This window comes from Flavobacterium lacus (genome assembly GCF_003268815.1).
Lineage (GTDB): Bacteria > Bacteroidota > Bacteroidia > Flavobacteriales > Flavobacteriaceae > Flavobacterium > Flavobacterium lacus.
Genome location: NZ_QLSV01000001.1, coordinates 1 through 57,671, shown reverse-complemented (window position 1 = coordinate 57,671; position 57,671 = coordinate 1). Strand labels below are relative to the sequence as shown.

The following is a 57,671-nucleotide window of genomic DNA, read 5'->3' as shown; positions in this document are numbered from 1 at the left end:
GCAAGTTTTATTTGAACCGCATCATAAATTAACCGATAGTTTGTCGTATGACATCACAGCTTGGTCGTTGCCATTGGCGTATGGCGTGGAAAGTTTTGCCGTGAAAGGAAATTTGCCCGTTAAAACAAAAACAAGGTTAGATTTCAGTGCACCTACAATAGTTCCGAATGCTTATGCGTTTTATATTCCTTGGAATAATAGAAGTTCAGCTCGTGTGTTGAGTTTGTTGCATCAAGGAAATATCAAAGTTCGTTCGGCGAGAAAAGAAGTTTATTTTGGAGATTTAAAAATCGAAAGAGGTGGCTTGATTGTGACGAAAGGCGATAATTCGAAAGTGCAAAATTTTGAAGAGACGATTCAGAATTTAATACAAGAAAAATATGATTACGTCGCGTTAGAAAGTGGTTTTGCCAGTAATGGTGGTGATTTAGGGGGCGAAAGTTATCCATTATTAAAAGCACCAAAAGTATTGGTGTTAGGTGGAAGCGGAGTCAGTAATATCGATTTCGGACAAGTTTGGTTTTTTATGGATCAAGTGATTGAATATCCGATGAGTACTGTTGAAATGCAACATTTTAATCGTGTAAACTTAGCCGATTACAACACATTAATTTTACCCGAAGGTTGGTATGGTTTTTCAGACAGTCAAAAGACTTCAATCGATAGTTTTATTTCCAAAGGTGGAAAAGTCATTGCAATCGGTGGTGCTGTGGGTCAATTTGAGGACCGTCCTGGTTATCATTTAACAAAATTTGCCACAGAAGATGAAAAAGCAGAAGCTCAAAAATTCATTGAAGAACAAGAATTATTAGATCGTTTTCTTGATTTTGAAGGAAGTGAAAGACGTTCGATTTCGGGTTATATTCCGGGAGCAATTATTGAAAATTCAATTGATGCGAGTCATCCGTTAACGTTTGGATTAGGTGAAAAATATTTCAGTTTGAAAACGAATGATTCCAATTTTAAACTCTTAAAAGGGGCTCAAAATGTCATTTATGTTCCCAAAAATTACCAAAGTTTTGGATTCATTGGCAACAAATTAAAAAAATCATTGCAAGAAACCGTTTCATTTGCCGTTGATTATCACGGAAACGGAAAAGTGATTTATATGATTGATAATCCGTTGTTTAGAGGATTTTGGGAAAATGGTAATTTATTGTTTAGTAATGCTTTATTCTTGGTTGAATAAGTTTTAAATGCCGACATTCATATCTTCATAACCACTTTTTATAATGGTAGAAATCATTTTAAACTTTTCATTGGCATTAAAACAGTGATGGGAATGTGCAGGAATTACAATACCATGGCCAAGCTTTAAACTATGTTCTTTTTTATCTATTGTCACGCTTGCAACACCATGAATAATTTGAACATAAGTATCAAATGGAATCGTTTTTTCACATAATTCTTCTCCTTCATCAAAAGATTTGGCGGTAACATTTCCTGTGGACTTCCTGATGATTGTTTTACTTTCAATAGCGTGTGGAGCATATTCAATTATTTCTACTATAATATGCGGCTCGCCTTTTTCTAATTCAGCACCTAGTATATGACCAAGTGAGCTTTTATCGTTTACTTTATTTTTTTTCATGACATTTTTTTTATTTCTTACTTTGGTAAAGTTGGTGCTTTAATATGACAAATTGTTTCTTAAATCATAGAATGAATTGTATAATTCACATGTTTTTTTTACTACTATAACTAGTAATATTTTAAATAGATACAAAAGAAATGTCATAATGTCATATTTTTTCTGAATCTTCAATCGATATATGACATTTCTTTTTAAATTTCTCACTTGGCATAATCCTTGTCCTTTGCAAATCAAGTTTTGAAAAACGAATTTAAAAACAAGACATACAAATTAAAAAATTATGAGTAAAATAATTGGAATCGATTTAGGAACTACCAACTCTTGTGTATCCGTAATGGAAGGTGGAGAACCGGTAGTAATTGCAAATGCTGAAGGTAAAAGAACTACGCCATCTGTTATTGCATTTGTTGACGGTGGTGAAATCAAAGTAGGTGACCCTGCCAAGAGACAAGCGGTAACTAATCCAACCAAAACCATTGCGTCTATCAAACGTTTTATGGGTAATAAATATACTGAAAGTGCAAAAGAGGCTGGAAATGTAGCGTATAAAGTGGTAAAAGGTGACAACGATACGCCACGTGTGGATATTGATGGTCGTTTATATACACCACAAGAATTGTCAGCAATGACACTTCAAAAAATGAAAAAAACGGCTGAGGATTATTTAGGTCAAACAGTAACCGAAGCGGTTATCACTGTTCCTGCCTATTTTAACGATGCTCAACGTCAAGCTACAAAAGAAGCGGGAGAAATTGCCGGTTTAAAAGTAATGAGAATTATCAACGAACCAACTGCTGCTGCGTTAGCTTATGGTTTGGATAAAGCCGGAAAAGATCAAAAAATTGCAGTGTACGATTTAGGTGGAGGTACATTTGATATTTCTGTACTTGAATTAGGTGATGGCGTTTTTGAAGTATTATCAACAAATGGAGATACTCATTTAGGTGGAGACGATTTTGACCAAGTAATCATCGATTGGTTGGCCAACGACTTCAACAGCGAAGAGGGTATCGATTTACGTAAAGACCCAATGGCTTTGCAACGTTTGAAAGAAGCAGCTGAAAAAGCGAAGATTGAATTATCATCTTCTACACAAACAGAAATTAACTTGCCTTATGTAACAGCTACAGCAAGTGGACCAAAACACTTGGTAAAATCATTAACCAGAGCTAAATTTGAGCAATTGGCTGAAAGTTTAGTAAAACGTTCAATGGAACCGGTTGTAAAAGCATTAAAAGATGCAGGTTTATCAACTTCAGACATTGATGAAGTAATCTTAGTTGGAGGTTCAACCAGAATGCCGGTTATTCAAGAACAAGTTGAAAAATATTTTGGAAAAAAACCATCCAAAGGTGTAAATCCTGATGAAGTTGTGGCAATTGGTGCTGCTATTCAAGGTGGTGTTTTAAGTGGTGATGTAAAAGATGTATTGTTATTGGATGTTACGCCTTTATCATTAGGGATTGAAACAATGGGAAGTGTAATGACCAAATTAATTGAGTCGAATACAACCATTCCAACCAAAAAATCACAAGTTTTCTCTACAGCTGCGGATAACCAACCATCGGTTGAAATTCACGTGTTGCAAGGAGAAAGACCAATGGCAAATGACAACAAAACAATTGGTCGTTTCCATTTAGACGGAATTCCGCCAGCTCCAAGAGGTGTTCCGCAAATTGAAGTAACGTTTGACATTGATGCTAATGGTATCATCAAAGTTTCTGCAACGGATAAAGGAACAGGAAAATCACATGATATTCGTATCGAAGCTTCATCAGGATTAACTCCGGAAGAAATCGAAAGAATGAAAAAAGAAGCAGAAATCAATGCGGAAGCTGATAAAATTGCAAAAGAAAGAGTTGACAAATTGAACGAAGCAGACGGAATGATTTTCCAAACTGAAAGTCAATTAAAAGAATACGGCGATAAATTGTCAGATGCGAACAAGCAACCAATTGAAGCTGCGTTAAATGAGTTGAAAGCGGCTTATGAAACAAAAGACATCGCAACAATTCAACCTGCTTTAGACAAAATCAACGAAGCATGGAAAAATGCTTCCGAAGAAATGTATAAATCACAAGACAATCAAGGTGCTCAACAAGCTCAGCCACAAGCTGATACAAGTGGAGATCAAACACAAGATGTTGATTTTGAAGAAGTGAAATAATTTCCTCCTTCATAAGAATAAAAAAGCGAACTGTAACTAGTTCGCTTTTTTTGTATTAAACATATTTATAATTACCCAAACATGAGGGAAAGTAATGGCGGCTAAAAAAGAGAAGAACAGAGCATCAAAAAAATACTCATTTTTAAAAATTAAATACAGCAACAAAATACCAACCAGTGAAATAATCCAATAATAAAAAGCAGCTTTAAAATATTTTTTAAAGTTATTATAGGAAATTGAACCGTATAAATAATTGATTTGATCCATCATTGAAGGGATACTGTGCCACAAAATAAAGTAGATGGCAAATCCCCAAATCAATGAAGATGTTTTAAAAATAATGGCAAAAACGAATAAAAATAAGAATTCTTGTAACACTCTATTTTTGAAAGGTTTTGAATTAAAATATTTTACAAGACACAATGATAAAAAAATACTTAATAAAATGTAAAAAAGTAAATTAATGCTATCAGAGGAAATATGAATTTTAGTAATATCAAAAATAATACGTTGAACTTCTTTAATATGAAAAATAAATAGGAGGCTGAGTATTAGTAAACCGTAAATTAGATGGAACACTACATTCAATACTTTAATTCCATCTTGTTTATTACTTTGCCAATGTTGCTCTCCAAAATGATAACCACTAACGAGTATAAACAATACTAAAGCAAGCGAGGGTATAAAATAAAATAAAAGTGCTCCCAAAATGACTACAACGATGTAATAAACTAAAATTTTACAAAAGGATTGATTACTAAACTTTGATTTTGTTTGACCAATTAATAGTAAATCATTTGCTCCATGAAGAATCCCAAATGAAAAAATTAGTAAAAATCCTATAAATATTTGGACTTGCTCAGTAAAGAAAGAATTAATCCATAATCCTAAGAAGCTTGCTACTATTGAATAATTTGTAAATTTATGCATGGTTTTTTAAAATTTGTTTAAATATAAGTAAAAAAAATTAAACAAAAGTTTTTTTATTTTGTTTAATCTTTTATAAATTTGTTTGAACAAAAAAATTAAATTATAATTTTATGAAAAACTTTATGTTAGTAGCGGATTTAGTTCCTAAGTTAGACCCTACAGATTATGTAGGATTTACATTTTTTGTAGGCTGTATGGCTATGATGGCCGCCTCAGCTTTTTTCTTTTTGTCATTGAGTCAGTTTGACAAAAAATGGCGTACTTCAGTTTTGGTTTCCGGCTTAATCACGTTTATTGCCGCTGTTCATTATTTTTACATGAGAGATTATTGGGCTTCTCACATGGAATCACCAACGTTTTTTCGTTATGTAGATTGGGTGTTAACAGTGCCTTTGATGTGTCTTGAGTTTTATTTAATTCTAAAAATTGCAGGTGCAAAACAGTCTTTACTATGGAGAATGATTGGTTTTTCAATCATCATGTTAGTAACAGGTTATTTAGGGGAAGCTGTTTACAGAGACAGTGCTGCATTTTGGGGATTTGTTTCAGGAGTAGCTTACTTTGTAATTGTTTATGACATTTGGTTAGGAGCAGCTGCAAAATTGGCTAAAGAGGCAGGCGGAGATGTTTTAGCCGCTCACAAAATTTTATGTTGGTTTGTATTAGTTGGATGGTCTATTTATCCGCTAGGATATATGTTAGGTACAGACGGCTGGTATAGTGGTTTACATGGTTTAAACTTAAATATTGATGTTGTTTACAACATTGCTGATGCCATTAACAAAATTGGTTTTGGTTTAGTAATCTACACTTTAGCAGTTAAATCTAGTAAATAATTAAACTTATTTATAAAAAGCCATCTAAGGGTAAATCTCTTAGATGGTTTTTTATTTTACTAAAGAGCGGTGATTTTGGTCATTTATTTCCCAATACAGAAAGTGCGGAGTTAACTATTAAAGGGCTTTGAAGTATGGAGGTACAAGCGAGGTACAAATTCTAAAATCGGTGCTAATTTCTGTAAGCAACCTAAAGTTCAAATATACTACTATTATCATCGTTTGTAATCTCTCCAATAATTTATTTTTTCACAGAAATTTTTCTATCAGAAATTTATTTCAAACAACTATTTCATAGTGAAGGTTTATCATTTTTCAGCCGATTAAATAATTTAACCAGCTCATTCTTTTTCCGATTGCTTTATACAGAACTATTGTGTTAAGTACAATAAAGTTCTATTATCAATCCACCAATAAATATCCATATTTATTTAATCTTTTCTGGGTTATGTATTTTTAACCTTAATTTCAGTTTATACGAAGTACTCCTTCCAGCACCAATTTGCTCCAATACATTTTTTTTGACTAAGTCTTGCAAATCACGTAGGGCAGTATCAGTAGAAGTTTTCGCGATTTTAGCATACTTGGAAACATTGAGATTTCCGAAAAAATCATCTAAGAGTAATTGTAAAATTTTTTGTTGTCGAGCATTAAAAATGGTTTCTTTGTGTGTTTCCCAAAACTGAGCACGAACAATTGTTTTTGCAATTATTTCATCGGTTTGATCCATCGAACGCATTAAGCAATCTAAAAACCAAACTAGCCACGCAGTCACATCAAGATTTCCTTTTTGTGTGCTTTCTAATATGTCATAATAATTCTTACGTTCCGCTTGTATTTGTGCCGACATAGAATAAAATCGTTGTGGCGTTTTATCTGCTCGTGCTAATAACATATCCGTAATTGCTCTTGTAATACGACCATTTCCATCATCAAAAGGATGAATGGTAACAAACCATAAATGTGCAAGTCCAGCTTTGAGAACAGGGTCAAGGTCTAACTCTTTTTCCATCCATTCTAAAAAAACATTCATTTCATCGGGCACTTTGCTAGCATTGGGGGCTTCAAAATGTACAATTTCTTTTCCCATTGCCCCTGAAGTCACTTGCACTATATCATCACGCCAAGCTGCCGTTTTTATTTTATACATTCCACTTCGACCTGTTGGAAACAATGCTCCATGCCAATCAAACAATCGCTCAGCAGTTAGCGGAGAATTATATTTTTGTGTTGCATCCAACATCATTTCTACAATTCCTTCAACATCTCGTTCTGCGGGTATTGCACCTGCAATTTCAATTCCTAAACGTTTTGCTATTGAAGAACGTACTTGTTCCGGGTTGAGCAATTCACCTTCTATCTCACTCGATTTTACTACGTCCATTGTTAGTGCTTTCAACATCGTTTCTTCCTGAATGTGAAATCCTAACGTTTGCATTTGACCCAGTATCTTGCCTTGGCGATGTCTTACCTCACCAAGAATAGAACTGATGGTTTCTGCATCCCATATAAATGAAGGCCAATTTTTTTGTTCGTGAATGTACATAATCAATGCATTTATGCGGTAAATATAAGGTCTTATGACCGTATTAACTAATTTTTGCGGTGATTATTTGTATTAATCACCGCAAAAAAGCAGTGATTAACATTAAAAATGACCGCACCTGTATAATTTCCAAATTTCGGTGATATCGAAAATTATATTATACGGAGGGAGGTAAATTATTAATTTGTGGTAAACGTTTTAAAATCCGTAATAGTTTTTTTGTTGCTTAGGTTTATGAAATTCTTCTCTGTCGTTGTCATTTAATAATTCATCTTTCCTATTAATAAAAGGATCAAACCAATCTGCTTTTTCATTTGCCCATTTTATCCATTCTTTCAATTCCGTTGTGAGTTTATTTTCTTTAATCGATTTTTGCTCAGTTGCATTTATAAAGTTTCTGTAAATTGTTGCTTTTTCAAATTTTTCAGCATCTGAAAAAAACTTTTTTGTATTGATTATTTCTTTTTCTTTGCGAGCTTCAAACTCTTTTCTGATTTTTTCTTCCTCAGCTCTTTTTAAATCGGATATTCTGGCTCGCTCTTGCCATTCTTTTTCTCTTTCAGCAATAAGCTCTAATTTGGCAACAATCCTAGCCAACATTCCTTCCAATTTAACCTTGCCATCTCGCCACTCTCTTTCTCCTGAATATTTACCCACTTTAAAAATAAATTCACCAGTTGGAACATATTGAGATGAACGATATTTTGTTGTTGGTGGGACACGTTTTGATGCTTCCCTTAAATCAATCTCGATTTTTATACCATCAATTAGTACACAATCACAACCATACTGTTTTGACATGGTGTGTCCTCTATATCGGAGTAATTTTGTGAAAGTATCCATGAATTTCAAAGCTCTTTCCCTACTGTTTTTTTCAACTCTGATTGGGTAGGTAATTCTATTATCATCGCGATATGAATTGAAAATAATTTTGCCTGACCAGTATTGTTTTGTTTGTATAGTTAGAATATCAGGTCTTGTTATTTCATTCGGAACAATTAAAGGTGCCTTTGGATCATTTTCAATTTCTTTGGTTCTAATGGTTAATGGTGCTTGGTCCACATTAATTGGATTACCCTCTTTTCTTATTGTTAAAACGATTTTATCAACTCCATCAAAAATTGGATTCAGCTTTTCTTTTTTGAACTTTTTATTGAATTTGAGTTTTGACCAATAACTCCCATCAGGCATAGGGATTTCATATTGTTTGCAAATTTTTTTTATAGCGTCAATTGTGTATGCATACTGCTGTGTCAACTTTGAAAGTGTTGTTGACCATACCATATTGTATAATTCTTTTCTAGTTAATTCGATAGTTTCCATAAAAAACACCTCTTTAAAAAACTGAATTAAAGATACAAAATGTTGATTAAAAAATGAAAGTAACTAAATGAAGCAAACAAAGACGTGAGTTAAGGAATACTTGGACTAAATAGGGATTTTGTGCATTTCAATGAGGTAATGAGATTATATTTAGTAATTGTTTAATGCAGCACCTATTCGCTCAATAAATTCTTCTTCTTTTTGTATAAGTTCTTTCATAGATAGTTTATCATTTATATATACACCATCAATTAAAAATTTTATTTTGTTTCCAACTAATCCATAAAGTGAGTCAGAATGTGATTTTTCAATATTGATTTCATTTGACAAAGGAAATAGTAATCCAGCGGTAATTATTTCAGTTTTATAATATCCAGAATAGGAATGGATTTGATGTAAATCATTCCTATCAACATCTTTATTAATCATTTCCATTTTTTTAAACTTTGCATCAAAAACTGCAATTTTATTATTATCTCTGTTTTTCATTACAATATCCGGAAACATTGAACGCATATAAAATTTATGTTTATAAATATCTATCTGTTGTTGAGCATTTACAGACCACTCATTAAAATTTTTATTAAGTAGTTTTTCAATATACAATTCAAAAAGCTCTGCTATGTCAAACAAATAACCAGTAGTTGACATATTACTATTCGAATCATCAGACATCAAATCATTTTCCAATAATATTATTTCAGCATAGTCCAATACTTTCTTAAATGAACTGTATAATGGATTATTAATTGATGGATGTAGTTTTGCTTTACGAATTGTATCATTAGTAACATATCTACCTGAATAATTCTGTTTTAATAATTGATTTACTCCTAGAAGTCTATTGTGAATCTCTTTTCCAAAAAGTGATTCCAATTTTCTTAAAGTTAAATATAGTACGTCTATAATTTCTTGGACATAGCTACGCTCTTTGAATACAGAAGTTAACTTACCTTGAAATGGTATATCTTGTTTTAAGTAGGCATTGAAATCTATTGCACCTCTTACTTTATGACTACGTTCTCTTTGCGTTTTATATTCTTGTGGCAAACCTAAAACAGCAGCTTTTTCAAGTGATTGAATAAAAAGGTAGGCTATAATGAATAAAAATTGATTTACAGTTTCGTCTTTTTTTGCCTTTACTTGCTCATTATCTATATAAATATCATTTACGAAATTGAGCATCCTTTTTAAAAAAACATCTCCATGATTTGAAGTAATGTTTATTTTACAACCTTTATAAAATAAGGTTCCAGCATATAAACCAGTTTGAACAAAATATTGTTTTTCCTTTTCAAGTTTTTCTTTTGAATATAATTTCAGAATTAACCTTTCTTCATCTGGTTCAAAAAAACTGCTTTTTTTAAAACTAAATAATTTAATCTGCTTTAGTTGTTCGGATCCAAGTTTTAATTCATGAAGTGAAGAAAATAGATTCTGTACATTTTTAATACCTGATTTATTTACGCCAAAAGCAACACCTAATACTGATTCATGTATTGGTGCTTCTTCGTAATAATTATGATTTACAGGTATTGTAATTTTCATTATTTTTTAATTTATGGCAGCTTTAAAATTTGCTAATGCATCATTTAATTTATTATCCAATTCGCTTTCGGCAAATACAGCTCTCAAATATTCTTTTAATGTAGGTCGTAAATAAAGATTAAAAAGTACCTCCATATTATTTTGAGTAATTTCTTTTCTTTTTGCAATATCTTTCATTTTCATAAAGAAAGAATGCCCAAACTCATAAGACTTTCCTAATCCTAAATCATATGAAATGTAATTATTCAAGCGTTCACAAGCTTTTTTGTAATAGACTATATTATTGAAATCTTCTTTGTTTTTGAATTTAGTTTCTTCCTCTACTACATCATAATCACAATCTTTTCTAATCCATTTGAATCTTCTGCGAAGTGCTAAATCAAAAGCATCAATGCTTTTATCTACATCGTTCATCATACCAATAAAAAAAACATTGCTAGGTACACCAAATTTAACTACATTGTTATCAATAGCATATGCTAAGTCCTTTTTTAGAGGATTCTCACTAATCAATTCGTCAATCAATGATGAATATTGAGTTCTAATAATATTTTTTGTATTATCAGCAATGGAAACATCATGTCTATAGTCTCTTTCTAAAAGTGATAATGTTTCACCAAATACTGAGGAAAGATTGGCACGATTAATCTCATCTACTACAAAATAATATTCTTTATTTGGATTTTTTTTGGCTTTAATACAGAAGTTTTTGAAAACACCATTTACTAATTCAAATCGAATATTTCCATCTTTAGATACTCCTTTTGGTTTAATTCCTTCTATGAAATCTTCATATGTAAATGAAGGATGGAATTGAAGTATTTCAAATCGCGAACTATCTCCTTGACATACAAAATCAAGACTATTTATTACTGCATAAGTTTTCCCAGTACCAGGCGGGCCATACATAATAACGTTTGGATTATCCTTATCTGCAATAGCATTTGCTGTTGAATACTGCCAAAGAAACCAAGCCAATAAAGTCAGTTCATATTTGTTGTCTTCTTGAATTTCAAGTAACTTTTTACTCACTGTCATAATCTGATGTGATTTATCTAGATTTCCAGTAGCATCACCTTCAATAAATTCTTCATATAAACTATTTAAAACATCTGTAGAATATATTGAAAGAAAACTAGATACATGCTCTAAAACAGCAACTTTCATTAGAATTTGCTTAGCACTATAATTTGCAGTGTCAATAATTTCAATTTTTTTTAACGGGTCTTTTTCTTCAATAATTTTCTTTAGTAATACTTTGATATTGGTATTAAAATATGTTTCCGCTTCTACCTTTGTTGCTTTATGGTTCTTTTCACTTTTAATAAAATAGGTGTCATTGTCATTGTTAAGTTTTACTTCAAAATTTTCTGCATTACCCGGTTTTGAAGAACCAAAAACAGTTTTTGTTGTTCTTTCCAAAAAATTACACAAATACCCACCAGGCATTGTTGCAGTTGGATTATTTAAAATATTTGTAAAATCCTCTAATGTAAGTGTATCATTAATTATTTTAACTCTATAGATGTCCCAATCATTTAATAGTTTTGCTATCTCGTCAGTACGATATTTTTCCTCGCCCTTTTTAGTATCAGATTTGAATTTAGTCCAAAGTAGTTTTATCTGGTCTTGTCTTTCTTGAGATAATTTTAAACTTTCCATAATGTTTTTATAAATTGATTTTTTATGCCAAACTTTAATAAACTTATTTGTTGCATTATCACCTTGACAAAAAGTTAATGTACCAGGAGCTTGTATATGTTTATTACCATATTTTTTTAATATTTCATCAAGTGTGTTCTTATCAGAATCTTCAAAAAAATTTAAAACACTTACTTTACGTCTTAACTTAAACCAATCGAAATCTTCATCTATATTTTTTTCGATAAATGCATCACTTTCTATTTTTACTAAAGCTACCGGTGTAACAGTATCTCTGACCATTACTACATCTCCAATTCTCATATCCTTCTTAAAATACTGAGGATCTAGGACAGGATTATTATTTCTATCATTCCATTCCTCTCCTAAACCTATTACTTTTTTTGTATTAAGAATAGAAATTAGGTCAACAATAGAAAGCCTATTATCTGGGTGTAATTGTATATGCCAATAATTCATATATAAATCATTTTACTCATCATTCCCATTTATCGTCTCCATAATTTCTCTAAAACTATTTAAACCAGCTTCAATATTTTCAATAATTTCATTAGCTAATATATCTGGATCAGGTAAATTGTCTAGGTCTGTTAAGCTCTTGTCTTTTATCCAAAAGATATCTAAGCTTGTTTTGTCTTTCGTTATAATTTCATCATAGGTGTATTTTCTCCATCTTCCTTCTTCGTTTTCTTCAGACCATGTTTCCACTCTTTTATTACGATTCCCAGGATTGTAAAGTTTGATGAACTCTTCCAAATGCTGCATTGTCATGGTGCGCTTTTTTGGTGTATGGTGAATATTGGTTCTGTAATCATAGAACCAAATATCTTTTGTCCATGCTTCTTTACTTGCTGGTTTATTATCAAAAAATAACACATTTGCTTTTACTCCTGGTGCATAAAAAATACCGGTAGGTAATCTCAAAATAGTATGTAGTTCTGTTGTCTTTAATAGTTGTTTACGTACTTCTTCGCCTGCACCACCTTCAAATAAAACATTATCTGGTAATACAACTGCTGCCTCACCATTAATTCTTAACATCGTTTTAATATGTTGCAAAAAGTTCAACTGCTTATTGGAAGTTGTTTCCCAAAAGTCTTGACGGTTGTAACTCATGTCTTGCTTTTCTGCATCTCCTTCTTCAGTGGTAATAGTCATGCTACTCTTCTTTCCGAATGGAGGATTTGCCAAAACATAATCTACTCTTAATCCATCATCTGAAATTAAAGCATCTGTTGATTTTATTGGAGTATTGCCATCTATCTCACCAATATTATGTAAGTACATGTTCATTAAACACATTCTTCGCGTGTTGGCAACAATTTCATTTCCATAAAAAGTATCGTTTTTAAGAAATGCTTTTTCATCACGGTCTAGTTTGTTGTTTGTAATTATCCAATCGTAAGCCGCCAGAAAGAAGCCTCCAGTACCACATGCTGGATCTGCAATAGATTTCATAGGTTTTGGTTGAATACAGGCAACAATCGCTTTTATTAATGCTCTTGGTGTGAAATACTGACCTGCACCTGAACTACCACTGCTATCAATGGCATTCTTTTCTAATAATCCTTCGTAAATTTTACCTTTGATATCAGTACCCATCAAGTTCCAGTTTTCTTTATTGATTAAATCAATAACTTTTAACAACTTTGATGGATCTTGAATTTTATTTTGGCTTTTAGTAAAAATTTGACCTAACATTCCTTTTTCAGTAGAAAGACTTCTAAGTAATTGACTATAGAACGATTCTAATTCTGCACCTCTTTTGCTAGAAAGTGTTTCCCAGTCGCAAGTTTCAGCATCTTCAATTTCATGTCCTTCTACATCTTTTAGTCTTGGGAAATCTAGTCCTTTACCATAAGGAGGTTTGTTGAGTTCGTCTGCCATTTTAAGAAACAGCAAATAGGTAATTTGTTCTAGATAATCTCCATAACCAACCCCATCATCACGTAATACACTAGCTAGGTTCCAAATTTTTGATATTATACTTGAATCTGTCATTTTATTTATTGTATTTCTAATTTTAATTTAAATTCTTGTGCTAATCTATAAACACCTGATTTTGCTGCTCCACCAAAAACCACAAATTGATGTGCTTTTAATAATGCCATATCTCTTTGCATAGTTGCTCTAGCTACATCAAAAGCAAGCATAAAGTCTTTTAAGCTTTTACCATCTTCTACTATTAACAGTAGCACTTCGTTTATTAGTCTATTAATTACAGCATCACTTGCAGTATCATTTACAGCATCATTTACAGCATCATAAACTTTCTTTTTTACAGCATCACTTACAGCATCATTTACAGCATCATTTGCAGCATCATTTCGCTCTTTTCTTTCTGATAAACTTTTTGGACCATAGAATGTAAGTGTTACACCATTAGAAGTTTCTTTCCATTCTGGTGCTCTTAAACCTGCATCTTTACAATCTTCTATAATCTTTATTGTACCTCTTCCTAATTTATCGATTAAACCTCGTAAAAAAACAATATGTGCTATATCCGGATTTACAGGATGTGAACTGTGATTCTTTTTTAAATCTTTTATTTCAATATCATTTGGAAGTTTTCCGCTATTTGAAATTACAAAACGGTCTGGATACACACTAATAGCCACACTACTAGAGAAACTACTATAATCTCTATGCATTAAAGCATTAATAATACCTTCTTGCAATGCTTTTCTTGGAAAAGTAAAATCTTGTCGCTTCCATTGATTTTTATCAAACGAACTTCTAACACCAAGACCATTAACATACTTTTCTAACTCATCTCTAATACTAAAAATATTACCTTCAAAAAGTTGGTCTCTGATTAAACTATTGTCGGTTTTACTATCAGCATATTCTGTTAATCGAACTCTTATTTGTGGAATGAATTTACTTGGCTTTTTGCCAAAAAGCACCACACAAGCATTGGTAAAAGAACCATTTAGATATAAACCATAATGACTTAGAAACTCTAAAACATCATCGTTTTCAAAATTGCTTCTATGGTTTTTTCTCGATTCAACTATAGTATCTACAATTAATTTTTGGTCTAAATCTTCTAGTTCAACACCTAAAGTTATTTGTCTTTCCCAATGCTGTTCGGACAATTGACGACCATGAATTAGTTCAGAAATTTCTTTTGAAGTTGCTTTTTGTGTATTTGCACCTTTGCGGAAATAGATATTGCCATCAAAAATATAGGGTTGTTTAGAACCACCCCAAACTTTAAGCATAATGAACTGTTTGAAACCTAATTCTTCTACAGAAATAGTAACAGGAGCATCTGGCACAATAGAGTCTAATAAAAATATTTTTAATTCCTCAACATATTGTTTAGGGTTTTCAATACCAATTGGCATGCCTTCATCAGAAACACCAACTAATACACGACCACCATCTCCATTAAGAAAAGCACATAGATTACGTGCAATTGTATCTTTACGAACATCTGCCAAGAATTCGAGCTGTTCGCTTTCGCCTTGTTTTATAAGGTTTTTTAAAAGTAGTTCATCACTCATTGTCAATATCATTAAGTTTTTCTAATTCAATAATTCTTTTGTTCATATCAGCAAACTGTGTTTTAAGAAAATCAAATGTATCAGATGTTTTAAAAAAAGGTTGTGCCCAATGTGATCTTCTTTTATCTGAATCAAGATGATTTTGAATTGCTTCATTATACATATCCACAACTTTAATATTATCAAGTACAGGAGTATATTTAATTTGAAAATCATTTCTAATACCATTAGCGTCATACATAAATTGTTTCATTAATTGTCTTGTATACTCAATAAAATGATGGGAAATAAACCATCTAGGTTTATCAATCTCTATTGCTTTTGAAAATTCTTTATGTGTGATTCCAGAACCATATCTTGGGAAAATCACACCAAGAAATAAGTCACAATCTACTACAGCTTGTAAACATGCTTCTTCATTTGATACACCAATAGGTACATAAACGGTTCCATTCTTAGACATGATAACTTCATAGCCATATCCATTCAAAATACCATGAATTTGATCCAAATCTGAATCTGATCCATGAACCGTTGAAGAAACCATTATTTTTAATTTCTGTTTAGCCATTCATTATACTATTTATTCTTTTTATCAACTTTGATTTTTGCTAATAAAACCGAAGCTGATTCATAATCTGTTTCTTTTTTGCATCTTGCTATTTCTGCAGCAGAAAGCAATTTGCCCTCAAAAGCTTTTTTAAGTATGCTTTGTCGCAACGCTTTTGCTTTTTCTAAACTATCATTTATACTTTGTTCAACTTTTTCACAAATTGAAAGTCGAGATTCTATTTCTTTTACAACTTGTCCTTGCTCATTTTTTGAACAGTAAGGAACTAACAAATTTTCAAGTGTTGTCAAATTAATATTTTTTTGAGCTGTAGCTGGAGCGTATGCACTAATTCTTCTTTTTGCAGATTGAAAAAAGTAATCAATATATTTGATATCAATAATACTTTCATAAGGAGTATAGCCCACTATACTATCAGGAAAACAGGCGTCAATTCCTAAAAAACCAGTTTCAGCAATATTAGCCGCAATAGTAATACAAAGAGTGCCCGCAGGCCAAAGTTTACTTTGCTTTAAACCAAATTCACTATAAGTTTGAGTGTATGAGCTAATAATTTCTTGGGCTTTTACCTCAGATGTTTGAAAGAAAGGATAGGGACCTCCAAAAAGTCTTTTATCATTCCTTGGACGATGCTTTGATTTTCCTCTACCAAGATCTCCAGCATAAGCTAAATAGTGATATTTCCATACCTTAGGAATAGATATTAGTTTTTTTATATCATCTTCTTTTAAAGAATTTACTAATTTCAAACTTTTTGGTTTAATAGGTTTTAGACCTTTCTCACCGTTTTGCTCCCATACTTTAACTTCTTTTTTCCAATCTTCAATTTGTTGTTTGTAGTGTTTTTCACGTTCTACTTTGATTTGTTTTATTAATTCATCAACAGAAGGTAAATTAATTTGTTTCTCTCTCCATTCTTTGGTTAATTCACCTTCAAACGCTTTTTTCAAAACGGCTTGTCTATAAATTACCAATTGATCTTTTGCTTTTTTAAGGTCATCAATACCTTTGTCTAAATCACTGAATAATTCTTCAATTTTAGAAATAATCGCTTTTTGTTCCACTAAAGATGGTAATAAAAACTTCTTTTTTGCATAAACAGAAATCCAATATCTTTTATGAGTGTCATTCCTTATTTGATTGACTTGCATACAATAAAAAGCAAATCTCATATTTACCAATTTACTTGTAGGCACCAAGATTTTCATTGCTGATGACTTTACTTTGAATTTAAAATCAACATATTGTGATGCTGTGGTAAAATCATCAAAAATGATGGTCGGTAAATTCTCAAATATACCTTCTGTTTCGTTAGTATATCCTTTTATAAATGATTTTCCTGCTGTTAAAACAGGCATTTTATAGGCATCATTATAGTCGGTACTATTTACTATATATTTTGTAGGTTGTTCGTAATCTAATATATCTTCGAAGCAACATTCTGTCCAATCTTCTCTCATTATGCTGCTAATACTTCATTAAGTTCGTTAATAATATCCTTCATTTGGTCTCCAAATAATTGGTGCATTTTTCCTCTGCCGCCTTGACTGTCAAATGGTGTGTAATCTAAATCGTCTAGTTCTATATGGTAACTACTCACTACGTGATCTTTAATCATTCGTAGCCATTCCATTTGTTCGTTGGTAAAGCGGTTGTGTTTTCCGGCATTTTGTTTAAATATCCAGTTTTTAAAGTTTTCGTCAATGGTTTTGTCAAATCCTTTCAGTTCTTTGTCTATACCACAAGCTCTGCGGATTAATGAAACTAAGGCTGTTAATTCATCTTTGGGCTGGTCGCTTTTTACATTTTCTAATACTGCATAAGCACTCCAAACATAATCTGGAGCCAGTACAGGTTTCTCTAAAGCTAATTTATCAAACACATCCTTAATCATTTTAAAAGTAATTTCTCTACGATTATAAGGTTGGTTATAGAAAATACTTAATGCTTTAATTTCGTCTTTGTGTTGCTCTAAATATTCGCTAAAATCTTTTACAATAGCTGTTGCTTTATCAACTGAAGTGGTATCCCATTCGGATTTAATAACTTTGTCAATATTTACACTGTCAATAATCTGTTCGTGTTCACGACGGACATTGTCTAAATAGTTATTCAGTTCTCCATTAAAAGTTTTAGTAGCAGCAGCAATTAATTGTTCATGTGCTACTTTTTTAGCTTCTTCAACTAAAGCAGGTGTTAAGTCTTGCCTTGGAATTTTGTCTATTTCAATTTTTGCCAAGATGTCTATTTCATCTTGGTCGTACGCCATAATTAACTCTTTGGTAATTTGCTTTAAGTTTTTACCACCGGAGTATTCTAATAATTTTTCTTTTTCCTTTTCGGTGATTTGTTTTTCCAAACGGATTAGTCGGTTTGCCAATGATAAGAATAAATCTTCGTCTGCCACACCCATTGTTACAGCTCCTAACAAATCTTTCATAGGCACTGTAGGTTGTCTTTCAAGAGGTCGGCTGTCGGTCTTTTTAGATTTGGTTGCTCCAACGGCATCCACTATTACAAAGTGTGTTTTGCTTTTGGCAGTACGAGAAACCATTTGCAAGGAATCGTTAGTAATTGTTCTTGTTCCTCTTCCTTTCATTTGTTCAAAGTAATTGACACTTTTTACATCTCGCATAAAAAGCAATACTTCTAAAGGCTTTACATCTGTACCGGTAGCAATCATATCTACAGTTACTGCAATACGAGGATAATAGGAATTTCGAAAACGGTTTAAGACCGATTTTGAATCTTCCTCAGCTTTGTATGTTACTTTTTTACAGAAATCGTTACCTTCATCAAACTCCTCACGTATAATTTTTATAATATCGTCGGCATGGCTATCTGTTTTTGCAAAAACTAACGTTTTAGGCACTTCATAATCACCATCTTTGTCCACACGATTTGGAAATATTTCAGTTTTTAAAGCCTTTTTATATTCTCTAATAATGTTTCTAATTTGACTAGGATTGACAACTTTCTTATCCAAATCATTTCGCTTGTACTCCGTATCTTCGTCTTCTTGTTGCCAACGTTTTGCACGAGTTAATTTGTCTCTTCTATCAATAAACCAGCCTGCTTTAATGGTTTCTCCATTTTGCGAAATCTCTGTTTCAATTGTATAAACCTCATAAGGTACATTAACACCATCAGTTACTGATTCTTCATAGGTATATTGGCTAACGACGTTTTCATTGAAAAAACCAAAAGTTCTTTTGTCGGGTGTAGCAGTCAAACCAATTAGAAAAGCATCAAAATAATCCAACACCTGTTTCCATAAATTATAAATGGAACGGTGGCATTCATCAATCACAATAAAGTCAAACTGTTCTATTGGAACTTTTGGAGTATAATCTACGGGAAGTGCTGCTTTTTTATTTATCTGCTGTTGCATCCAGGAATTTTCTTCAGGATTTTCCATTTCAGCACTTTCATCTAACTCTTCTCCTTTTAAAATAGAATATAATCGTTGAATCGTTGATATACACACTTGACTGTCTGAAGCTATGTAACTGGAATTTAGTCTCTGTACATTGTAAAGTTCTGTGAATTTACGATTATCATCATTGGGCTGAAAAGTCATGAACTCTTGTTCGGCTTGCTCTCCCAAGTTTTTGGTATCTACTACAAATAAGATTCGTTTTGCATCGACATGTTTCAATAATCTGTAAACAAAAGTAGCTGCTGTAAATGTTTTTCCAGCTCCTGTTGCCATTTGGATTAGGGCTTTAGGTCGGTTTTTCTTAAAAGAATGTTCTAAGTTTTCAACCGCTTTAATCTGTGCAGGACGAAGACCTGTTGGGTCTAAATCTGGCATAGATAGAAGGTTTTCTCTAAGAGATTTATCTTTTTTAATCCATTCAGCCAATGTTTCTGGTTTATGAAACCAAAACACATTTCTTCCTCTAGGCTTTGGATCTCTGTAATCTGTAAATCTAGTAAGTGTTCCGGTACTTTCGTATACAAATGGTTTTACGTTGTCTAAAGTATATTTACCAATTTTTATTGCATCTGTTGAATATCTAGAAGATTGCTCTTCCACTTGTAATAATTTATAACCAAGGTCTTCTGCTTTTGCTTCAATAACTCCGACTGCTTTTGAATTAATAAAAAGAATATAATCTGCAGAACCAGATTCGGTATTAGTTTCACGAAGTGCTATACCAATACCAGCTGACAAATTCACTTTCTCTTTTGATTGAACAATCCATCCTGCTTGTCTAAGCATTTGGTCAATTTTATCGCGTGCAATTTGTTCTGGGTTTTGGTTTCGGGTATCAGTCATTTAACTTGATTCATTACTAGTTTTAAACTACTTTTTATTTTTGAACTTTTTTTGTAAAAAGAATGTTTTTTATGATAGAGTGTAAATATATAAAAAAGCAAACTAACGTAAAAAAGAGAAACTCATGTTTTGAAAGAATTTTCTTTTTAATTTGTTTTATGTATTACTAATTTGTTTAAAATAGCCATAATCATTATCAATTAATAATCTTCTATCTAAAAAGCTATTAAATAATTCACAAGATGTTTCAGGTAATAAAGAACAACTAAAACATGCTGAAATATTAAGATTTCCAACACCTTGACCTGTTGTGTGATAACATATTGGGTCAGTCGCACAATCTGTAGCTCTCATTATAGCCGATTGAATTAGTTTACCAATCTTATTATCATCACATAAAGAAGTTAAACCACCATAGCTACCTTCTGAACCCGCAATAGTATAAATTAATACACCATTCATATTTGGGTTTTCGCTTACATAGATTCGTTCTTGAATTGACGTTGAAGGATAACCACATAAATACTCTAACTCTTTGATTATTAAATGTGAAAATGTGTGAATCAATATTAATTTAGGATTTACTTCAATGTCCTTATTAAATGCAGAATCAAATTTATTATAGTTGGTTAGTATAGGTTGAACTCGATCAAGAATTAATATATTAGAATTTATCCATTTATCTAAAATGTCATTATCAAATTCAAAAAAGATACCTTCTCCAAAACTTTCTATAGCAGGAAGATACTTTGTAGTTAAGCCTTTTTTGGAAGTATATTTTTTTCGTATTGCATCAACTTTGTCACTTTCAATATCTTCTTCTTTTAATGCAGTATCAATTGATATAGGTTCTTGCCGTGTGTAAGAAGTTTGAACAGATGTAAATTTTATTTTATCCATTCTGAAAATGGATTTTATTAGGTCATTCTGAAAATAATTAGAATCTATTTTATCAAATATCAATAAGTCTTTTATTTCATCATTACCTTTACTAGTAATGTATTTAAACTCATCAAAACGATACTCATTTTCACTTTTTGTAATTTCAGTATCTCTTTCAACAAAGTCATTATCGATTAGTCTTTGAATAGTATTTGCTTCAATAGTAAATGAATTAGTTGCTAATAAAACACTCGAAATTATGTCAGCCGAAAGACCTTTATCGAATAACTCTCTAATCATTTTGATTTTTGATTTATTTAATTCGTCTTTTGCCGGAATGTAAATACTGGATAAAATATTTGGATAATAGACACTATTACTAGAGCGAATAACCGGTTTAAAGAGGATGTCTTTTATTTCAGCATTTGGAATTAATTCTTGAATTTTAATTCTTAAATTGAACAAACCGGATAATGTCGTAAAATTTAATGTTTCACCCTCCTTATTTTTTGCAATAATGTTAATACCACTTAAATCATCTAATTTATCTGAAGTACGATATTCCAATATTAAATCACTAGGAACATCTACATTTGATAAAGAGATTGTTTCTTCGTTAGTATCAATATCTTTATTTACATTATTTGAATTATCTCTTTTTTGTCTTTTTAACATTGACCATTTATCCCAGGGTATATCAGCAATCTCTCCATTTGGAGCAGTTAAAATAAAACGTACTTGTTCTAAATCAAAGAATTTTCTCTTACTGTTGCGGTTTCTAGCGTAACACTTATAACATTTTGGTGGAAAAAAATTATCTTTATGATTGATGTCAACATTATTTAACCAATTATATTTCCAATTTGAAATTTTATCAAATTTGTTACAGCTACTACAATAAAACCATTCCGGAAAATAGGATGCTCCAATTGTATTTTGATCACCATTCTGTAATTGAAACCCATTTTTTAAATCATTTATAGGAATTTTCACCAAACGCTCAAGATTAATAAAATATTTGCTTAACCTATTTTTGAAACGTATATCTTCTATATTGTTGTGTTCTTGAAAATCACCATCAATACTAATAAAAAATGGCCATTCATCAAATGGTTTTATTATTATTGAACCATCTCGAGTTTCGACAATAGAACCAACACCACCATAAGCACTTATGGTTTTCCTTGTTTGTATTTGTTCGTATTTCCCCATTTAATTTGCTAATTTTATTATACTATTAGTATCAATTTCTCTCATCGACATCATCAAACTCCATTCATCTAGGTCTGCAATTTTTTGAATTAATAATTTATATGTAAGACCTTCTTCTTTTGAAACCCATTTTTTTACATACTCATCAAGTTTACTTATTGCATAATCACGTTGCTTCTTGTTTTTAATTCTTTCTGATAAAAATGTTTTTAGCTCATCTATATTACCTTCAAAATCCTTTGCTTGACTATTTAAATATAACCCTTTTTTGTGTCTTATATAAGCAACTAAGAGACTTGCCATAACTTTATCAACTGCAATTTCTGTGAACGGTGTAACACTTAATGGTTCTACATATTTGTAGTATGCATTATGGAAACTTACATAGTTTTCAAAATAGGATTTGTCTCTTGAACGGTTTGCATCTAAAAGATTAATTACAATGCCCATATCCTCACGTCCAACTCTACTTGATGCTTGAATGTATTCTGCTACATTTTTAGATTGCCCATTCATTAACATCACATTCAATCTTTTTATATCGATACCAACCGAAAACATATTTGAAGCTAAAACTAAATCAACCGTTTGATTAACATAATCTCTTCCTTCATATTTATTTAAGTTGAATGATTGTTCTAATTGATCTAAAAGTTTTTTAATTGAATTACTTTCTATACGACTAGTTAATTCTTTAGTTCGAGATGGTAATCCTTTCCAATTAAAAGCATATTTATCTCTACTAATATTGTATCTACTGTGAAGTAATTTTATTAAAGAAAGTATTTCTGCCGGAACTTTATTATAAATTTTACCAACATCTCTCAAACTATTGTAAAAAGAAACGATTGTCCAGAAATAGTTCATTTTATTAATGCATTCTTCTTCAGTTAGTTTTTCATTTTCTATTAAATATTTGAATAGTTCAATACGTGCAATAAATAAGTTTCCTAAAATTTGAATTTGTGAATTAAGTCCTGTTTTACCAGTTGGCATAAATCCAATATGCTTTCTTGTACTATCTTTAGATACGAAAGAAAAAAAGTTGTCATTATAACTTAATCCTATTGGAGGAAATATGTTTAGCTGTCTATTACCGTACAACATTTCAACTTGATGTGCTGTATTTCTTGTTGTTGCTGTTGATGCAATAATTTTAGGCTTTCTATTTCCTTTTGTTGATAATAATTCCACGATAGATTCGTACATACCCGTTATGGAACCGAGTGGCCCGCTTAAAAGGTGCAACTCATCTTGAATTATTAAATCGGGAGGGAGTTTATGTTTTTCAAGAGAATTAAATAGTTTATGACCTTCTTCTCTGTGTGAAATCATCGCAAATTTGTCCACTGTAGCAAAAAGTAATGTAGGTGGAGTCTGGTAAATTTTATCATCTACAAAATATATTGGTAATTCATTGCTGAATGTACAAGCATTGTTTATACATTTCATTTTAAATGAATTTGCTGTAGCGAGGTATCCTTGTTCAAAGAAATTGATTTTATTCTTTGATATAATCTTACATCCACACCATGAACAACTTTCAATTGGAAATGTATTAACTTTTTGTAAATCGTGATTTTTTTTGGAATTTGCTTTTACTAAATTGTCATTTATCTTATTATAAATACTTAATGCATCTTTGAAATAGTTAGGTGTTGATGAAGCACCAACCCACATACCAATTGAGATAGGAGTATTGCCAAAATAATACTCATCCCTATTATTGAATTGTTTTCTTAAAAAATCTAATGATAGTATTAGTTTTGTAGCACGTTCAAACTGTTGTGCTGTTAGAAGTCTTAAAGTGTAACGCATTATTACTGCTACACCTTCAGCATTGTCCTCATTTAAAATTCTTCTACTAATTATTGTAAAAGCAGTTAAAGCTAAATATGCTTCCGTTTTACCACCACCAGTTGGGAACCACAATAAATCAACTATGTTATTTCTGTCTTCAGAATCAGGATTGATTAGTGATTCAAGGTTTAAAAGAAAAAAAGCTAGTTGAAAAGGTCTGTATTTGGGATTAAAAGTTGTATTCTCACTAAAATATCGTAAGTTGTCATAATTTATATTTTCGTCTATTTCTGTTAGCTCTACATTCTTTTTACCAAAATATTTCTCATTTGAAACAAACATTTGAATGAACATTGCCGTATTGGCTAACTTAAACGATTTGAATGCATCATCGTTATTTTTTAAAAATGTTATATTCTTAATAAGTCTTTCAAATGTTTCTGATTGTTTTCCAATAATATTATTTTTAATATTTTGAAAATTATCTGTTGTTTTAATTGCGATTTGTTTATCAATCCATTTTTGATATTCTTTTGCAAATAAATATAGTTGATCTATAATCTCATCATCATTCAAATCAGACCAAATAGACAACTTTTTTAGTTGTGTAATTGACTTTAAACCTTCTGGAAAATCTTCTTTAAATTCATTACTATAACTCTTGATATCAACTTCTGGCAAGAATGTTGTATTAAGTTCAGTAGGTTGTTTATCATCATTCCAATGAACTGCACAACCGTGGCCAATAGCAAAAGAAAATTCTTCTCTATATTGAAAGTTTATTGTATTTAATTCTTTATCAAAAGGGTTGTTTTCAGAAAATTGTTTGCAGGGTAAAAATTTTGTGCCATTTACTTTGATATGTGCTTGAAACATTGCTTTTGAATTTAACCTCTCATTACTGAATGAAAATTTCTTTTTTGAATGTTTTAATCTGTTAGCAAGTAAAATTTTAATAAACTTACCATGAGTTGTTTCTAATACTTTTTTATAAAAACAAGTAATTGTTTCTTTTGTTTCCTCTTCAACTTCTAAAGGAATTGGAATAGCTTCACTTGAATTTTCATCTTCAAGTATAATTTTGATTATTTTTTGTTCATTTCGTAAACGTTTCCATAATCTTCCAAGTAGTAGTTCAACTTTTCTATATCCAACGGAGTCTATTAATTCTTTTTGCTGTTCATGTTCTTGAAATGTTTTCTTTAAGTTTCTAACATTTAATCCACTTTTTCCAAATGTTTCTCTATTGAATATTAAAAAACCATCTTCATACACTAAATGTTGTTTTATTGGATTAAATGGATGACCACTGAATTTCTCAAAATCTTCTTTAGTTATTTCTACTTTAGCTTCAAGTGGTTTTAATTGTTTGTATTTAGCATATATAAACTCAACTGTAATTTCTTTTTGGTCATTTGGGACACAAAAAGTTAAACCAAAGTTTGTTGGGAAATATTGATTAGCTTCTGAATATTCATTATCACTATTTACTTTAGCTTTTTTTTCTGAATTATCATCTTCTGATTGAATAGAATCATTTGATTCAATTAATTCTTCATTAGTCTCATTTTCAGCATCAATAGTTTCAGCATTAGCATTTGATTCATTATCAAATCCAAAACTATCCTGAATAGGGTCAACAAATTTTTCAGGAAAAACAATGCCTGAAAAGTATCTACTTAAAGGATAATCTGATATAATTTCATTTTCGGCATCACTAATTAAAATATCAGAACCCGGACCAATTAAGTTCTTTTGTATGGTATCTCTAAATATTAATCTTGGTTCTTCTTTATACTTATTCCTCATTAGAAATTATTTTTTGTTTTATAACTTTTTCAACTATCGTATTGATTAGCTGTTCAATTATTTCATCGTTAAGTTTTTTCAAAGCATCGCTTTTTTCTGTTTCATTAGAAGCCATATAGTCTAATAAATCGCTCCCTAGCAATCTTCCGGCTTGCTGCCTAATAGAGTGGTCTTTTTTTGAATAAACCACGAATTTATCATAATCAGTAACGATCAATTCGTTTATTAAACCAATTTTTTCACAATGATTTTTTATAGCATTTAAAACTTTAATCCTTGGAAATCGTGTACTCGAATTATTATCAAAATAATTTTTAAAAGTAACAAGATTGATTTTATTAGAATTATCAAATATCTTCGAATGTAGTGTTTCTATATTATTGTATTTTATCAATAATTTTTTCAAAGATATTCTCCAACTTTCGGAATAAGTATCAAACGATTTTAATAATCCTTCAGAATCAAAAATTTTTAGAATTTTTTTAAATACCTCTGGGTTGTTATTTTGATAGAATCTAATTTTTGCTCCAACATATATTTCACCTATAGTAGTTTTAATTTGCTCATCGTTTTCAATCAAGAAAATCCCTTTTGTTGATTCAAATTTTTCATTAGAACCATCAGAAAATAAGATATCATAAAGTATTTTATCTTTTGGTAATTCTAATTCTTCAATCGAAGCATTCGATTTATTATGTAAATTAAAATCTAAATCAAAAAGACTATCCAATGGATTATGTTTAAGTTGTTCTTGTTTTAAACAATATTTAGTTTTTATAAAACTGTTTCTATCACAATGTGTAATTCTCGAATCTTCATCTGTCAACTTTTTTTTGATTAGCTTGTCAAATGCAATTTCATCAATGTTCTCATAGCACAAAACAATTGTTTTACCTTTCAATTCATACAACCTAGTTAAAACATCGTAATTGTTTAAATAAGGAATTACAAATATTTTATTTTCTGTATTAAAATCATCATTAAAACATTTATCCCAATAAAGAATATTATTGTCAATTCGTTTATCACTTACTAATACGACATTACTGATGCGGTTTTTTTGTAATTGATTTTTAATAATGTCATAACTCTTTTTCTCTACCAATAAATAGAATTTTTGCAATTCTCTACTATTACGAACTATAACTTCCCATTTGGGATTTCTCTCTTGTAATACAGTAGCAATAGATTTAAAATGAATAATAATATTACCCTTACATTCGTTTATTTGATAAGGGTCATAAATATCATTTTTATAAAAATTATTCTTTAAATCCTCTTCGAAACTATCTCCGGAAAAATAATGTAATAGCCTATCTGCATATTCCTGATATATTCCTCTTGAAATATTTGAATCTGTTACAATTATTTTATAAAAGAAGTTTAAATACTTGAGAACGAATGAAAGATCAATATTTTTTTCAGTTTTATATTTTTCTATTGTAGAAGAAAAATTAATTAGGTCGTTATATAAATCTTCAAATTTTACTACTTCTTTACTAATAATTTTATAATTTTCGCTATTTGCGATTCTGATTTCTTGATTTGACCAAAGCCATTTTTTAAAAGTATGTTCTGAAGAAGGTTCGTTAGTTCCTATAATAATTACATTATTAACTTTGCCTTTCCACTTACATTCTTGTAATATATCAATAAAACAATCACGATACTTATTATCACCAATAACTACAATTTCGTCAAAAGTATATTCATTGTCAAGTAGATAACTTTTTGCAGTATTGAAATCGTTACAACATTCAATCAGATAATTAAAAAAAGGAAGTTCGTTTTTATTGTTACCCTTTTTATTTGTGTAGTTGACAGGTAACGAATCGTTTTCTTTAAAAAATTTTGTATCCGCAATTACTAATGTTTTCTTTGAGAAATCCGTAATAAAAGGGAAATCTAAACCAAAATTTTCACTTAGAAACTCTTTATATGTATTTATATATTTTACTGTATTTCTACCATTCTTAAGATTTGGGTTTATTTTTGTTTGATTTTTATAGGGTATTGTGGTGTTTTCAGCCTGTTTTTCTTTACCAACTGGAAACTTGTAATTCACTCTCAATTCCTCTGGCCCAACTGCTTTTATCGTTAAAATTCTATTTTCTCTTCCAATTTTACCGTAAACTAAGTCATCTTTCTGTAATATGGGTCTGTTATTTTTATGATAAAAATAATTTTGAAACAATTTTATTAAAATAAGTGAATGAAAAATCGACGCAAAGAAATTTGGTCTATACTCATCTTCCGGAATGCTTAAAAAAAAGTCTTCACAATCCTCATTTAAGATGTATTTATAAATCAAGTAAAAATTTATATAATCAAAACTTGAAAAATCTTTAAATGCGACATTATTAAAGTTGAAATCGTTTTGAATGTTTGATTTTACTTCATGATTAACGCTTTCGATGTAACCTTTTAACTTCATAAATTTTAAAAATTACATTTGTTTATTTTTCTTTATTGATAGGAAAATACATTCTTTGTAAATATAAAAAAAGTTATTTTAACAAAAATGCGGAAATCCGTAATAAAGTAAATTATTTCAAAAAAAATAAAAAATCCTTCCCTTCTTACCCAAGCCCTAAAAACAAAAGTATAAGGCATATTTTAATCAAATTACCCAACTTACCTAAGTTACCAACTTAAAAAAATAATTTAGGTAAGAATTGGTAAGCCGGGTAATAAGATTTATTTAAAGTTACCTGTGAAAATGTCAATGTAATAGGGCTATAGAATAAAACTGGTAAGATGGGTAAGAAGTTCAAGCGTAAAATCTCATTAAACTGATTTTTTTTCAACCCAATATCCATATACTTGATTGTTTTTATCCCTTTTGAAACCGATAGCCTTGAGGGCTTTTCCAATTCCAACGGATGAAAGTCTTATTCCTGAAGTATTAAGATTTAAATGATGAAGGATATCCGTAGATGTTAAAAATTCAGCTTCATTACTATTAGTTGGAATAGCGAAATGTTTCAAGATTAAATCTTTTTCCGGGGAAACAATCTGAAATTTATCATTTCTTTGCTCGTTTTGTTGAATATCTTGAGAACTCAAAGTCTCGTCAAAATTGACATCATTTGATAAGGCAAATGCTTGTGCCCATAAATTATCGATAGTAAATTCTTTTTTATAATTCCAATTTATACTTTTTACTACAAAGCAGAGCCACCTTACAGAGCCAGTTTCGTCTTGCAAAAAGGTTGACATGTTAGTAGACCCAATAAAACTTGCAACCCTTGGAATAACTGAGTTCTTTTTGTCGTAAGGAAGCCGTTCATTGATTTGTGCTTTACTAAAGTATGATTTTAATTGATTAATTTCTTTTCTGGATAGTGCAGCAAGTTCATCAAGGTTGATTAAGAAGTTTTTGCAAAGAAGTATTCTCGAATCTTTATCGTCTCCCATGTCTTCGGCAAGGTAGTTTGACAGTTCAGTCGGACATAAAAATCGACACCAAGAGCTTTTACCTATATTTTGACCTAAACCATCATCGGTTAACACAAATGCTTGTTTATTGAAGTAATCGTCTATTGTGGCACATTTAACGGCTCTAACACACCATTTTTTAAAATGATATTCAAATTGTTCCTTGTTTTCGTTTTCCTCTAGTATAACGTACTTTGAAAATTCAGTAATATAATCCACTTCGCAATTCCATGCAGGTAAGCTGTTAAAGTAATTTAATATTGGATTATACTTTTGTATAGCATCACTTTTTAAAATTGCAATTAACGAATTTAAAGATATTTTAATGCTTTTTTTTTGTAGTTCGAGCCATAATGAGTTTTCATTGCAACTATTCCATTGATTCTCATTTTTTTTCGAAATTTCTATCTCTAGCGAAATAGTATTGTACCTCAAATCATACCTTTCATTAAGGTAGTCCTCTGTAATATGAAATATAGTAATAGTTTCTTGTGCAGTACTATTTTCAGATTCAACTTGTGTTTCAATCTCTTGGAGAGTACTGTCAATAATTTTTTGAAAATCGTCGTTGGAATTTTCAAGAAAATAGTCTGCTATATCATTGTACGATTTTGGAATTTGCAAAATGCTGATTTCAGGAAAAAGAGAAATAATGTTTTTAGTGCCAATTTCACCACCTTTGTCATTGTCATAACATATAAAAAGTTTTTTGCAAAGTTTTTGCAAGCCTTGAATATGTTCCTTTGTTGGTCTTTGAGTTTCACTTCTAAAAGATACCGCAGGGAAACCTCTTGATACGGCTACTAATGCATCTTTTTTGCCGGCACAAATCATTATATTGTCAACTGAAGAGGAAAGTTGTTCTAGTCCGAAAATGTCGTTTTGCAATAAACCATTGCAAAAGAATTTTTTTCGATTTTTTTGTTCTGGTATATAAATTTCATGGTTAGAGTTTATTTCATAACTAAAACCAACTTCATCATTTTTTATCGAATAATTATAGTTTTTGTCTTTCGATTTATTATAAAAACTAAAAGCAGATACTGCCTTAACATTATACTCGATTAATAAATCGACTGAAACCCCTAATTTTTTCCAGAAATCTAAATGGCCATTATTGAACTCAATGTGCTTGATGGAGTCAATTTTAAACGATTCCTCTTGAGTAATTTTAGGAGTATTATTCTCTTTTTTTAAGGCTAGATTTTTATAAGTGGTTATGTTCATTTCTGTTGCGATGATTTTAAGTAATTCTTGAAATTGTGATTTGCAATCTAGTTTATATAGTTCCGCCACAAATTGCATAACATCTCCCTGTTTGTGAGTGGAAAAACATTTGAATGTTCCATTTTTATAAACTTTAAAAGATGGATTTTTATCTTCGGAAAACGGACTACTAATATTTCCCTTAGGAAACTCATTCAAGTTTAAAAACTTGAGGAATATGTTTTCAGCCGTAGTTTGACTAAAAATGGTATCTTTGTCAATGTTATGTGTCATCATAATTATAATTTTTTATGCCTTTTGTAATTGCCGTTGCAAAAGGCATTATTTTTTTAAATTTAAAGAGTTTGTGTAAGGAGGGAGGTAAACAAGATTGTTAGTGAAACTATCAAAATAAGCTCTATATCCATCTGGTCTAGGTATTAAATTTTCCATTAGTTTATAACGATCTTTTGATAATGCTTTTTTAAGCATTTCGATGTCTTTTTTAGTAGCAGGCTTGTTTTCTTCACTGGTGAAAATACTTTCAACCAGTTTTATCGCAGCTACTCCGGCAGCAGCATTTCCAACTCCGGCAAAACTCATTTTATCAATCTTCATAGCTTCCGGTTTTTTTTCAACTGACGGAACAATTGATGCTAGTTTGTTTGTTCGTAATTGGAATGCTCTGGTTCTGCAACTATTACTGCAATACTTTTGTTTCTTTCGTCTATTGGGTTTATATGTTTTCCCACAATACAGACATGTATAGTGATATGTATCCATTATCGTAAATTTTACGTTAGATTGACGTTAAAACAGTGGTTTTTTAGCTAAATAGTCATTCACTTTAGCTTCTAATGTAGAAGCGGATTGACTTTTTCCGTCTTGCAACCATTTTAGAATGTCGTTTTTTGAGAAACGTAACATCTTACCCTTTTTGATAAAGGGAATTGTTTTGCGATGTACGTGGCCGTAAATTGTTGGTTTTGATAACCCGACAAAACTAGATAGTTCATTGATGTTGAAAATAACATCCTCTGTTTTGTCAGTAAGTAAGCTAGTTGAATTATTTGGAAGGTTCAACCGCTGTTCGATTTTTGTTGAGATTTTATCTGCAAAGTACTCTACAGCTAACTCAAGTGATTTAAAAAATTTTTGATCCATGATTATTAATGTTATATTATTAATTATGGTTCAAAAGTATATATGTGTAGAAAGAATATATGATTTATTAGGTAATGCTTAGGTAATACTTAGGTTTCTATAAGTACCTTAAAATCAATATTTTACGTTGCTTTGTTTTTTGTTATATTTTATTAATATTCTGCTTATTTAGGTTGAAGTTTTGTTGTTTTAATTAATATTTATAAGTAATGAATCTAGAATTTCTTCAGTTTTTACCAGTTTACATATTTCAATCTTACTTTTAATTGAATTAACTAATTCTATTTTTGTTTCGGGTGAATAATTATATTTCAAACCCTTATTTACTTTGTTATATACTAGATTTTTATTTGGTAATTCTTCAAAAATTCTAAAATCATTAATTCCGCTTGATAGCAGTATTAATTTTATTTGTTCAGATTCATCTATTTTATATTTTTTTGATAAACAAATATGTATAAGTAGTAGTTTTTCATCATCTTTTAGGAGATTAGCGATGTTACTATATTTGACTAAAAATTTAGAAATTTGCTTTTCAGATTTCTTTATTTTGTTCTTATCATTTTCTAATTCATCTTCGGTCAAGTTTATTTTATAGGTAATTTGTCCGAATTCATTAATTGTTTCAATAGCTATTGGAACAAATTTATCTGGATAAAATTTTGCAAAAACCTTTCGATACAATTTACTATTTACAACATGTCCTTCAAACTTTTCTAAAGTAAATTCTTTGTAATAATTATTATCATAAAATATTTTATAAAGGTCTTTATTGTTTTTTACTATTTGCTCTATTCTACCCAAGCAGTCATAAGTAATTAGTTCTTTTATAAAATCATCATATGAAATATTAATTTTTTCGTTATCAAGACCAATTATTCTGTCACTTATTTTATTAAATGAATCTTTGATCTCATTTGAAATTATTGAGTTGAGGGCTATTTCTGATTTATAATAATCTAATCTATGATTTATTTCATAAGTACAATTCTTAAGTAAATTTTCATTTTTACGAATAATGCTATTATTTCTGATTTCTGATAATTCAGAAGTAATATCATCCAGAGCTTTGTTAAAAGGTCTTTCTTTCCTAGATGCATTTTTAAACTTTAATATAATTTCTTTCTTGTGAAAATCATAAATACTTTTCTCAAACTCGTTATAATCCATCTAAATCTAATTTAATTCGGTTAGCAGCTTCAATTTTGTTTTTGTCCAATACTTTTGTATAAATCTGTGTGGTAGAAACATTTTTATGTCCTAACAACTTTGATACGATATATATATCACTACCGTTGGCAAGTTGCAATGTTGCATAGGTGTGCCTAAAGTTATGAAAAGAAATTTTCTTATTGATGTTTGCAATTTCTAACCAATCTTTTAACGGTCGGGTTATTTGCGAGTATTCTATATCTCCAAAAATTAAACCATTGGATGTATTTTGTGACTTCAATATATTATAGGCTGTTTCAGAGATCGGATGGTTGTGAATAGAATTGGTTTTCTTTTCCCGTAATTGCATATAATGTCCTTGGTGCTTATCTTGATAAATTTTACTCCAGTCTAGGTTTTGGATGTCCACAAATCGTAATCCGGTTAATGCCGAAAAAAAAGCCATATGTTTAACCTTCACATTTTTAATATCCGTTTTCCACAAGTGTAATAATTCCTCTTCGGTTAAATATTCACGGTGTGTTTCTTGCTCCTTAATATAATCGGCATCTTCTGCCAAATTTTTTTCAATGAAATTCTCTTTATAGGCTTGTTTCAATACATACAGAAAATGTTTGAAATAAGTGGCTGCAGTATTTTGTGTGAGCTTTTTTGGTTTCTCGGAATTTCGTGTCGTATTCACATTTAGTAAATAACTTCGATATCGGTTGACAAATTGAATATCCAAATTACTGGTCATAATCAAATTACTGCAAAAATTTGAGAAGTGATTCAACGATGCCTTCCATGCTTGGTAATTGGATTTACTTCCTTTGTTATAATAGTCATCAACAATACGTTGGTAAAAACCGACAAAGTCAATACTTAAATTAACATTATCCTTAAAGCCAAATTCTTTATTTCGCAATTGAACTTCTCTTTTCGAACGGATCCCATTGGCAAAAGCGAGCGTTTCCGTATTATGTTTTTTTTCCTCTTGATTTTTTGGATTTTTAAAAGTACGAAGTTCTAAAAATTCACGCCTTGTAGTTTTTCCAGTTTTAGGATCAATAATAGGAGGGTAGTAATCTAGGTACAAACTGATTTTCTCAGTTTTCAGCGGTTTTTCTCGAAGCGTTACTTTAGTCATGTTTTACAAAAATTGAATCAATATCGGCTTTTTTTACTAGTACAAATTTTCCGTACTGCTTTTTTGGAATTTCAAGTCTATTTATTAGATTGTAAAGAGCGGAGGTTGAAATATTATATTTCTCGGAGGCCTCATTAATAGAATAGGAGTTTTCCGTTGTGATCATGTTTTTTAAATGATCTTTATTAATATCAATATTATTCATACTTAAATCGAAATAAAAATCAATATCCTTTCTACGTATTAGTGTTTTTCGAACACCGAAATTGTAGGCATTGATTTCTTTGTTCTCAACTAATCTATAAATTGTTCTCAATGACATGCTTAAAATAAAGGCAGCTTCTTTGACTGTTAAAAAATCCTTTTTATTTATTTCCGTAATATCATTGATTTTGAACTTAATTGCTGTTTCAACAACGGAGACCTTCTTTTGCTTTGCTAAAATTTTATAATGCTTTCGATTGCAATCTAAGGAACAATAACGAGTTTTTGTGGTTTTTGCAAAAAATTCATTTTTGCAGTGTTCGCACCGTTTTTTTATACTCAGATTTGAACTCATAATTTTGTGTTTTTGAGGTATGTTTTCTCCACTACCTTAAAATGGGCTAAAATGGATTGTATTATTTAAGTAGAAATAAGTGCCAAAATTTCATTGACTTTTCAAATGTAATCAAAAAAAATTTTTCGAGGTACAAGGGAGGTACAAATAATTCCAAAACAGCGAATAATATTTAAAAAATGACAAAACTAATAAACATGTAAAAACCCACGTTTTTCGTGGGTTTTGTTTGTATTTTTAATGAATTTTAAGCGGTGATTTTGGTCATTTATTTCCCAATACAGAAATTAGCAAAAATATTCCCCAACAATTCATCATTTGTTACTTCACCCGTAATCTCACCAAAGTGAAACAATGCCTCCCGAATGTCAATTGCCATGAGGTCAGAAGAAAGTCCCGATTCCAATCCCCATTTCACTTTTTGAATTTCTTCCAACGCTTTTAAGAGCGAGTCATAATGTCTTGAATTGGTGACAATCGTTTCATTGTTTCGTAAAGCTCCGGTGTTTACAAATGATAAAAGCGTTTGCTTGAGTTCATCAATACCGATTTTGTTTTTAGCAGAGATGAAAAGTGTTTGCTGTTGTCCGTTGTCTGTTGTCAGTTCCTTTTCTAGCTTAGTTATCATTTCAGCTGAAAGGAGGTCTTTTTTATTTATAATGGTGAGCAACGATTTATGAGGATATTTGTTTTTAATCTGTTCAATATCACTTTTCAACTTTTCAACCGATAACTGAGAACCGACAACTGACAACTGAGAACTGTCAACCAAATACAACACCACCTGTGCCTGCTCAATCTTCTCAAACGTCTTTTTAATACCAATGCTTTCCACATGATCTGTCGTCTCACGAATTCCCGCTGTATCAATGAATCGGAAACTCATGCCTTCAATCACTAATTCATCCTCAATCGTGTCGCGAGTGGTTCCGGCAATGTCGGAAACAATGGCTCGTTCTTCGTTGAGCAATGCGTTGAGCAGGGTGGACTTACCCACATTCGGTTCGCCTACAATCGCAATCGGAATCCCGTTTTTGATGACATTACCTACGGCAAATGAATCGATTAATCGTTTCAACACAAATTCAATTCGGATTAAAAGTTCGTTAAATTGTGTTCGATCGGCAAATTCTACATCTTCTTCCGCAAAGTCTAATTCTAATTCAATTAACGAGGCAAAATTTAAGAGTTCCTGACGTAAGTTAGCAATCTCGTTGCTAAAGCCACCACGCATTTGTTGCATGGCAATTTGGTGCGAAGCTTCGTTGTCTGAAGCAATTAAATCGGCCACCGCTTCTGCTTGCGACAAATCTAATTTTCCATTCAAAAATGCACGAAGTGTAAATTCGCCGGGTTGAGCCATTTTTGCTCCCCTTCGCAACAGAAGCTGAATAATTTGCTGTTGAATAAAAGTAGATCCGTGACAAGAAATTTCAATCACATCTTCACCGGTATACGAATGTGGATTTTTGAACACCGAAACCAATACCTGGTCATACGTTTTTCCATTATCCACAATATGACCGAGATGGATGGAATGTGTTTTTTGTTTCGTTAAGTCTTTGCCTGAAACTGAAACAAAAACCTTTGCTGTTAAAGCAATTGCATCTTTACCGGATAAACGAATAATTGCAATGGCTCCGGCACCCGAAGGTGTAGCGAGAGCAACAATTGTTTCAGTTGGAATCATAGTTTTTTATTTCTGCAAAATTAGGGATTTTTTTTGGTTGACGGTTATTAGGCGTGTATTCTCTGTTTGCTAATTTTATTTTGAAAACGTTGTTTGCACAGCCACTGCCCCCGATCGAAACGAAAAGCATTTTGCAGGCTGGTTGGACATTTTTTTTGCCAAAAAATAGCGACCTTGGGAGCTCATGTTTTGGCTTATAAAATGCCAAGCAGACAAAAAATCTTGGAGTGGAAAGCGGGATAAAGGCTCGAATAATTAAAATTTTTGCCTTTGCAAACATCCAACATCGGTCTTCCAACATTATTTGCAAGTTCGTTTTTTAAAGTTTAATTTTACCCAAACAAACCCGAACCTCACGTGAGAGATACAGAAAAACATCAAGGACTTCGCAATCAATTAGTAAAGCTTTTGCAAGGAAAAGGAATTACCGACAATAATGTGTTGGAAGCCATTCGAAAAATCCCAAGGCATTTGTTTTTGGATTCCGGTTTTGAGCAGTACGCGTATCAAGATAAGGCGTTTCCCATTGGAGCCGGACAAACGATTTCGCAGCCCTATACCGTTGCTTTTCAATCGCAATTATTGGAAGTAAAAAAAGATGATAAAGTACTTGAAATTGGCACGGGCTCTGGCTATCAAACCGCCGTTTTGTGCACGATGGGTGCCAAAGTTTTTTCGGTGGAACGACAAAAAGAATTATTTAAAACCACCTCTTTATTATTGCCAAAACTAAATATCCGTCCAAAAGTGTTAACATTTGGTGACGGTTACAAAGGTTTACCCAATGATGCACCTTTTGATAGTATTATTGTGACGGCCGGTGCTCCTACAATTCCAAAACCATTAATGGCTCAGCTCAAAATAGGAGGTAGGTTAGTTATTCCAGTAGGTGAGAAAGAACAAATTATGACGTTGTTAATTCGAAAAAATGAAACGCAATTTGAAAAACATGAGTTTGGTGAATTTCGATTTGTGCCGTTGTTGGAGGATAAGAATTAAAAACACAAAACCCGACGAAGCGGGTTTTTTAATGACCAATAATACTTAAATAACGTTCTATGCTTTCCTTTTCAATTTGAGCAATAAAGAGCAAAAAATCTTCTTTATTGTTTTTGGTTTGAGCAGTTTCCAACGCGTTGTAGTAGCTCATTCTATTGTCATAATCACCTTTAATATTGGCAATTACATAACCGTGTTGTAGTAAAATTAAATTCATTACTAAGCGAGAAGTTCTACCATTGCCATCAATAAAAGGATGGATAGTGACCAATCTTTCGTGCATTTCTGCGGCTAAAATCACCGGATGCAATTTGGTTTTCTGACTTTCATACCACAAAAAATAGTCTTCCATTTCTTTGGCAACCAAATAGGGTTGAGGTGGCATGTGAGTACTTCCTTTAATCATGACTTGCACTCTGCGGTATCTTCCTGCATCTTCGGGAAGTATACCTCGCAGAATCAAATTGTGAATCGACAATAATTCTCGTTCATTAAAACCAAAACCTCTTTCCATCAATTTTTTGACATAACCAATCGCTTCTTGATGATTAATGGCTTCCAGATGCTCTCGCATACTTTTTCCTGAAACGGTTAACCCTTCGTTAATAACCAAATCGGTTTCACGCAAAGTGAGCGTGTTTCCCTCAATGCGGTTACTTTCAAACGTATATTCTAGCTCTAAAGCTTGAGCAATTCTAAAACTATCAAACGCTCTTTTTTGGTCTAGAATTTTTTTGAGTGAATCAATCTCATTTAAGATATCCATTAACGAAGATGATAATTCTCTCTTTTGTGGAGTGAGTTCATACTTCATTTCACCTTCGGCAAGTGTCATCGCTTTGATGCCAAAATGAGTGTCCTCACCAATTTCATAAAGAATTTTTTCCTTCAACCAGGCCACCATCAACGTTTCAAAATCAATCTCCAACACCGAAGCCAATTTTGCTACTTGCTCGCGGGTGGGTTTTCGGTTTCCACTTTCAAATTTACTCACCAATGCCTGATCTATCCCTAGAAGCTGTGCTACTTCACGGGTTTTTAAGTTCTTTTTTTCACGAGCTGTTCGTAGTAAATCTTTCATTTTCCAAAAATTGTCATGACAAATTTAGTCATTTTCTTTCGAGGCACAAAACTTTTTTCAACTTTTTTAGCGTTCCTCCGCAAGCTCCGGTCGGGCTTTTCACTGCAAGTCCTCACAAAAAACACAATTTTCTATAAACCAAAAAGAGCTGCCGTTGGTCGCTTTTTTGGTTCAAGTAAATTAGTGTTTTTTTGCTCCGGGCTTTTCGCTTCAATCCCTAACGCAATGCAGTGCAATTATGTAATTCAATTGAAATTTATTCCCGAAATTTAAAAGCTTTTCTTCACCCGATCAATATCGCGTTTGGTATCTCGGTCTTTTATAGTTTCGCGTTTATCGTAGTTTTTCTTTCCGCGACACAAGGCAATTTCCATCTTAGCATAGCCTTTTTCGTTTACATAAAGTCGCAACGGTACAATGGTTAATCCTTTGTTTTGCATACTTTTTTCTAAGCTTTTCAATTCTTTTTTATTTAATAGAAGTTTGCGTTCGCTTTTGGCTTTGTGGTTGTAGTGTGTGCCATACAAATATTCTTCCACTTGAGAGTTGATCACAAATAATTCGCCGTTATGAAATTCACAAAAACTTTCAGTAATCGATGCTTTTCCCAATCGAATCGATTTGATTTCCGTTCCTGTCAAGACAATTCCGGAATCGTATCGCTCCAAAATTTCGTAGTCAAATTTGGCTCTTTTATTTTGTATGTTAATCATTTTCTGCATAGGAATGCAAAGGTAAGAACAAAATTGTTCAAATTTGATAATTTTATACTTAAGAAATATTTTATGATAAATGATTTTTATCAGTCGTTGTGTTTTAAGTTAAAATTATTTTTGGACGTAATTTTAACAAACAAAAAAATGAAAAAAATAGTTTTTGCATTAGTAGCAACGTCATTATTAATGACAACTGTTACACAGGCTCAAGAAGAAATAAAAAACAACGATTTTAAAAGATGGCAAGTTCGGTTAAGAGGAATCGCGGTAGTACCAAATGAAAGTGCTAACATCGGAATTATTGGTGGCGATGTTGCTATTTCAAATGCCTTTGTACCGGAACTGGATTTTACTTATTTCTTTACCAAAAACTTTGCGGCTGAATTGATTTTAGGAACGGCAAAACATGATGTAAACACGGTTGGCTCTGATATTTCTGCTATTGGTGGGCCTACAAGTTTTGATGTAGACTTGGGAAGTGTAATGCTTTTACCGCCGACGTTAACGGCGCAATACCACTTTTTTCCGTTAAAAGAGAAAAAATTTAAACCGTATGTTGGAGCGGGTATTAATTACACCTTGTTCTATAATGTAAAAGAAGGCGATGTTGTAAAAGATGTAGAGTATGACAATGCGATTGGTTTCGCAGCTCAAATTGGTTTTGATGTAATGTTTGACGATACATTTTTTGTAAACTTTGACGTAAAACGGTTGTTCTTAAAAACAGATGTATCAGTAAATGCAACTAATTTAGCAGAAGGATTAATTATTCCTGCACAAGTTGAAATCAATCCTTGGATTATTGGGTTAGGGTTTGGGATGAAATTTTAATTGAATAGTTGGTTTATTTGCTAGTATAAATCTGCTTATGGTTGGTGTGCAAACACCAGCCATTTTTATTAACTTTTTATTAACTTTTTATTTTTTAATTCATTTTTTTATTACATTCGTTATTCTCAAGCTAAAATAATAACAGTATGATAAAAAAAGTATTCAAAATTTCAGTTTTGGCGTTATTGGTTTTTGCTTCTTGTTCAAAAGAAGAAGATTTTAAAGAGGAATTAATCACCATCGAAAATCAACAGGAACCATTAACAGCCCGCCAGATTAATGACAAAATCAATTCATTTAATCAAAACGGTAAAAAGTTTTATTGGAAAGAAGCGAGCTCTCACATGCTTTGGAGTGCGGTACTAAAAGGGAACAATTTAGTTACGATTGGATTTGGTAGTAATGGAAACGATTTTGATCGTTCGCAATCCAACTCGGCCAGCCAAATGCAAACAGAAATTTTAAATCTGATCAAACGGTATGAAACCGATCAGACAGAAGATTTACTAATTTATGAAGACCCGTTTTTAAATTTAATCGATGTACGAATCACCAAACAGGAAACATTGGAGGCTCTGCGCAAAAACCGAAATGTGCGTTATGTAGAACCCGCAGATTATCGCTATTTTACGTATGAAAGCCTAGGAAATCCTGGTGACAATCAAATACAATCAAGTTCAGGTTGTGGTTATAGCTCGTCTACAATTAGCACAGCAGATTTTACAACCGTTACACCAAACGCAAGAGTACCTTGGGCTTTCTATAAACATAATATTCCGGCGGCTTGGAGTTTAACCTCAGGAAGCGGTGTAACTATCGGCGTGGTTGATACCGGTTTATCTCCTCAACAATCTCTAATGAATGGAAGTTTTAATACAGGATTATCGTCCGGTCGATATGTTCAAAAATATGGAACCTATGTTGATTCCATTTGGCCATGGTCTACCACAACAGATGGCGTAAACGATTTATGCAGTCACGGAACTAGCATGGCTTCCGTAGCAACTGCTCCACGAAATAATGCAGGACTTCCGGTTGGAGTGGCATACAATGCCAATTTAGTGTCGTATCGTGCTTCGTCTGATGTGGTGTTAAATGGTTATCACGAGCAAAGAGGGGTTCAAAATGCATTTACAGGATTAGGAAATCGTTCAGATGTTAAAATTATTTCTATGTCAATGGGTCATATTTTTTCAGTTGGAAGAATTGAAGACGGCGTTCGTTATGCCAACAACAGAGGAAAGTTAATCTTTTGTGCTGGCGGAACGTCAACATCATTCACCAATTTTGTGGGTGTAATCTTTCCTGCGTGGATGCCTGAGACAGTTGCCGTTACCGGAATTAAAGAAGCGTCCACTTACCAAAAATGTGATGTTTGCCACAGCGGAAGCGAAATTGATTTCACCATCATGATGGAACGTGCCGGAACGGGAAATAAAGTGCCTGTGTTGAGTTACTACAACAACCAAGCGGATTATGTAGGTGGTTCATCGGTGGCTACTGCAACTACGGCTGGAATTGCCGCTTTGGTTTGGGCAAAAAATCCGTCGTGGACAAAAGGTCAGGTGCTAACTAAAATGAAACAATCTTCGCAATTTTACCCAACCAAAAATTCGCAATTTGGTCATGGAATCATCAATGCGTTGACTGCGGTTCAATAAAAAAAATAGCCACGAATTACACTAATTTACACGAATTGATTTGTGTAAATTAGTTTAATTCGTGGCTAAATTACTTTAGCAATTGGTGTCTTTACTTGTGATGAGTAAGTTTGTGTTCAATTTTATCACCTTTTATAGTAATTGTATAAAGATTTCCAAATTCGTTTTCATCTATTTGTTGATGGATTTCTTCGCCTAAAAAGGCATTAATTTGTTTTGGAATGGTGTTATTGTGACCAACAATTAAAATGGTTTTTCCGGGATGTTTTTCAATTGTTTCTTTTAACGAGAATTTTGAAAGATCATAAAAAATCATATCCTTTTGTTTAGAAGTAGCTATGGTGCTAAACGTCATTTGTGCTCTTCGGGTAAGTGTAGTATACAAAATATCAATTGTTTTTTTCTCAAAGAGTTTTGTCCATCGAACACTTCTTTTTATGCCCTCTGCAGAAAGTTCGGGATTTTCTGAAGTATCAGCTTTTTCTGCGTGGCGAATGAAGTAGAGAGTAGTGGTTGCGGATTGGGTTATAGTTTGTTGAAATACAAGCACTAACAATAAGGAAACAATGATTTTCATCACAATACTCTTCATAAAAGTATAAATTTAAAATTTCTACGCTATAATTTTTGTGATATAATTTACAAACCCTTACTTTTGCCAACACTTTTCGGGATGTAGAGCAGCCTGGTAGCTTACTAGCATGGGGTGCTAGGGGTCGCTGGTTCGAATCCAGTCATCCCGACAGTAAAATCTCTTGAGCTTTGCTCAAGGGATTTTTTTATGCCTAAAATTTTTCCAAGTTTGCTTGAGAAAATTTTAGGCATAAAAAAATCCTTAAAACTTTTGAAAAAAGTTTTAAGGATTTTACTAGCATCAAACCCCTTCTCTGGATCATGAAATAATCCAGTCTTAGAAAATAATTGATGAATTTTTTTGAATTTTTTTTAAGGATTTTACTAGCATCAAACCCCTTCTCTGGATCATGAAATAATCCAGTCATTTACTACTTTAAACTATTTCCTTACAACATTTAAATTAATTTTCAAACCTCTTTTTCCATTTTTATATTTGCTCTTTCATACAGTCCTTTTTCGAGTTCAATTTCCCTAAAACCATACTTTTTATAAAGATGAATAGCCGATGCTAATTGTGTGTTTGAATATAAAATAATCGTTTTGATGTTTTTTTGTTTTGCCACGGTTAAACAATGTTCCAGTAGTAATGTTCCAATTTTATTCCCTTGTGCTTTTGAGGTAACGGCCATTTTTCCTAACTCAAGAATTGTTTCTGTTTTCTTTAATAAACAAGCTGTGCCAATAATTTCATCATTTAATTTGGCATAAAAAATAAATCCGCCTTTGTCAATAATTTGTTCTTTTGGATTGGAAAGTGAAATGCGATCACTAGCCTCCACACGAAAATACTTTTCTAGCCATTCATAATTGAGTGTTTTGATAGGTTCGTGCAGCTCGTTTGAAAAATTGATTAGTTCAACTTTGGTTTTGGTCATGAAGGTTGAGATTTTATGTTGTTTTGTGCATTCCGAAACGCTAAAATGTCTCTCGTTTTCTTTTTTTACACTAAAATACAATATTTCTTTTAAGGTACACTACTATTTTAAATGCGATTCTCTTCCTAGCACTTCACCCGCGTGAGGGATAGAAGCGGAAAGCCCACAGAGAGGAGGCACGACGAACGAGGACTTGCAGCGGATAGCCCGACCCGGAACTTGTTGGAGGGGCACGCCCGATTGAAAATTAGTTTAAGCGTTTCAAGTTTCAGGTTGCAGGTTGGTAGTTAGGAGTCGTTAGTTAAAAGTTGGGATTTGTTTAAAAGGAAGTGTTCTTAAGACAAATCCTTTTTAATCCCGAAAAGCAAAGCTATCAAAAGCCGTGAAAATCTGTTTTTATCTGTTTCATCCGACTTCCATAGAGTAAGCGAAGTGATTTTTGAGGTTTCAAGTTTCAGGTTTGCAGGTTTCAAGTTGATGATTTAGATAGAAAAACAACTTTATTTACTGCAAATTTCCCTATTCATTAAAAAATAATTAAAAAAATATCAATAAAAATGTTGTTATTTAAATTTTTATGTTAAATTTGAGTCCCCTTAAATCTATTATTAACCTAAATTAACTACTATGGCTACTGTTTACGAGTCCATCGAAAACGAGAAAATTTCTTCTCTCGTCTTCCCAAAGTCCGATGTTTTAAGCAGAAATGAAGCAATTAATCAACGTATTACTGAGTTGAAAATGGCTTTGACCTTTGGTAATCTTGATTATTTTAAGATTAAAATTTATTTTGAAGACAATCTGTCCAAAAAAGTTGTGGAAGCAAAAGTATGCGGCGTGACCAAAAGCCGTGTGATTTTAACGCAAGGTATTGGTATTCCGATTAATAGAATTTATAGGACTTTTAAGTTTTATAATTAAAAAACATATTTATGATAGAAACTGCTACTACTTTTTTCGAGCCTATCGAAAAAGAGACGATTCAATCGTTACACTTTCCTCCGGTTGATGTTTTGGAAGACAAACAATTGAAAAGAACCAGAATCGCCGGACTCGCGAGAGCATTGGCACTGGGCAATTTAGAACACATTAAAACCAAAATTTACTTTGAAGATGAGTTGACTAAACGAGTAGTAGAAACTACCATTTGGGGAATTACAGATGATAAAGTGATTTTGAAAAAAGGAACAATCATACCGATAAACAGAATCTATTATTCGCAATAGATCTCTAGTTAGTTTGTTAAGTTGAAACACCAACTGTGCCGGTTGGTGTTTTTTTTATATCTTGTTTAGATTGGTAATATCTAACGTGTGATCTGAATAAAATTTTGTAGCTACTTTTTTTAATTCATCCAACTTTTTATCTTCTTTCAATTTTTTTAAGCATAGTAATTGTTGATAGTACATGTCTGCCTTTTGTTCAACGTCCATTTCTTGCTTAGTTAGCTTTTCTAATTCGGATAAAATAGTTTGCAAAGTCACTTTATCTAATGTGAAATTGAGAAAAATTTCAGTGATGTATAAAGTGGAAAAAAGGTTATTCTGACTTTCTTCTAACAGTGATTGCATTAACAAAATAGCTTCGGAATGTTGATTGTTTTTGAGCAGGAGTTGAGCTTCTTCTTCCCATAAAAAATCATTTCCACTTTTAGATAGTCCTAATCCGATGGTATATTCTTTTACTTTTTCGATTTGAATTAAATCCCAATTTGATTTTTGTTTTTGGATGGATTCTAATACAATTCTCTCTAACACTTTAATTTCTTCGCCGCTTTTTGAACCTTTTTCAAAGTCTTTTAGGTTGGATCGATTTTGATACCAATAGATAAAAAATCCATTATCAATGGAAAAAACAGAATTTTTCAGAATTAAATAACTCTGCCTAGTTCCTAAATTTTGTTTAGGATAAACCTCAAATAATTGATTGGAAATGGTGTTACTTAATTCGTCATCTTGATACAATTGAGCAACATCGGTATAGGCATACAAGGTTTTGATTGTGCGGTCTCCGGCATCATATTTTGCTTGAAGACTTCCGGTTCGCTGTTCGGGATTGAGTGCGGTTTTACCAATGTTTAACAGATAGTCTAAATCGCTTTTGGCACCGGAATAGTGAATGAAATTTTTGTTTTGATCAAAAAACATAAAATAGGGAACACCTTGGAATTTTATTTTAGTTTCAGCCATAAAAAGACTATCTTTTCCTTGTAGACCGCCTTTGGTGTTAATTTTGTAACTAACAAAATTTTTGTTGTAAAAATCAGCCATTTCTTTGTTGGAAAACAATGGCTCAATGCTTTTGCAGATGGTACATTCTTCGTTGTAATACTCTATAAAAACCAATTTGTTTTCTTTTTTGGCTTTACGAAAAGCATCATCAACAGTTGTTTCAAAATTTACTTTTTGGCTGAAAGAAAGGTTAACTAAAAGAAGAAAAAAGAGTGGAATACGCAAAACAATTGTTTTAAAGTTGAATTACAAATTTAAACAATTGAGAAAGTTTTGAAGAAGATTTAGACTTTTTTTAACCTGATGAATTTTAAATCAAGTTGATTTTGATTGTCAAAATTAATTGATAGTGTAAACGTATTGGCAACGCACTTGCTTTTTATCTTTGACAGCAGGATACCACGGTTCGTCAAACTTAGTGAATACTTTGATAGTTTGTGCTTTGTAATGTGCTGAGATAGAATTTAATACTTTGATGTCAGAGATGGTTCCGTCGATTTCTACTATAAAACTGCATACAATTTTGGGAACTAATGGTTCTTTGATGTCTTGTTTCATATTTCGAGCAATGAAACGTTGCATCGCATTTTCGCCATACATTAATTTGGGTTTGATATCAACTTCGCTTTCCAAATAGACTTTTTCACCAGAAACGGTGTGGTTTAGTTTTTTGTTGTACTCTGGATTTGTTTGTGCAAAGGAATTTAGCGTGACTAACAGTAAGCAAATTAATGATTTCATAGGGGTTGTTTAATGAATATATAACTCAAATTTCGTGATAAAAGTATATAATTACTGTGAATACTTTGTAAAAAAAACACCAACTCATTGCTGAGTTGGTGCTCTCCACTTAACTAATCAATTTATGAAAAAACTATTTATTTTAATTTATTTGATTTAAGTTAGCCGCTGATCCGCTGCTTAATATTCTACTATTTTATCAAATCTCAAAGGAAAATCTGTGAATCTGAGGCTACCAAAGAAAACTACTTACTTCACTAACTCACTTTGGTTTCTAAAAACCAATTCGTTATTGAAACTGTCGAGTAAAATGATGCTGTCGGTTTTTACGGTTCCGCTCAAAATTTCTTTTGATAATTTGTTTAATACTTCGCGTTGAATCACTCGTTTCACCGGTCTGGCTCCAAATTGTGGATCATAACCTCTCTTCGCTAAATAATCAATTGCTTCCGGAGTGGCATCCATTGTAATGTTTTGCTGAGCTAACATTTTGGTAACACTTTTCAATTGCAAACCAACGATTTCTCGAATGTTTGTGCTGGATAATGGCGTGAACATTACAATTTCATCAATCCGATTGATAAATTCCGGACGAACGGTTTGTTTTAATAAACCTAACACTTCCGCTTTGGCGGCTTCGGTTGCGGCTTCTAATCCACCTGTTAAATTTTCAAATTTCTCTTGAATAATATGACTTCCCATGTTGGAGGTCATAATGATGATGGTGTTTTTGAAATCGGCTACGCGTCCTTTGTTATCGGTTAGTCGACCTTCATCCAAGACTTGCAATAAAATATTGAACGTATCTGGATGAGCTTTTTCAATTTCGTCTAGTAACACGACAGAATATGGTTTGCGACGCACGGCCTCGGTCAATTGTCCACCTTCATCGTATCCCACATAGCCCGGAGGAGCACCCACTAATCGGCTCACGGCGTGACGTTCTTGGTATTCGCTCATATCAATTCGAGTCATTGCGTTTTCGTCGTCAAATAAATATTCTGCTAACGCTTTGGCTAATTCAGTTTTTCCCACACCGGTTGTTCCCAAGAAAAGAAAGGTTCCGATTGGTTTTTTCATGTCTTGCAATCCGGCACGGCTTCTGCGAACAGCGTCGCTAATGGCTTCAATGGCTTCTTCTTGTCCCACGACACGATGGTGTAATTCGTCTTCTAATTTTAATAATTTATCACGTTCGCCTTGTAGCATTTTGGTTACCGGAACGCCGGTCCATTTGGCTACGACTTCCGCAATATCTTCACGCGTTACTTCTTCTTTAATCAATGAAGTTCCGGATTGATTTTCTTGTAATTGAATTTGTAATTTATCCAAACGCTCTTGAGCTTCTTTGATTTTTCCGTAACGGATTTCAGCTACTTTACCGTAATCGCCTTCGCGTTCAGCTCGTTCCGCTTCTTGCTTGAAATCTTCAATTTCTAATTTTACATTTTGAATGGCATCTACCACATCTTTTTCTGATTTCCATTTGGCAAAAATCTCGTTGCGTTCTTCTTTTAAATTGGCTAATTCCAGTCCTAAAATTTTTAATTTAGATTCGTCGTTTTCTCTTTTAATCGCTTCAATTTCAATTTCTAACTGCATTATTTTTCGATCCAAAACATCCAATTCTTCTGGTTTGGAATTGATTTCCATTCGCAATTTAGAAGCGGCTTCATCCATTAAATCAATCGCTTTATCCGGTAAAAATCGATTGGAAATATAGCGTTGCGATAATTCAACGGCAGCAATAATGGCCTCGTCTTTGATGCGTACTTTGTGATGAGCTTCGTATTTTTCTTTAATCCCACGTAAAATCGAGATTGCACTTTCAGTATCTGGTTCATCGACCATGATTTTCTGAAAACGTCGTTCGAGAGCTTTGTCTTTTTCAAAATATTTTTGGTATTCGTCTAAAGTCGTTGCACCAATCGCACGCAACTCGCCACGGGCCAAGGCAGGTTTCAAAATATTAGCAGCGTCCATCGCACCTTCGCCACCACCGGCACCTACAAGTGTATGGATTTCATCAATGAATAACACAATGTCGCCTTCGGCAGCAATGACTTCCTTCACAACCGATTTCAAGCGTTCTTCAAATTCACCTTTGTATTTTGCACCGGCAATTAACGAACCCATATCTAACGAAAAAACAATTTTGTCTTTTAGGTTTTCGGGTACGTCGCCATCTACAATTCGGTGAGCTAAACCTTCGGCAATGGCAGTTTTACCGACACCAGGTTCACCCACTAACATCGGGTTGTTTTTGGTTCTACGTGATAAAATTTGCAGCACTCTGCGAATTTCTTCGTCACGACCAATGACTGGGTCAAGTTTTCCTGTTTTGGCTAATTCGTTGAGGTTTTTGGCGTACTTATTCAACGCGTTATACGTTTCTTCAGCAGAAGCAGAGGTTACGCGTTCGCCTTTTCGTAATTCAGAAATCGCAGCTCCTAAACCTTTTTCAGTCACACCTTGATCTTTTAAAATCTGAGCGACTTTACTTTTGGATTTGAAAATGGCTAAGAGTAGATGTTCAATCGAAACATATTCATCATTCATTTTTTTAGCAATGATGGAGGCTTCATTCAACATCGTTCCGGCTTCACGAGAAAGCATAATTTCGCCACCGGAAACTTTTGGAAAACTTTGAATCGCGCTATCTAAAATCTGCGAAAACAAGTTGACATTCACATTCATTTTTTTCAAAATAAATGGAGCTACGTTTTCATCAACTTCTAAAATTCCTTTAAATATATGTTCGTTTTCCAGTTGTTGCTGACCAAAACCTTGTGCAATTTGCTGAGCTTGTTGCAAAGCCTCTTGCGATTTAATAGTTAAATTTTTTAAATTCATTTGTTGTGTTTTTATTTTTTTGGACAATTAAATGCCTAATAATTTGATATCTTTGTTGAGGTTTAGTCAACTACTATTCCAAATCAAAAACCAAGACAAAATGACTGATTTTTGAATGAAACACATCCGAAAACAAGTCAAAATGTCTTAAAACACGTCAAAAATGAGTTTTTTCACTAATTTATTCGGGAATTCAGAAGAGGGAAATTCATCCAAAGTAGGATGGAGGATGTTAACTGATTTAGGTCAGATTAATGAACTTATCGAGTTATCGCATCAGCAACCGGTTTTAATTTTTAAACACAGCACACGATGTAGTATCAGCCGTTTTGCCTTGAAAAACTTTGAAAATGAATATGATTTTTCAGGAGAAAAATTACAACCGTATTTTTTAGACTTATTAGAATACAGAAATATTTCAAACGAAATAGCCACTCGGTTTAACGTGATGCATCAATCGCCACAAATCCTATTAATTAAAGAAGGAAAATGTGTTTACGATGAATCACACGATGGGATTGACATAGACGGCTTGAAGAACTTTTACAATAGTTTCCTTTAAGGTTGTTACAAAAAATTTTCAAAAAAAATATGCTGAAGAAAAAACTTGATTTATTATAAAATATATAGAGTAAATCGTTTTTTTTTATTTAAAAATTTCCGTCCTCTATTTCTATATTTTTTGGAATTAAAAAAATTTTCTTATCTATTATATCTATGTCTAATTTAATAGCCGTACTTTCTAATACCAAACCTTGAGATTCTATAATGAATATTGTTTTTAATGGAATGGACTTTGTAATTAAAGTGATAGAATAAAGATTACCATATTTGTGATTTTTATAAAGCTCTGGATTTATAGATAATTTTGAGTTGTAATAGTATTTCTGAATACCGCTAATAGTTTCCAGAATTAATTCATCACAGTCGTAACCAAGAATATTTAAAACCTTTTTATTAATTGTCACATTTACTATACTGTCATTATAGGAATTTGTATATTTCCAGAATATTTTTCCTTTTTTCGTTTTAGTATAAATTTTGTTTTCCTTTTGTTTAAAAATAGTCCAATTTTCATTTTTAGGATGACTGTATTTATAACTTCCATTCTTATAATAAAAATTTTGAATTGAATCGGTTATTAGTTGACAGTACTCAATTTTCCAATCAGGTTTATTGCTTTTACAAACATTTTTGTAGACTATTTCTCCTTCAAAATTTTGAGAGAACGATTTTACGAATAATAATAAAAAAAATATAGCAAATTTTAATTTCATAATTATAATTTAGTACTATCGTCTAATTCTATTTCTACTAATAATATCCTTCAACTTCGCTTTCAAATCCTCACCCGTATCATAAACCATTTGTTCGTTACTAGGAAACGGAACCGCTCTTCGTCCAAAATACGAAATAAACTGCTCATCAAACGCTCTTCGATCACCGCGAACGGTGGCATAAATATGTTCAAAAATAAACTCACTCGCCAACGGATATGCATTAATTAACTGATTAGTATTAAAATCAATATAATCCACTTTCGCCGTCACTTGACACGCTTTAAATTGCGTAAACTGATAGGCAGTTCCTTTCACCGTGATAAATTTATCCACTTTTATCGCGTTGCCTAGACTGTCGCGAACGATATTTCCATTCGCATCCACTAAGTTTTTTACACCGTCTTTAATCTGTTTTTCTTGCGTAACTTCTTTTTCTCGAATTTGCTCCGGCGAAATATTAATCTCCCTAAAATTTAAAATAATTCCAAAATCATACACAATTCCTTGTTGTCTGTTGCTGTGGTAAACCGTCCATTTATCGTTTAAACCATACGTACTGAAATCCAACAAATCATTTTGCAAACGAACCGGAATCATAATACTCGTTTCGTTTTTCGTGTAAACGTGCACAAAATCAGTTCCTTTAAAACGAGCTTCTTCCAGCAAACTATTCACATCTTTAAAACCCGGATTTATCTGATTCAAATAAACCAAATCATCCACAATAGCTCGAGCCTGCAGTTTGTTTGCGGTTTTTAAAGCATTTTTAGAATTCGTATACAAATAATTAGACAAAGCATTTTTACTGTTTACAATTTCCGTCGAATAATTCTCCATCGGAAAAATTGCATCCCGACCTTCTTTCAATAATTTCAGCGGAAGCAAAGGCCGAATTAACTCTTGGCGGTTGTTCAAATTAATATATGTAGTAAAAATTTTCTCCAAATTAACCGGACTTGCATCCTGCGACCACGTTTCAATATTTCGCAAATCACGTTCTTTTGCCTTCGCATACGCTTCCTCTAACAAATAAATATAATCCTGTTTTCCTTTCGCATTTTTATTGCCTCGCAAACTACTTACGGCCGATTGTATCGCACCGTCATAATCGCCCGAAGTCAATCTGTTCATCGTCTGCTTCACGCCACACGAGGCCAAAATAAAAAAAGCAAGTAAAAAAGTAATTTTTTTCATCCGTTAAAATTTTAGCAAATATATATTTTTTTTTGAAGCTAATCCGGCTTTCCGTTTCAAGCTTTTTTGTCTTGTTGTTTTTTTCTAAGGCAAAAAAAGAGCTTCCTTTGGTCGCTTTTTTTCGCCAAGAAAAAGTACAACAATCCTGCAAAAGGCTTTCCACTTCAATCCGGGCTAGAATCGTGCTATAAAAGAAGTAAAAGGAGAAAAATAGAGAAAAGAAAATAGACAAAAGAAAAATAAACATAAAAAAAACTCCGGTTAAAAAACCGGAGCCAATTATTATTTTCTCACAAACGAAGGAAGCAACTTACTCGAAACCTCGCCAAACCCAATTCGAATCTGACTGTTCTTACAGTAGCCTTTCATTGTTATGGTATCATTATCATCAATGAATTTTCGTTCTGTACCATTCGATAATTTAATTGGGTTTTTCCCTCCCCAAGTCAATTCCAGCATCGATCCAAAACTTTCAGGAGTTGGTCCGGAAATCGTTCCCGATCCCATCATATCACCCGAATTCACTTTACAACCATTGGAAGTATGATGAGCCAATTGCTGAGCCATTGACCAATACATATATTTAAAATTTGATTTGCTCACCAAATCAGGTTCGCCATTATTTGGTGTTAAATAAACTTCCAAACTAATATCATAAGCATGTTTTCCTTTTTGTTGCAAATAAGGAAGTGGGGCAGGCTCTTGTTTTGGACCTTTCGTTCTAAAAGGCTCTAAGGCATCCATAGTAACAATCCATGGCGAAATGGATGAAGCAAAATTCTTAGCCAAAAACGGTCCAAGTGGCACATATTCCCATTTCTGCATATCTCTTGCACTCCAATCATTCAATAAAACCATTCCAAAAATATAATCTTCAGCTTCAGTCACCGGAATATTTTCTCCCATAATATTAGCATCTGTTGTAATAAAAGCGGTTTCCAATTCAAAATCTACTAATCGTGAAGGACCAAAAACAGGTTGTGTATCACCGTTTGGTAAGGTTTGTCCCATTGGTCGGTGAACAGGAATGCCGGATGGTACAATTGTGGAGCTTCTTCCGTGATAGCCTACAGGAATATGCAACCAATTGGGTAACAAAGCATTCTCAGGATCACGAAACATTTTTCCGACATTAGTAGCGTGTTCTTTACTGGAGTAAAAATCAGTGTAATCGCCAATTAAAACCGGCAGTTGCATTTCCACTTCATTAATATCAAATATAATGATATCGCGATGAGCTTTATTATCTCTTAATTTTGGATTTTCACTATCAAATAAATCGCCAATTCGGTTTCTTACCAATCGCCACGTTTTTTTTCCATCCGAAATAAAATCATTTAACGTGTCTTGCATAAACATATCGTCGGTCAATTCAATGCCTTCAAAATAGTTTAATTGTTGCATGGCTCCCAAATCGATGGCACAATTTCCAATACGTGTTCCAATTGTTATAATATCATCTTTGGTTAAAAAAACGCCAAAAGGAATATTTTGAATAGGAAAATCACTGTCTTTTTGGACATCTATCCAAGATTTTCTGTTCGGGTTGTTTGCTGTTATGGGCATATTTGGGTGTTTATTAAATGTTGAAAAATTATCAATCAAATATATTATTAACTATTAATTTAACAAACGATTTTCGTAATTTTGAGCTCAATTTAACGAAATATTATCAAATGCAACGCGACGAACAAATTTTTGAGCTTATTTTAGATGAGCAAGACAGACAAATTCACGGATTGGAATTGATTGCTTCTGAGAACTTTGTGAGCGATCAAGTCATGGAAGCAGCAGGCTCCGTACTAACAAATAAATATGCCGAAGGATATCCTGGCAAACGTTATTATGGGGGTTGCGAAGTGGTGGACCAAGTGGAACAAATCGCTATTGATAGAGCAAAAGCTTTATTTGGTGCTGATTATGCGAATGTTCAACCGCATTCTGGTTCGCAAGCCAATACAGCCGTATTTTTTGCTTGTTTAAAACCGGGAGACAAAATTTTAGGTTTTGATTTATCACATGGCGGACATTTAACGCACGGTTCTCCGGTGAATTTTTCAGGAAGGTTATACAATCCGGTTTTTTACGGAGTAGAAAAAGAAACAGGTCGATTAAATTATGATAAAATCCAGGAAATAGCTACAAAAGAAAATCCGAAAATGATTATTGCCGGTGCTTCTGCTTATTCTCGTGATATGGATTTTAATCGTTTCAGAGAAATTGCCGATAGCGTTGGTGCGATTTTGTTAGCAGACATTTCGCATCCGTCGGGATTAATTGCCAAAGGCTTATTGAATGACCCTGTTCCGTATTGTCATATTATTACAACTACAACGCACAAAACCCTTCGCGGACCCCGTGGCGGTTTGATTTTAATGGGTAAAGATTTTGAAAATCCATTCGGAATTAAAACACCAAAAGGCGAAATAAGAATGATGTCGTCATTGTTAGACGCTGCAGTTTTTCCGGGCAATCAAGGTGGACCATTAGAACATATTATTGCAGCAAAAGCGATTGCGTTTGGAGAAGCTTTGTCGGATGAATTTTTCAGATATGCTCTTCAAGTTCAAAAAAATGCGAAAGCAATGGCGGAAGCATTTGTGAAGAGAGGTTACGATATTATCTCTGGGGGAACAGATAATCACATGATGCTGATTGACTTACGAAATAAAAACATCACCGGAAAAGAAGCTGAAAATGCTTTAGTAAAAGCTGAAATTACGGTCAATAAAAATATGGTTCCTTTTGATGATAAATCACCTTTTGTAACTTCCGGAATTCGAGTAGGAACACCTGCAATTACTACCAGAGGATTATTGGAAGAAGATATGGAAACTGTTGTTGAAATGATTGATAGAGTAATTATGAATCATACAAACGAGGAAATCATCGAAGAAGTAGCAAGTGAAGTAAATGATTTTATGGGGGAAAGAGCCATTTTTGTATATTAAAAAATTGTTAATAACAATCTTAATAACAACCTTTAGAAGTGATTTACTTCTGAAGGTTTTTTTTTAAATTTATACATTAAAAGTAAGTTTTTATTTACTATTGCAAAATCAACAAATGAACAAACATACTTTACTGTTTTTAATTGTTTTTCAATTGACTGTTTTTTTTGGGTTCGCTCAGGAAAATACTTCCAAACATACCGTTATTAAAGGCGAAACAGTATCTTCCATTGCCAGAAAATATAAAGTCACACCAAACGATTTATATCAACTGAATCCGGATATTTTTGATGGAATCAAAGAAGGTCAGGTGATTAGTATTCCAAAATCAGTTATAATTTCTCAATCAAATAATGTGAAATCGGAGAATAGTTCTAACAAATCGGTTGATGGAATTATTTTACACAATGTTCAATTTGGTGAAACTAAGTTTGGACTTTCAAAACGATATGGTGTTTCGATAAAAGAATTGGAAAGACAAAATCCGCATATTGTCAACATGCTTCAAGCTGGCCATCAATTGGAAATCAGAGGAGGAGTCGATACGAATCCAACAAAATCACAAAATACAAAATCAAGTTTTTCCGCATCAAATTTTATAACATATGAAGTTCTTCCCGGAGAAACTTTGTACGGAATTTCAAGACGATACGGACTGACGGTTGATGATTTGATGGATGCAAATAATTTAGTTGGAGTTTTAAGAAGTGGACAGATTTTACAAATTCCGGTTAAATCTAATTCAAAAGAAAATGATGAAAATGGTCAATTTCATTTAGTGCAAGAAGGAGAAACAAAATACGGGTTGTCAAAACGATATGGCGTAACAATTGGAGAATTAGAGCAAAAAAATCCACAAACTATTCGAATGCTTCAAACCGGACAACGAATTGTAATACCGGGAAGAGCTTCTTCAAGTGTAGTTGAAAAGTCTGAAACAAAACAGGAAGTAAAAGTTGTAGAAACTTCAAGAGCAGAAGAAATCAAATCGGAACCTAAAGTTGTTGAAACTCCAACCCAAATAGAGAAAGTTGAAGAAGTAGTAGTGATTTCAGAACCTCAAAAAGAAGAAAAACCAGAAGTAAAATTAGTTGAAAAAGAATCGGTTAACTTAGAATCTGCAAATAATAATTGGATTGATTATGAAATTCAACCAAAAGAAACATTGTTTGGTTTGGCAAGAATGGCAGGTGTTTCCCAAGATAAATTGATTGAAATGAATCCGATTATGAATGAAGGTGTAAAGGCAGGAACAATTATAAAAATGCCTTCTGATAAAGTTTCGGAATATAAAAAAACAGAGGCTACTACAGTTGAAACAAAAAGAACACCAACATCAAAAAATAATGTTGAACCAACGGGTCTTCTTAAAACCATCAATAAAATTGAGAAAAAGGAAATTACTTTTTTAACATCATTTTCAGCTGAAAAATATTTGAGTTTTATTCAAAACCCAATTGCAGAACCAACCAAAGAAATTGAAGTTTTTGCCGGTGCGAATTTTGCAATTGATTCTCTTAAAAATATGGGAGTGATGGTTGAAATGAAAAATATTCAAATTGAAATTAGTAAAGAAGGTAAAGCAGATGTTTCTTCTTTAAAGAAAAATAATGTTGATAAATCAAAAGCTGTTTTTTATTATTCGGAAGGAATTAATTCAGAAAGAATTGCAGAGTTTACAGCTAAGAATACTATTCCATTTCTTGTAAGTAGTTTCGAAGAAAGTGCACAAAAATCAGCAACAACTTATGTTAGTATTCCTTCCAAAAATGATTTGGCATTGATGGTTTTAAAATATATTTCAGATAAAAACGGAAATTTAGTAGTTGTCAGTGATGCAGCGAGTGCTTTAAATGAAGATTTTATTTTACAAAATTATCCAAAAGCCAGATTTGTCACTATTTCAGGGAAAGATGTTTTAGAAGATGAAGCGTTAACCAAAGAATTAATTTTAAACAGAAAGAATTTCGTTCTCCTCAACACCGATAAAATTGGGTTGATACTAAATACTACCACAGTTTTGTTGAAGCATTCCAAAGAATATACTATCCAGTTAGCCTTAATAGAACCCAAAGAGTCGATTCAAAAAGAGGGTTTTTCGGAAATGCGATTTAAAGCTTTGAAGACCATTTATCCATCTTATTCCAGTCGAAATAATTTTAATGAAGTTGAAAAATTTAAAGCCGATTTTAAACGGAAATATAGTTTTGAAGCGTCTGATGAAGTCATAAAAGGTTTTGATATCACTTTTGATGCTTTGATTAGATTGTTTCAAGACAAGAGTTTTGAAGCATTGGCGAAAGATGAAATTTCAGAACAGTTAAATCATAAATTTTATTATATAAAAGATTCAAACGTAGGATATTCAAACAAAGGTGGATATATTCTTCAATTTGATACAGATTCAAATACAAAAATTGCAAATTAAAGACTATAAACTCAATCATTTATGGGTTATTTTTACAAAATAATTATTCCTTTTAACTTTACAAAATTAGTTTCTAGTACGCTATTACTGAGTTTTTTATTGTTTTCAGGAAATTCAGTTGTTGCTCAATGCCCAACAGTTACAAATCTAAATCAATCGTTTTGCGATATTCAATCGCCAACAATTGCTAGCCTACAAGCAATAAATAGCGGAGGGGGAGTGGCTTGGTTTGCCACCGAAACATCAACGACTCCGTTAACTTCTAGTTTAGGTTTAGTGAATGGTGAAGACTATTTTGCAGACAATAGTTTAGGTAATTGTGGATCTAGAGTTAGAGTTATTGTAACGATTTATTCGGCACCCACCGGACAAAATTTTCAAGGACCTTGTGTTGATTCCCCAGAACAGGCTACAATTGCAAGTTTAATTGCAATAGGAAATAATGTGCAATGGTATAATGTTCCGAGTGGTGGTTCACCGCTGTCTCAAAGTACAGTATTAATTCCCAATACAATTTATTATGCTAGCCAAACAAATCCAGACACAGGTTGTCAAACATCTCGACTTTCAGTTTTTGTTAGTATAGGAGTTGTTCCTGTGCCAACCGGAGCTGCTGTTCAGACTTTTTGTCAAGACCCTCTAAATCTTCCCACAGTTGCCAATTTGAATGCTAGCGGAGATAATAACTGGTATTTAACAAGTTCATCTGCGTTACCACTAGAATTGGATACACCATTAATAGATGGTCAAACGTATTATGCCACCACTGTAGATCCGCCTTGCGAAAGTGATGAAAGATTAGAAGTATTAGTATCGATTCAACCGAGGAATAATGCCGGTTCAGATGAAGTTGTTTCTTTTTGTGAAGATGATTTAGCGACTACTAATTTTATTGATTTATTTGATTACTTAGGAGGAACTCCTTTTAATACAGGAGTTTGGACAGGACCTTTTTCCACGATCAATGGTAATTTGGGAACTCTGGATTTTACTCAATTATCAGTGGCAGATAGTCCATTTGTTTTTACCTATAATGTAAGTTCCTCCACAGAATGTCCGCCTGCTTCGGCAACGGTAACGGTAACCATCAATCCAATCCCAAATGCAGGAACAAGTGATGCTACTGTTTTATGTGAAACCGATGCTGCAGTCGATTTATTTACC

At 32.3% G+C, this 57,671-nt stretch carries 43 protein-coding genes and 1 tRNA gene (1 of these 44 running past the window's edge); 13 read left to right on the top strand and 31 right to left on the bottom strand.

The annotated features are described in order from the left end of the window. Window positions 1–1,189, top strand: partial view of a M14 family zinc carboxypeptidase gene (locus B0I10_RS00240; protein ID WP_112084483.1) — the final stretch only. The gene continues 1,310 nt to the left of window position 1, outside the view; the window shows 1,189 of its 2,499 coding nt (coding positions 1,311–2,499); the start codon falls outside the window, past its left edge; the stop codon is at window positions 1,187–1,189. A gap of 3 nt (window positions 1,190–1,192) precedes the next feature. Here B0I10_RS00240 and B0I10_RS00235 read toward each other — a convergent pair whose 3' ends face one another. Continuing rightward, window positions 1,193–1,591, bottom strand: coding sequence for a cupin domain-containing protein (locus B0I10_RS00235; RefSeq protein ID WP_112084482.1), 399 nt, complete (start codon window positions 1,589–1,591; stop codon window positions 1,193–1,195). Between the two features lie 283 nt (window positions 1,592–1,874). Between B0I10_RS00235 and dnaK the strand changes: the two genes are divergently transcribed. After that, window positions 1,875–3,761 (top strand): molecular chaperone DnaK, encoded by a 1,887-nt coding sequence (gene dnaK / locus B0I10_RS00230; RefSeq protein ID WP_112084481.1) that lies wholly within the window; start codon window positions 1,875–1,877, stop codon window positions 3,759–3,761. Between the two features lie 36 nt (window positions 3,762–3,797). Here the strand turns inward: dnaK and B0I10_RS00225 are convergent, their stop codons facing one another. Continuing rightward, window positions 3,798–4,691 carry a Brp/Blh family beta-carotene 15,15'-dioxygenase gene (locus B0I10_RS00225; protein ID WP_112084480.1) on the bottom strand — a complete coding sequence of 298 codons (894 nt, stop codon included), beginning with the start codon at window positions 4,689–4,691 and terminating at the stop codon, window positions 3,798–3,800. 110 nt (window positions 4,692–4,801) lie between these two features. Between B0I10_RS00225 and B0I10_RS00220 the strand changes: the two genes are divergently transcribed. Further along, a complete protein-coding gene (locus tag B0I10_RS00220; protein ID WP_112084479.1) occupies window positions 4,802–5,527 on the top strand; it encodes a bacteriorhodopsin-like in 726 nt (241 codons plus the stop codon). 427 nt (window positions 5,528–5,954) lie between these two features. Here the strand turns inward: B0I10_RS00220 and B0I10_RS00215 are convergent, their stop codons facing one another. The 19 genes from B0I10_RS00215 to mnmE all read right to left on the bottom strand — a co-directional run bounded on the left by B0I10_RS00215 (window position 5,955) and on the right by mnmE (window position 36,030). Beyond that, entirely contained in the window at window positions 5,955–7,073 is a 1,119-nt protein-coding gene (locus B0I10_RS00215) for a Fic family protein (RefSeq protein WP_112084478.1), read from the bottom strand. A gap of 198 nt (window positions 7,074–7,271) precedes the next feature. Further along, window positions 7,272–8,396: a hypothetical protein gene (locus B0I10_RS00210; RefSeq protein WP_112084477.1), complete on the bottom strand. Its 1,125-nt coding sequence runs from the start codon at window positions 8,394–8,396 to the stop codon at window positions 7,272–7,274. Window positions 8,397–8,546: 150 nt separating this feature from the next. Then, window positions 8,547–9,944 carry an McrC family protein gene (locus B0I10_RS00205; protein WP_112084476.1) on the bottom strand — a complete coding sequence of 466 codons (1,398 nt, stop codon included), beginning with the start codon at window positions 9,942–9,944 and terminating at the stop codon, window positions 8,547–8,549. A gap of 6 nt (window positions 9,945–9,950) precedes the next feature. After that, on the bottom strand, window positions 9,951–12,065 hold the full coding sequence (locus B0I10_RS00200; protein ID WP_112084475.1) for an McrB family protein: 2,115 nt from the start codon (window positions 12,063–12,065) through the stop codon (window positions 9,951–9,953). A gap of 12 nt (window positions 12,066–12,077) precedes the next feature. Further along, window positions 12,078–13,607 carry a class I SAM-dependent DNA methyltransferase gene (locus B0I10_RS00195; protein ID WP_112084474.1) on the bottom strand — a complete coding sequence of 510 codons (1,530 nt, stop codon included), beginning with the start codon at window positions 13,605–13,607 and terminating at the stop codon, window positions 12,078–12,080. Between the two features lie 5 nt (window positions 13,608–13,612). Next, on the bottom strand, window positions 13,613–15,115 hold the full coding sequence (locus B0I10_RS00190; protein ID WP_181456860.1) for an ATP-binding protein: 1,503 nt from the start codon (window positions 15,113–15,115) through the stop codon (window positions 13,613–13,615). After that, entirely contained in the window at window positions 15,108–15,686 is a 579-nt protein-coding gene (locus B0I10_RS00185; protein WP_112084472.1) for a DUF4062 domain-containing protein, read from the bottom strand. Before B0I10_RS00185 ends, B0I10_RS00190 begins: the two co-directional genes overlap by 8 nt. Window positions 15,687–15,694: 8 nt before the next feature. Next, window positions 15,695–17,146, bottom strand: a complete 1,452-nt coding sequence (locus tag B0I10_RS15585) for a restriction endonuclease subunit S (protein WP_181456859.1) — start codon at window positions 17,144–17,146, stop codon at window positions 15,695–15,697. Beyond that, entirely contained in the window at window positions 17,146–19,968 is a 2,823-nt protein-coding gene (locus B0I10_RS00175; RefSeq protein WP_112084471.1) for a type I restriction endonuclease subunit R, read from the bottom strand. Before B0I10_RS00175 ends, B0I10_RS15585 begins: the two co-directional genes overlap by 1 nt. A gap of 156 nt (window positions 19,969–20,124) precedes the next feature. Continuing rightward, on the bottom strand, window positions 20,125–22,062 hold the full coding sequence (gene drmB / locus B0I10_RS00170) for a DUF1998 domain-containing protein (protein WP_112084470.1): 1,938 nt from the start codon (window positions 22,060–22,062) through the stop codon (window positions 20,125–20,127). Beyond that, on the bottom strand, window positions 22,063–25,671 hold the full coding sequence (locus tag B0I10_RS00165; RefSeq protein WP_112084469.1) for a helicase-related protein: 3,609 nt from the start codon (window positions 25,669–25,671) through the stop codon (window positions 22,063–22,065). Next, window positions 25,661–28,105, bottom strand: a complete 2,445-nt coding sequence (locus tag B0I10_RS00160) for a hypothetical protein (protein WP_112084468.1) — start codon at window positions 28,103–28,105, stop codon at window positions 25,661–25,663. The genes B0I10_RS00165 and B0I10_RS00160 overlap by 11 nt, the downstream gene beginning before the upstream one ends. Window positions 28,106–28,458: 353 nt before the next feature. After that, window positions 28,459–30,534 (bottom strand): VapE domain-containing protein, encoded by a 2,076-nt coding sequence (locus tag B0I10_RS00155; protein ID WP_181456858.1) that lies wholly within the window; start codon window positions 30,532–30,534, stop codon window positions 28,459–28,461. 123 nt (window positions 30,535–30,657) lie between these two features. Beyond that, window positions 30,658–30,933 carry a hypothetical protein gene (locus B0I10_RS15550; RefSeq protein ID WP_146740281.1) on the bottom strand — a complete coding sequence of 92 codons (276 nt, stop codon included), beginning with the start codon at window positions 30,931–30,933 and terminating at the stop codon, window positions 30,658–30,660. A 192-nt stretch (window positions 30,934–31,125) separates the two neighbouring features. After that, window positions 31,126–31,479, bottom strand: a complete 354-nt coding sequence (locus B0I10_RS00145; RefSeq protein ID WP_112084465.1) for a helix-turn-helix domain-containing protein — start codon at window positions 31,477–31,479, stop codon at window positions 31,126–31,128. A gap of 189 nt (window positions 31,480–31,668) precedes the next feature. Continuing rightward, complete coding sequence (locus B0I10_RS00140; protein WP_112084464.1) at window positions 31,669–32,649, bottom strand: hypothetical protein; 981 nt, start codon at window positions 32,647–32,649, stop codon at window positions 31,669–31,671. Then, window positions 32,639–33,781 carry a tyrosine-type recombinase/integrase gene (locus B0I10_RS00135; RefSeq protein WP_112084463.1) on the bottom strand — a complete coding sequence of 381 codons (1,143 nt, stop codon included), beginning with the start codon at window positions 33,779–33,781 and terminating at the stop codon, window positions 32,639–32,641. Before B0I10_RS00135 ends, B0I10_RS00140 begins: the two co-directional genes overlap by 11 nt. Further along, window positions 33,774–34,340 carry a helix-turn-helix domain-containing protein gene (locus B0I10_RS00130; protein WP_112084462.1) on the bottom strand — a complete coding sequence of 189 codons (567 nt, stop codon included), beginning with the start codon at window positions 34,338–34,340 and terminating at the stop codon, window positions 33,774–33,776. Before B0I10_RS00130 ends, B0I10_RS00135 begins: the two co-directional genes overlap by 8 nt. Window positions 34,341–34,608: 268 nt before the next feature. Then, window positions 34,609–36,030 carry a tRNA uridine-5-carboxymethylaminomethyl(34) synthesis GTPase MnmE gene (mnmE, locus tag B0I10_RS00125; protein WP_112084461.1) on the bottom strand — a complete coding sequence of 474 codons (1,422 nt, stop codon included), beginning with the start codon at window positions 36,028–36,030 and terminating at the stop codon, window positions 34,609–34,611. A 357-nt stretch (window positions 36,031–36,387) separates the two neighbouring features. Here mnmE and B0I10_RS00115 point away from each other — a divergent pair, with 357 nt between their 5' ends. Next, window positions 36,388–37,029, top strand: coding sequence for a protein-L-isoaspartate(D-aspartate) O-methyltransferase (locus B0I10_RS00115; RefSeq protein WP_112084459.1), 642 nt, complete (start codon window positions 36,388–36,390; stop codon window positions 37,027–37,029). A gap of 28 nt (window positions 37,030–37,057) precedes the next feature. Here the strand turns inward: B0I10_RS00115 and B0I10_RS00110 are convergent, their stop codons facing one another. Together B0I10_RS00110 and smpB are read right to left on the bottom strand one after the other, a co-directional pair. Then, on the bottom strand, window positions 37,058–38,110 hold the full coding sequence (locus tag B0I10_RS00110) for a Fic family protein (RefSeq protein WP_112084458.1): 1,053 nt from the start codon (window positions 38,108–38,110) through the stop codon (window positions 37,058–37,060). 269 nt (window positions 38,111–38,379) lie between these two features. Continuing rightward, window positions 38,380–38,832: an SsrA-binding protein SmpB gene (gene smpB / locus B0I10_RS00100; RefSeq protein ID WP_112084456.1), complete on the bottom strand. Its 453-nt coding sequence runs from the start codon at window positions 38,830–38,832 to the stop codon at window positions 38,380–38,382. A gap of 138 nt (window positions 38,833–38,970) precedes the next feature. Here smpB and B0I10_RS00095 point away from each other — a divergent pair, with 138 nt between their 5' ends. Together B0I10_RS00095 and B0I10_RS00090 are read left to right on the top strand one after the other, a co-directional pair. After that, window positions 38,971–39,657 (top strand): OmpW/AlkL family protein, encoded by a 687-nt coding sequence (locus B0I10_RS00095; protein ID WP_112084744.1) that lies wholly within the window; start codon window positions 38,971–38,973, stop codon window positions 39,655–39,657. Window positions 39,658–39,803: 146 nt separating this feature from the next. Then, the gene (locus tag B0I10_RS00090; RefSeq protein WP_112084455.1) at window positions 39,804–41,318 is read left to right on the top strand and encodes a S8 family peptidase; all 1,515 of its coding nucleotides are present in this window, start codon (window positions 39,804–39,806) and stop codon (window positions 41,316–41,318) included. A gap of 91 nt (window positions 41,319–41,409) precedes the next feature. Here the strand turns inward: B0I10_RS00090 and B0I10_RS00085 are convergent, their stop codons facing one another. After that, on the bottom strand, window positions 41,410–41,910 hold the full coding sequence (locus B0I10_RS00085; RefSeq protein WP_112084454.1) for a phosphoglycerate mutase family protein: 501 nt from the start codon (window positions 41,908–41,910) through the stop codon (window positions 41,410–41,412). A gap of 77 nt (window positions 41,911–41,987) precedes the next feature. Between B0I10_RS00085 and B0I10_RS00080 the strand changes: the two genes are divergently transcribed. Then, window positions 41,988–42,061, top strand: a tRNA-Pro gene (locus B0I10_RS00080). Between the two features lie 300 nt (window positions 42,062–42,361). Here B0I10_RS00080 and B0I10_RS00070 read toward each other — a convergent pair. Then, a complete protein-coding gene (locus B0I10_RS00070; RefSeq protein ID WP_112084743.1) occupies window positions 42,362–42,829 on the bottom strand; it encodes a GNAT family N-acetyltransferase in 468 nt (155 codons plus the stop codon). Between the two features lie 627 nt (window positions 42,830–43,456). Here B0I10_RS00070 and B0I10_RS00065 point away from each other — a divergent pair. Beyond that, window positions 43,457–43,750, top strand: a complete 294-nt coding sequence (locus B0I10_RS00065) for a hypothetical protein (RefSeq protein WP_112084452.1) — start codon at window positions 43,457–43,459, stop codon at window positions 43,748–43,750. 11 nt (window positions 43,751–43,761) lie between these two features. Next, window positions 43,762–44,055, top strand: coding sequence for a hypothetical protein (locus tag B0I10_RS00060; protein WP_112084451.1), 294 nt, complete (start codon window positions 43,762–43,764; stop codon window positions 44,053–44,055). A gap of 54 nt (window positions 44,056–44,109) precedes the next feature. Here the strand turns inward: B0I10_RS00060 and B0I10_RS00055 are convergent, their stop codons facing one another. The 3 genes from B0I10_RS00055 to clpB all read right to left on the bottom strand — a co-directional run bounded on the left by B0I10_RS00055 (window position 44,110) and on the right by clpB (window position 48,654). Beyond that, a complete protein-coding gene (locus tag B0I10_RS00055) occupies window positions 44,110–45,285 on the bottom strand; it encodes a thioredoxin domain-containing protein (protein WP_181456857.1) in 1,176 nt (391 codons plus the stop codon). 114 nt (window positions 45,286–45,399) lie between these two features. Beyond that, window positions 45,400–45,801 carry an energy transducer TonB gene (locus B0I10_RS00050; RefSeq protein WP_112084449.1) on the bottom strand — a complete coding sequence of 134 codons (402 nt, stop codon included), beginning with the start codon at window positions 45,799–45,801 and terminating at the stop codon, window positions 45,400–45,402. A gap of 249 nt (window positions 45,802–46,050) precedes the next feature. Further along, entirely contained in the window at window positions 46,051–48,654 is a 2,604-nt protein-coding gene (clpB, locus tag B0I10_RS00045; RefSeq protein WP_112084448.1) for an ATP-dependent chaperone ClpB, read from the bottom strand. 163 nt (window positions 48,655–48,817) lie between these two features. Here clpB and ytxJ point away from each other — a divergent pair, with 163 nt between their 5' ends. Next, window positions 48,818–49,216: a bacillithiol system redox-active protein YtxJ gene (ytxJ, locus tag B0I10_RS00040; protein ID WP_112084447.1), complete on the top strand. Its 399-nt coding sequence runs from the start codon at window positions 48,818–48,820 to the stop codon at window positions 49,214–49,216. Window positions 49,217–49,304: 88 nt separating this feature from the next. On the opposite strand, the gene B0I10_RS00035 is transcribed toward ytxJ, so the two are convergent. The 3 genes from B0I10_RS00035 to fahA all read right to left on the bottom strand — a co-directional run bounded on the left by B0I10_RS00035 (window position 49,305) and on the right by fahA (window position 52,694). Beyond that, window positions 49,305–49,931: a hypothetical protein gene (locus B0I10_RS00035; protein ID WP_112084446.1), complete on the bottom strand. Its 627-nt coding sequence runs from the start codon at window positions 49,929–49,931 to the stop codon at window positions 49,305–49,307. Between the two features lie 15 nt (window positions 49,932–49,946). Continuing rightward, window positions 49,947–51,128: a hypothetical protein gene (locus B0I10_RS00030; protein ID WP_112084445.1), complete on the bottom strand. Its 1,182-nt coding sequence runs from the start codon at window positions 51,126–51,128 to the stop codon at window positions 49,947–49,949. Window positions 51,129–51,410: 282 nt separating this feature from the next. Further along, complete coding sequence (fahA, locus tag B0I10_RS00020) at window positions 51,411–52,694, bottom strand: fumarylacetoacetase (protein ID WP_112084443.1); 1,284 nt, start codon at window positions 52,692–52,694, stop codon at window positions 51,411–51,413. 110 nt (window positions 52,695–52,804) lie between these two features. Here fahA and glyA point away from each other — a divergent pair, with 110 nt between their 5' ends. The 3 genes from glyA to B0I10_RS00005 all read left to right on the top strand — a co-directional run. Then, window positions 52,805–54,079, top strand: coding sequence for a serine hydroxymethyltransferase (glyA, locus tag B0I10_RS00015; protein WP_112084742.1), 1,275 nt, complete (start codon window positions 52,805–52,807; stop codon window positions 54,077–54,079). Window positions 54,080–54,194: 115 nt separating this feature from the next. Then, a complete protein-coding gene (locus B0I10_RS00010) occupies window positions 54,195–56,507 on the top strand; it encodes a LysM peptidoglycan-binding domain-containing protein (protein WP_112084442.1) in 2,313 nt (770 codons plus the stop codon). A gap of 21 nt (window positions 56,508–56,528) precedes the next feature. After that, window positions 56,529–57,671: hypothetical protein (locus tag B0I10_RS00005; protein WP_146740280.1), on the top strand; the 1,143-nt coding region annotated here is incomplete at its 3' end.

Coding starts and splice junctions, on each gene's coding strand:
- B0I10_RS00235 (WP_112084482.1), bottom strand. CDS start 1,591: ATGAAAAAAAATAAAGTAAACGATAAAAGCTCACTTGGTCATATACTA.
- dnaK (WP_112084481.1), top strand. CDS start 1,875: ATGAGTAAAATAATTGGAATCGATTTAGGAACTACCAACTCTTGTGTA.
- B0I10_RS00225 (WP_112084480.1), bottom strand. CDS start 4,691: ATGCATAAATTTACAAATTATTCAATAGTAGCAAGCTTCTTAGGATTA.
- B0I10_RS00220 (WP_112084479.1), top strand. CDS start 4,802: ATGAAAAACTTTATGTTAGTAGCGGATTTAGTTCCTAAGTTAGACCCT.
- B0I10_RS00215 (WP_112084478.1), bottom strand. CDS start 7,073: ATGTACATTCACGAACAAAAAAATTGGCCTTCATTTATATGGGATGCA.
- B0I10_RS00210 (WP_112084477.1), bottom strand. CDS start 8,396: ATGGAAACTATCGAATTAACTAGAAAAGAATTATACAATATGGTATGG.
- B0I10_RS00205 (WP_112084476.1), bottom strand. CDS start 9,944: ATGAAAATTACAATACCTGTAAATCATAATTATTACGAAGAAGCACCA.
- B0I10_RS00200 (WP_112084475.1), bottom strand. CDS start 12,065: ATGAATTATTGGCATATACAATTACACCCAGATAATAGGCTTTCTATT.
- B0I10_RS00195 (WP_112084474.1), bottom strand. CDS start 13,607: ATGACAGATTCAAGTATAATATCAAAAATTTGGAACCTAGCTAGTGTA.
- B0I10_RS00190 (WP_181456860.1), bottom strand. CDS start 15,115: ATGAGTGATGAACTACTTTTAAAAAACCTTATAAAACAAGGCGAAAGC.
- B0I10_RS00185 (WP_112084472.1), bottom strand. CDS start 15,686: ATGGCTAAACAGAAATTAAAAATAATGGTTTCTTCAACGGTTCATGGA.
- B0I10_RS15585 (WP_181456859.1), bottom strand. CDS start 17,146: ATGAGAGAAGATTGGACAGAATGTTGCTTCGAAGATATATTAGATTAC.
- B0I10_RS00175 (WP_112084471.1), bottom strand. CDS start 19,968: ATGACTGATACCCGAAACCAAAACCCAGAACAAATTGCACGCGATAAA.
- drmB (WP_112084470.1), bottom strand. CDS start 22,062: ATGGGGAAATACGAACAAATACAAACAAGGAAAACCATAAGTGCTTAT.
- B0I10_RS00165 (WP_112084469.1), bottom strand. CDS start 25,671: ATGAGGAATAAGTATAAAGAAGAACCAAGATTAATATTTAGAGATACC.
- B0I10_RS00160 (WP_112084468.1), bottom strand. CDS start 28,105: ATGAAGTTAAAAGGTTACATCGAAAGCGTTAATCATGAAGTAAAATCA.
- B0I10_RS15550 (WP_146740281.1), bottom strand. CDS start 30,933: ATGAAGATTGATAAAATGAGTTTTGCCGGAGTTGGAAATGCTGCTGCC.
- B0I10_RS00145 (WP_112084465.1), bottom strand. CDS start 31,479: ATGGATCAAAAATTTTTTAAATCACTTGAGTTAGCTGTAGAGTACTTT.
- B0I10_RS00140 (WP_112084464.1), bottom strand. CDS start 32,649: ATGGATTATAACGAGTTTGAGAAAAGTATTTATGATTTTCACAAGAAA.
- B0I10_RS00135 (WP_112084463.1), bottom strand. CDS start 33,781: ATGACTAAAGTAACGCTTCGAGAAAAACCGCTGAAAACTGAGAAAATC.
- B0I10_RS00130 (WP_112084462.1), bottom strand. CDS start 34,340: ATGAGTTCAAATCTGAGTATAAAAAAACGGTGCGAACACTGCAAAAAT.
- mnmE (WP_112084461.1), bottom strand. CDS start 36,030: ATGATTCCAACTGAAACAATTGTTGCTCTCGCTACACCTTCGGGTGCC.
- B0I10_RS00110 (WP_112084458.1), bottom strand. CDS start 38,110: ATGAAAGATTTACTACGAACAGCTCGTGAAAAAAAGAACTTAAAAACC.
- smpB (WP_112084456.1), bottom strand. CDS start 38,832: ATGCAGAAAATGATTAACATACAAAATAAAAGAGCCAAATTTGACTAC.
- B0I10_RS00095 (WP_112084744.1), top strand. CDS start 38,971: ATGAAAAAAATAGTTTTTGCATTAGTAGCAACGTCATTATTAATGACA.
- B0I10_RS00090 (WP_112084455.1), top strand. CDS start 39,804: ATGATAAAAAAAGTATTCAAAATTTCAGTTTTGGCGTTATTGGTTTTT.
- B0I10_RS00085 (WP_112084454.1), bottom strand. CDS start 41,910: ATGAAGAGTATTGTGATGAAAATCATTGTTTCCTTATTGTTAGTGCTT.
- B0I10_RS00070 (WP_112084743.1), bottom strand. CDS start 42,829: ATGACCAAAACCAAAGTTGAACTAATCAATTTTTCAAACGAGCTGCAC.
- B0I10_RS00065 (WP_112084452.1), top strand. CDS start 43,457: ATGGCTACTGTTTACGAGTCCATCGAAAACGAGAAAATTTCTTCTCTC.
- B0I10_RS00060 (WP_112084451.1), top strand. CDS start 43,762: ATGATAGAAACTGCTACTACTTTTTTCGAGCCTATCGAAAAAGAGACG.
- B0I10_RS00050 (WP_112084449.1), bottom strand. CDS start 45,801: ATGAAATCATTAATTTGCTTACTGTTAGTCACGCTAAATTCCTTTGCA.
- clpB (WP_112084448.1), bottom strand. CDS start 48,654: ATGAATTTAAAAAATTTAACTATTAAATCGCAAGAGGCTTTGCAACAA.
- ytxJ (WP_112084447.1), top strand. CDS start 48,818: ATGAGTTTTTTCACTAATTTATTCGGGAATTCAGAAGAGGGAAATTCA.
- B0I10_RS00035 (WP_112084446.1), bottom strand. CDS start 49,931: ATGAAATTAAAATTTGCTATATTTTTTTTATTATTATTCGTAAAATCG.
- B0I10_RS00030 (WP_112084445.1), bottom strand. CDS start 51,128: ATGAAAAAAATTACTTTTTTACTTGCTTTTTTTATTTTGGCCTCGTGT.
- fahA (WP_112084443.1), bottom strand. CDS start 52,694: ATGCCCATAACAGCAAACAACCCGAACAGAAAATCTTGGATAGATGTC.
- glyA (WP_112084742.1), top strand. CDS start 52,805: ATGCAACGCGACGAACAAATTTTTGAGCTTATTTTAGATGAGCAAGAC.
- B0I10_RS00010 (WP_112084442.1), top strand. CDS start 54,195: ATGAACAAACATACTTTACTGTTTTTAATTGTTTTTCAATTGACTGTT.